The sequence below is a fragment of the Oceanobacillus sojae genome (assembly GCF_900162665.1).
In the GTDB taxonomy this organism is placed as follows: Bacteria; Bacillota; Bacilli; order Bacillales; family Amphibacillaceae; genus Oceanobacillus; species Oceanobacillus sojae_A.
On record NZ_LT727813.1, the window covers coordinates 641,345 to 699,015 of the forward strand.

The window sequence follows — 57,671 nt, forward strand, 5'->3', positions numbered from 1 at the left end:
TTAGGCGATAAGTAACAGGTATCCCGCAGGTTGCAGCTTCTTTTTATCCGGGATCGAAAAGGGGTGTACCTTTTGACAGAGAAAAATATCAATTACTTTCACCAGTTTATCCTTTGGTTCAAGAATCGATGGTCTACTAGTCCATTGTTTAGTATTTTTATTGCGTTCATCGTAATGGTTATCTTACAAACGATTGTATTAGGCTTTGATTATCCTTCATTTGGAGATTGGTTTACGTCTTGGACTAATAACTGGATCAATATTTTACGAAACAATGCCAGTGTAGCAATTGTCGCACTGGGAATGACGTTTGTTATTATGACAGGCGGAATCGATTTAGCTGTTGGTGCAACGCTTGTAGCAACTGGCGCATTGACAATGACATTGCTTGATATTGGAGCAAACGGTTTTTTAAATGCGATTGGAATCACAGGCTGGACAGCTATTTTCATTACAATCATTGTTGTGATTCTTTTTGGATATTTGCTTGGTTCCTTAATTGGCGTAACTGTTACACGGGGAATGGTTCCTCCTTTTATAGCCACCTTAGGAGCGATGATGGTCTTCCGCAGTGTCACACAGCATTTCATGCAAGGAGCTGCACCGCGTGTACCGCCAGAATTTTTACAAATTGCCAATTTCAAAATCGGGAACTATATGATTATGCCCATCATCTACTGGATTTTGATTGCTGCTGTTATGTATTATATTTCCAAGCGCACCATCTTTGGCCGGCAGATTATTGCGGTTGGCTCCAATGAAAGAGCTGCCAGACTATCCGGAATTAACGTGAAGCAGGTTAAGTACCGGGTTTATGCGCTTTCCGGAATACTTGTAGCCATTGCTGCAATCATTCAAGTTTCTCGAATCGGCTCGATGGATTTTGCCGGTTCAGGACGGGGAATGGAAATGGACGCTATCGCTGCCGCTGTTGTCGGAGGTACAAGTATGATGGGCGGAAGAGGATTTATCCTCGGAACGGTTTATGGAATGTTGATTATTGCTGTGCTGAACAACCTGCTCAATCTCTTCGGGGTTCCTCCATTACTGCGGGATGCATTTAAAGGGATGATTGTCATTGCAGCTGTTCTGTTGCAGCGGAAGGAAAAAACCGCATGAGTCGGTACCGCCCCCCGAAAGTTAGAGTAGAAAAATCTAACTTTCGGGGTGTTTTTATGGCGAAATATAATGAAGAATTTAAAATAAAACTCGTCACCGAGTATTTATATGGCAATATGGGCTATAAATCATTAGCCAAAAAATATAATATGGGCAGTGAAACATCTATAGTTGAGTGGGTGAAAGTCTATAAATCCCAAGGAATAGATGGCTTAAGAAGAAGAAAAACAAAGGAGAAGTATTCTGTTCAATTTAAATTAAATACGATACAATTTATGTTACAGACAGGTGCTTCTTTCTTAGAAACTGCTATTCAATTTCATTTGAACAACCCTTCCTTAATTAGACGCTGGATGAAGGCATTTGAGGAAGAAGATTTAGAAGGCCTAGAACCAAAACCAAAGGGGAGACCTTCTATGTCTAATAAAACCAATAAGCAAAAGGAAAAAGAGGCGAAGAAATTAACACGCGAAGAAGAATTAGAACGCGAGAATGAATTACTGCGACTAGAAAATGCATACCTAAAAAAGTTGAGAGCTTTTCGGGAGGATCCGAATGCCTTCCACGAAAAGCACAAGCAAAGGTGGCATTCGAACTCAAAGAAGAAGGATTCCGATTAAAAGATGTCCTCTGTGTGGTAGGTATTCCTGAAGCAACCTACCATTATCATGTGAAGCATTTTAGCAGAGAAGACACGGATGCAGCATTAAAAGAACTTATTATATCCCTGTTTAAAAAATTTCATGAACGCTATGGTTATAAACGTATCACGAAAGAATTAAAAAAATTAGGGCATGAAATCAATCATAAAAAAGTGTACCGTTTGATGAGAGAATTAGGATTAAAATGTGTAAAATTTATGCGGAAATCCCGCAAATATAATTCCTATAAGGGAAAGGTTGGAAAAGTAGCGAAAAACCGATTATCCCGCCGATTTAGCACATCTATCCCACTTCAAAAACTAGTAACGGACATTACAGAATTCAAATGTCTTGGTGAGGAGAAGTTATATTTAAATCCAATTCTTGACCTTTACAACGGAGAAATTATTGCGTATGAAATCAAGAAGCGACCAACGTTAGATCTTGTCATGGAACCTTTAAAAGAAACGATGGAGATAATAAAAAATCGTGCAACCTATCGTACCACGATTCATTCCGATCAAGGCTGGCATTATCAACACAACCAATGGGTGAAGACTTTAAAAGAAAATAAAGTATGTCAAAGTATGTCACGCAAAGCAACCTGTGCAGATAACGCTTCGATGGAGAATTTCTTCGGCATTTTAAAACAAGAAATGTACCATGGAGAAGAATTGGTAAGTTATGAAGAATTAAAAAAACAGATTGAAGAATATATCTATTGGTATAATCATAAAAGAGCAAAAGAAAAATTGGCTGGATTGAGTCCAGTCGAATATCGAACTCAATCTAGCCAATCAGTTGCATAATAAAACTCTAACTTTTAGGGGTAACCACCGTCTTTTCATGCGGTTTCTTTATCATTAAAATATTGAAATCCTCTTAAAACAAATTCAATAACCTATCCCAAAACCCTTCGTTTTCTTCCTTTTCTTCTATCTCTTCGGTATCCTCTTCCGGCTGAATACTGTCTGTTTGAATCACAAATTGAACAGAATTTGTGATCTCATCATTTTCTTCCGATACGAAGGATACAGGATCAAAATCAGATTTATCATATTGTGAAATCATCTCATCAATTTCTTCCTGCATCTCATCAGGGATACTTTCAGTGGCATCATATAATTCACTGGTTCCATCCTGTAATTCATCTGCTCCGTTCGCAAGTTCATTGGAACCGGATGCCGATTCACTAATTGCATTATGAATATCAGCATAGGAAGTACTGAGCTCATTTACGCCATTGGTATAAGAAACCAGACCTTCATGGAACTGATTATAATTTTCAGCCATGGTATCTACACTTGTAATAAATTCATCCAGTCCTTCATCGATATCAATTTGGCCGACAGATTGCTCTAATTCATCGGAAAACGTACGGATATTGCTGGCAATGTCACTGGCAGAAGTTTGAAATTCAGATAATGCCGGCTCCACCGCATCAAATGATTCTACGGATTCATAGTAGACAGCTAATGCACCTTGGGCAGCTTCATAGGTGCCAACTAATTCATCAACAACCGCCGGATCTACTGCTTCACTATCATATAATGCTTGAAAATCCTCTTCTGTTAAGGTGGCTTCTGGGATGCCCTCCATAGCTGTCTGCAATGCTTCTTTCGCATCTCCATAGCCTGTTGACAGCGAATCTAATTCGTCAGCCAATGCTTCCATTCCTGCAGCCATATCTGATGCAGCTTCTGTCATCCCGCTTAACTGCTCTATTCCATCTATCCCTGTAATTTGGCCAACTTCTTCCTGTACGGTTTGAAAAGCATTATTGATTTCTTCCGATGCACCTGTTAATTCACCGCTGGAATTATTTAACTCATTTAAACCGTTCTGAAATTCAGAAGACCCATTCTCTAATTCACTTAATCCGCCAGACAGCCCGCTGATTCCATCACCAAGCTCACCTACTCCCTGGTTGATTTCACCAATGGCATCGGTTAAGCTCTGAAACTCCTCTGTGAGCGCATCTGTATCCGGACCGTCTACAGAAACAGAAGACGGCAGGCCGGAGATTTCCATTCCTTCTAATTCAAATTGATCGGTATCTGCTTGAATCGTCAGCGTCTCTTCTTCTCCCGGCATCACCGTAAATGCCACCTGCCTATTTTTCCCGGCATTGGCTATCGTTGCATCCTCCGCTTCAATATTATAAAAGTAATCGGTATTCAGCGCCTGTGATATTTGCAGCATGTAGTTATCAAAGAATTCCGCCCCTGCTTCTCCATTCTCCTCTACCTTTATTTCTATCTCTACTTGCCCTGGTTCACCAATAACCGTTTTGGGGTCTACTTTTTCCCCATCTAAATAATATTCAATTGTAAATTTCCAGGGCAGTTCTTTTGAAAGATTTCCTTGATAATAAAAATTATCTGCTGCCGCGTCCATACGGACAGTATCTCCGTCCTGTTTGATTTCACTGGTATCTGTTAAGTTCTTGACAGATTCATAGTTTCCGAAATCTTCGATAATTCCTGTTTTATTCAGTTCAAATGCATTCACAATATATATATTTTCTAATGCTCCGCCCGCTTCTAAATTCGCATAAATCACTTCATTCTTTTCCTTAATTTCTCCTTCCTCATTCTTTTCCTCTGAAGACTCAGCCAAAACAGCTGTATTTAAGAAAGGAATAAAGAATAAAGCCAGCGCGAGCCAAAGCCATTTAATTGTCCTTTTCATGATGCTCTTCCTCCTTATAAAACTTCATGCGCAGTGACGTTTTTTGAAGTAATGTATCACCATAGATCAGCAATGCCGGCAGTAATGTAATAACAAGAATAAACGCCAGTAGCGCTCCTCTCCCCAGCAGAAGCCCGATAGATCCTACAATTGGATTGGATGATGTCATCCACAGAATAAAGCCGACGCTGGATAAAATGGATACAGATACAGCAATGGAGAAAATTTTATCATCCAATGTTGTTCTCATCGCTCTCCATTTTGGCATATAGCGGCGATAATTTTTATATGTTTCCGTTAATAAAATCGCATAATCTACAGTTGCCGCCAGTTGTACAGTGCTGACAATCAAATAACCGATAAACACAAGCGGATCCCCTGTAAAATAAGGGATTGCCAGGTTAATCCAAACTGCTGCCTGAATAACCAGCAACAGTATTACCGGGAAGGAAATTGACTTGAAATTAACTAATAATACAACCCCTACTCCAATAATTGTTAAAATATTTACAAGCTGATTATCTTTGGAAACAATATCTCTCATATCATACAATGATACACTTTCTCCCGATGTTAAAGCATCGTCTCCATAATACGAACCAGCAATGTCCCTGACATCTTCTACAATCGCAAAAGGAAGTTCTCCCTCTGTTCCGGCCTCTGTATTAATAATAATCCGGCTGTAATTTTCCGAAAGAAATTGCTCTGTGGCATCGTCTTCCAAAAAGTCCTGCGGAATTGCAGTTCCTACCATGGTGGCATAGCTTGTAACTGAAGACACATAGTTTACATTCTCCAGCACTTGTGTCATCTCTTCCTCTTTGCCAATATCATTATTTGGAACAAGCAGCACAATCGAAGTGGATTCACCAAAGACATTTTCAATTTGCTGAATATCTGCCCCCAGCCTGGAATCTTCCGGCTGTTCCCCCATACCATAAGTAAACGACGTACTGTTTTGTGCCAGAAAGCTCGGTACAATTAATAAGAGAACCAGAATTAATACTGGAAGCCGTAATTTTAATAATTTTTTCCCTGCTCCAGTAAATCTTGTCGGAACAAAGACCCGGTGCTGTGTTTTATCAATCCAGCGGTAAAATAACAGCGTAAATGCAGGCAGAAAAACGATAACGCTGATAAAGCTCAAAATAATTCCCTTAACGAGATTAAGTCCGAGATCAGAGCCTATTTCAAAATTCATAAACATAAGAGCCATGAATCCGAATATAGTCGTCATAGCACTTGAACTTATAACCGGCCACGATTCTTTAATGGCCTTTTTCATCGCCTCTCCAGGCTGATATTCTTTATTCCGGTAATCCTGAAAGCTGTGCAGCAGAAATATCGCATAATCCAGAGAAACAGCAAGCTGTAATATAGGGGCAACGGATTGCGTCACAAATGAAATTTCACCGATGAATACATTTGTCCCTAAGTTAATCAGAACCGAAACACCTATTGCAGTCAAGAAAAAGACCGGTTCCATCCATGAGCTTGTAGAAAGGATAAGAATAATTACAATAATTGGAATTAAAAGCGCAGCAGCGTACATGCTTTCTTTTCCCGTCATTTCCTGCTGTGTCGCTGTATTAACTGCCTCTCCAGAAATCGCATTCTCCTCACCTATTAAATCATAAATTTCGTTAGTTGCCTCAACTTCTTTACCACTAGCTATGGTAACTGAAAAAAGCGCCTTTTCTTCTTTATAATATGTGTCAACCGTGTCCGGATCAGCTGCTTCAATCGGCGTCCGGATATCTATCACATCATTCAGCCATAGAACCTCTGTCACACCGTCTACTGCTTCCAGAGCTTCTTTATACTCTATCGCCTCTCGAATGGAGACATCCTCCACCATTACTCTTGCATTCGGAATGCCACCGGTGAATTCCTCCTCCATCACTTCTATAGCCTGTGTAGATTCTGCTTCATCCGGCAGGTAATCCTGCATATTGTAATTCACATCCACAAACAGAATCCCGGCTAAAGAACAGATAGTAAGGAGCGTAAAAAGGATAACGATTGTCTTTTTAAAACGAATAATTATATTTGCCACTGTTATTCCCCATTATCTTGTTGATTTCATTCATATAATTTAATATTATAAAGACACACTGTCAGTTAGACAACAAACAGTTGCTTAAAAAATGTACGTTCCACAACAAAAATTCATTATTTGTTGGATAAAAATCAAAATTTCATATTTTGTTCATAAAGGAGTTAATTAAACTTGGTAAAAAAAATAGACCGAAGAAAACGTTATACAAGAATGGCCCTTAAAAATAGTCTGATGGAACTTTTAAAAGAAAAACCGGTTTCCTCCATTACTATTAAAGAAATTTGTGAGCATGCCGATATTAATCGTTCTACCTTTTATAGCCATTATGCAGATCAATATGATTTAATGACTCATATTGAAGATGAAATTATCGATGAGTTAAATCAGGCACTGCTTCAATATGACTATACACAGGAAAAGGAAGCCTTAGCGATGCTGAAATATTTACTTGAATATGTTCATAGCCGTCATGAGCATTTCCGGATTCTTTTCAGTGAACATGGCAATAAAAGATTTACGCATAAAGTCATGTTTGCCGCACAAACTCATATTATGAATGACTTTAATGAGCCAGAACACAAAATGAACGAAACAGCTGCAAAGTACATGACCATCTATTCCATCAGTGGGAGTATTACAGTAATTGAATACTGGCTTGAAAACGGAATGAAGGAATCAACGGATGAAATGGCGAAAATCATCACGGAAATAAGTAAGCCGTGTTAAATACAAATGACCAAGTCTATCGTTTTTCATCCTGTTCTAAAAATCATTAAAAATGAAATACGAAGGTACTTTTATAATCAAAAAACAAAAAATCACTGGTCATTACTCCATTTTTACAGCCATTTTTCACATTGGAAACCCAATTTTATCTGATAATCCATTCGCTTTAGCTGTTCTTGCAGGAATCTATGTCAGTAAAAACACCGGCAGATCAAACGAAGATAATGAAGGAAGGTTTTACTTTAAACAGCAGCTAATCAGCTTGGCATTAAAAAAATATTCGCATCGTGCAGCCTATCTTTCAGCCCTATTGTATTTTATCGATTATATTCTGCAGATACCATCGGAATTCCAGGAAAAATTGTACGAATCGCTGCCAATTGCCCAAAACGAAAAGGAGGAAGGAAAAATAATGGGAATGGAAAAATTAAGAGATACACCGACGTTTGGAAGACTGTTTAGAGAAATCGAGGAAGAAGCGACCAAAAGAGGCATGCAAGAAGCGGAACGGAATTTTGCCACAAAGCTTTTAAGAAAGGGGTATTCGGAGGAAGAGATATCTGAATTAACCGGTCTCGAGATGAAGGACGTAACGGAGCTTCGGAAATCACTTGAAAGTTAATAAAAGAGCAGAACAGGCAGATTCCCCCTGTTTCTATTTTATGCAGGAAGTGGATTTACGCTTCACTTCCTGCATCTGTGTATCAAAGGGTATTTAATTAAAGAATTGGCGGCAAGGATGCTTTCTAAATAACTTTCCATTAAGAAACTACATAAACTTACTTAAATCCGGATAACCTGTCACCGCCCAGCCGCCATCCACAAGTAAACTGGCTCCATTCACATAGGATGCCTGATCGCTGACAAGGAATAGTGCCGGTCCTGCTATTTCTTTCGGATCTCCTGCTCTCTCCATAGGAATACGCTCCAGATAAGCTTCATTAATTGCCTCAACGTTTGTTAAATCAGAAGTTAGCGGTGTTGATACAAGCCCCGGCAAGATAGCATTAACACGAATATTATGCTTGGACATTTCAAGTGCAGCATTTTTGGTAAGCATCTCCACCCCTGCTTTTGCAGAAGAATAAGCTGCTCCGTAATGCATTGGAACATGTGCATTTAAGGAAGCAACATTAACAATAGCTCCACCGTCATGCTCTTTCATGTATTTTGCCTCATGTTTTAAAGATAGAAAGACACCTTTTAAACATAAATCAACCGTGAAATCCCAATCTTCTTCCGGCTGATCAATGATTGCCCCTGATTTAGATGCACCAGCTACGTTAAAGGCTATATCCAGCCCTCCAAACTTCTCTGCCGTTTTGTTAACAAGGTTTTTAATATCCTCTTCTTTTGTTACATTTGTTACAACACCTAATAAATTCCCTTTATGGTGCTGTTCCATCTCTTTCAGTTTTTCTTCATTTAAATCTGCTACCCCGACTTTCGCACCGGCTTCCAGCAGGCTATGTACCACAGCATAACCTATCCCTGAAGCCCCACCAGTTACAATTGCAACTTTACCTTTTAATGTTGTCACTTATACTTCCTCCTTTTTATTATCCATGCTGTATAACTGAGGTAAAATTACCGCTCCAGCATACTTCAGATATATTTTATTGTTTTAAATCTACATCTAAAGCATACGCTTCCATTTTAATAGCTGTCAAAATGTTCATCTATACCATTAAGTCTTTCCAAAAACTTTTTTTATATTTATGTTTTGTTTCCCTTTAAAAGAGGAATAATAAAAATTGGATGCGAATTAATACATCTAATCAATGAAATAAATTTATTTGGAGGTCTTTTTTATGTCAAAAGTTGCGATTGTCACTGGTTCTGCAGGCGGTTTAGGAAAAGGAATCGCCAAACGTCTCGGTAAAGATGGCTTTAAAATTGTTCTGCATGACATTAATAAAGAAATGCTGGACAGTACATTAAAAGAATTTAAGGATGCCGGTGTTGAATCCATTTCCGTTGTAGGTGATGTATCGAAACGCGAAGACCAATTTAATCTTGTTAAAGAAGCAGTAGAAGCTTTTGGACAGCTGGATGTCTTTGTGAATAACGCTGGAATTGATGTTGTCTCTCCATTCCTTGATATTGATGAAAATCAATTAAATAAAACATTTGCAGTAAATGTAAATGGTACTGTATTCGGAACACAAGCTGCTGCTGAGCAGTTCATTAAACAAGATACAAAAGGGAAAGTCATTAACGCATGCAGTATTGCTGGACATGAATCCTTTGAAATGCTGGGGACTTACTCTGCTACCAAACACGCGGTTCGTTCTTTCACTCATTCTGCTTCCAAAGAACTGGCACCATATAAAATTCGTGTTAACGCCTATTGCCCGGGTGTGGCAGGAACAGCAATGTGGGATCGTATCGATGAAGAAATGGTGAAATATTATGATGATATGGAACGCGGGGATGCTTATAAACAATTTGTTGAAGGTATTTCGCTCGGACGCTCCCAAGAGCCGGAGGACGTTGCAAACCTGGTTTCCTTCCTGGCTTCTGATGATTCTGACTATATTACCGGACAAGCTATTATCACAGATGGCGGAATCGTGTACAGATAATGGTGAAAAAAACGATAGAGCATCTGGATCTCAAAGCAGATTCAGATGCTTATTTATTTTTGCCTATTTACATTCTGTCAATAATCCGTTATGATGTAAGCAATTACAAAAAAGAGAGAAGGTGATGTCTTATGAAAAAAGTATATGTAAACATGTCGGCAGCTATTTTTTATAGGTACTCACCTTCTCATACGTGATATATAATTATTTGGAATTCTAAAAGAACTCCTATATTTTTGACGTGTCCGGGTTGGTGTGTACCAATCCGTTTTTTATTCAAAAATATTAGGAGGAAATCCATTTGTACGAATTTCAAAAAAACTATGCTTATCGTCCGGAAATAAATTATCAAGGTTCTATTGAGCTGTTAGCCCGTGTTATCAATGAACAGAAGGAAAGATATACTGTCCAAACCATTTATGGAACCCGTCAGGCAGTTGTAAAAGGCAGACTCAGACATGATGCTTCATCGAGAGAAGATTTTCCATCTGTTGGGGACTGGGTCGTTCTAAAACAAAATAATCCTCATGATGTTCTCATCATTGACCAGCTTCTTCCCCGTTTCAGCAGCATTGTTCGAAAAGCAGATGAACTGGAAACAAACGCACAAATTCTTGCCAGTAATGTTACTAAAGTATTTATTGTTCTAAGTCTGGAGGAAAAAATTAATGAACGTAAATTAGAGCGGTTTTTAGTAACTGTCTGGGAAAGCGGCGCCAGTCCAATTATTATTCTTTCCAAAGCTGACTTAGTGAAAAATCTGGAAGCAGCCAAACAAAAAATGAGTCAGATTGCCCTTGGTATCCCTGTATTGACTTGGGATGCCGTTAATGAAATTGGCAAGAAAGAAATCAGGGATACTATCCATGCAGATGATACGATTGTATTAATAGGGAACTCCGGTGTTGGAAAATCAACTTTGATCAATCATTTATTAGGAAAAGAAGTGCTTAAAACCCAAGCTGTTCGTGACTCGGATAAACGCGGCAGACATACAACAACGCATCGGGAGCTTTTCAGGCTGCCGGACGGCGGTGTGATTATTGATACTCCCGGAATGCGAAGCTTTTTGCTGTGGGCTGGAGAAGAATCCGGATTATCGCATACCTTTTCTGATATTCAAAAGCTGATCGGGAAATGCCGCTTCAATGATTGCCTGCATGACACCGAACCGGATTGTGCAGTGAAGGAAGCTCTGGCATCCGGAGAATTAGATAAAGAACGCTGGAACAGCTATGTTAAACTGCAAAAAGAGCTCGCTTATCTGGAGCGCAGGCAAAATGCACGACTTGCCGCAGAAGAGAAAAAGAAATGGAAAAAAGCAACGATGCAGCATCGCACGAAATAATCTACTGTCTATATGCTGTACTTCTAAAAAGCAACCGTGTCAAACTGAACACGGCTGCTTTTATCTAATCAAGTATAGGAATAAAATAAATGACAGGATGATTGCTTGGGTGGATATCATGGATGATTTTTTTCACTTTCTCAATCTGGTGAATCATACATCGGAATTCTGCCTTGCAATCCGTTTGCAGAAATACATTTTCCGGCTGTAATGACATTTCCAATGGAGCAAATTCCAATGGACGGGAATAATGTCTGCACTTTGTATATGAAAGAACATTATCCTGATTGCCGTGGTGCAGGAATCCATGCTCATGGAGCTCCTCCCGCAAACTGCTGATATATTCCTCTCCAATTAGCACCTCTACCTTTACATAATTAAGCTTCATCCATGACACCCCCTTTTGCTCAAATCCTGTTTATCTTTAAAATGTTTCATATGAAGATTGCACATCATCTATATAATTACTCATTAACTTTGGCAAGATGATCAATATTATTATAATCAATGACACGCCATTCGCCGTTTTCACAGGAAAATTTTGTAACCGATGTGTTCTGCAGAAATGTAATCCCTGTGCCCAGCTTTCCTTTTGAAATCACTGATAACAGGCTATTGATTAATGCACCATGAGAAACGATTAAAACACGCTCGCCCGGGAAGCTTTCACAAACTTCCTCTAACCCCTTCATTCCTCTTTCCTGTAATTGTTCGAACGATTCGACATTTGGAATATGATCACGATTAGGGAAATATCGGTTTCTATCCTCTATCGTCATCCCCTCAGCATCTCCATAAGTGCGCTCAACAAATGCTTTCATTTCATACAGGGGAAGCTGCAGATCCTGATTAATAATTTCCGCTGTTACCCTTGCCCGCGCTAAAGGACTGGTAATTAATACTGTCGGCTCAAACTGTTCTGCAGCCGCACAGCAGACCCCAGCCTGTAATTTCCCAGTTTCATTTAAAGGGATATCTGTCTTCCCCTGAATTCTTTTTTCTTTATTCCAATTTGTTTCTCCGTGCCGTATCATACAAATCTCTGTCAAAGCCCTTTCCCCACTTTCGAACTATTTTTCTTCTTATACTTATTCTAGCACTATTTCTATCTGTATATCTATTAACATGTGTCCCTTCCACACAGGATTTTCATATTCGGCACAAAGAAAAAGGCCCAAGGGTTCCAATCTCCCTCTGCCTTTTTCCAATTTCATCTATTTTCCCATACAATGTGATGACGCCTGCTGTTCATTTTCTATAAGTTTGTTTATTCTCCCCAAATTTCTTTTGCCACATCCACGATATATTTCAGTTTGTTCCATTGTTCTTCCTCCGTTAAAAGATTCCCATGATGGGTTGAAGCAAATCCACATTGCGGACTGATACATAATTGATTAAACGGAACATATTTGGATGCTTCTTCTACCCTTGCTTTAATATTTTCTTTATTCTCCAGCTCGCCATGCTTGGAAGTAAACACCCCCAGAACAACACGAGGTCCGCCATTCGGAATGTAATCAAGCGGCTCAAATCCGCCTGAACGGTCATCGTCATATTCTAAGAAGAATCCATCTACTTTTTCTTTTGCAAATAAGGTTGGAGCTATTTTCGCATAGCTTCCTTCAAATGCCCATTTTGAACGATAATTTCCACGGCATAGATGTGTTGTAATTGTTAAGTCTTCCGGTTTATCTTCCAATACACTGTTTAATACATACAGAGCTAAATCAATAAAATACTGACGATCCTTTCCGTCTTCCGCTGCCGGGAAGTTCTCTACATTTAATCCCGCAATATAAACATCGTCCAGCTGCAGATAGCGGCAGCCTGCATCATAAAAAGCTTTTATGGCATCACGGTAAGTTTGAATCACATCTTCTGCATATTCTGCCAGGTCAGGATAAATTTCTGGGTTCAGAATTCCTTTACCAAATAACTGATTCGGGCTTGGAATCGTTTGTTTGGCAATAGCACGGTCCCCGACGATTTCTTTAAATTCCACAAATTCCTTCACATGTGGATGATCTGAATTGAAGGAAACCTTCCCTGTTACTCGCACATTATAGCGTTCTGTCTCCTCTCCAACAAATTTAAATCCTGTCTCCGGCACGTAACCTTCAACACCATTTAGATGCTCCTGGAAATCTGTATGCCAGAAGCGGCGTCTGAATTCCCCATCCGTAACAGCCTGCAAGCCTACTTCAATTTGTTTATCAACGATACGTTTAATTTCTTCCGTTTCAATTTGATGAAGCTCTTCTTTAGAAACAGTTCCTTCTTGAAAATTCTTTCTTGCCTGATGAATACGCTCCGGGCGTAATAAACTTCCTACATGGTCTGCGCGAAATGGTGCTTTTACTGCTGTTTTTGTCATTTTATCTATTCTCCTCTTTTTAGTTTTCTATGATTTGTTAAGGTAAAATTGCAAAGGAACGGACTGGAAAACCGCTTGCTTTTTCCGGTTTCGGACTGATGTTAAAAATCACTGCTCCCTTTGCCGGTAATTGGTCCAGATTTGTTAACAGCTCGACCTGAAAAGTGTCCTGCTCCAGCACATAATACTCCCCGATTAAAGAGCCGTTTTTCTGGGCATCAATTGCCGCATCGGTATCAAATGTTTCATGGCCAACCGCTTTAATATTTCTTTCTTCAAATAAGAATTTCAAGGCATCCAGCCCCCATCCAGGTAAATGGTTATTCCCTTCCTCATCCTTATTCTCAAAAGCTTCTTTGTCCGGCCAGCGTTTACTCCAATCTGTCCGCAGTGCTACAAAAGTACCTTCTTCAATTTTTCCATGTATCTCTTCAAATGCTAAAATATCTTCGACCGTCAAAATATAATCATGGTTTTCTGCAGCTGCTTCTGACTTATCAATCACAACAAGCGGAAGGACAACCTCCTTCAGCTCCAACTCCTCTAAAAAGCGCTGATCGCGGACAAAATGAATCGGTGCATCGATATGCGTGCCGTATTGTCCTGAGAAACTGAATTGCTGTGCCAGGAATCCATCATCATGTGTGTACAATGTCTCAAACTCAGCATCTTTAAATGCTGAAAAATGAGGGGAATCCGGGCCAAACGTATGTGTTAAATCAACCCATGTCTTTGACTTTAATACTTTTAACGCCTGTAATAATTCATTTTCCTTCGTCAACGTCATTATAACCGCCTCCCAAAAACAGTTTTTAAGCTTTTGTTTTGTACTCTGTAATATGCTCCTGCAGCGTTTCATCTTCTCCAAATAAGAAATGCTTATGCATATCCGGAGAATATTTCGAATTAATAGTTTCTATTCCTGCCGCCTCTGCAACGGCACGCAGCATAGCCGGGGAAGCTCCACAGCATAATCCAATATAATTAATGCCGATGCTATGCGCCTTTTTAGCCCATTCAGCCAGCTCATAACGATTATGATAGAGCGGGTCCAAAGAAGTCGGGAAAGTTGTTTCTGTCGGTAAATGACAGCTGCATCCTCCGTCCGGCAGGTTAAAGAAAGTAGGGTTTTCTTCTGTTGTCCGATAAGGGATTGGCAGTGCTCCTACATATCCATCAACCTTTTCACGGATTTTCTCTAAATATGGCTGCATGGTATCCGGTCCGCGGAAACAGTTCATCCCGACAACCAGCGCCCCGTTATCTTCTAAAATCTTACATGACTCTTCAACTGTGTAGCCATCACGTAAAATATTTTCACCCATCAGCCCTAGTGTAATAACTGCCGGTAAATCATATCTTTTAATTTCCTCTAAAGCAATCAGCGCCTCTTCATGGTAGTAGAAGGTTTCTCCATTAATATAGTCAACATCTTCATCCTTACACCATGAAACCATTTCATTAAACATCAATCTCACTTTATCCTTTGATTCCTGGTCTTCCGGATTAAAGATATTTGTATTTGAGATATTTCCTGCAACCAGCGCTTCTTCCACCGGGTGCTCTTTTGCCACTTCCTTCGCTAATTTAATCGCATTTCTGTTTAGAGGCTCCAGCAGATCTTCTTTGCCGATGATACGCATTTTTTCACGATGTGCGTTATATGTAAATGCCAGTACTACATCAGAACCGGCTTTCATGTAATCACGATATACTGCTTTTAATGTTTCCGGGTTATCTAATGCTACTTCCGGCACGAAGGATCCGGCCTGCAGGTATCCTCTGCGCTCCAGTTCAAACAAATATCCTTCCCCTGCAATTACTGTTCCCTGCTTTAAACGTTCTTCCAAACTCCTTTTCGTCACTTTTAAATTCCCCCTAAATTCATATATTTGTATTATTTAACTGCCGATAAGCTGTTATTGAATCGAAAAAAACCTCTTCTTATCAGAAAGAAGAGGTTTTTGAGTACGTTATCAATGTCTCCTCTTATCTGCTAGCTAAATGCTACTGGAATTGGCACAGTTCTTTTATAAGTCTGTTGCCGAGGCTTCAAAGGGCCAGTCCCTCCACCTCTCTGGATAAGAAAATGTATTGCTATTTATTTGTTGTAGATAACTATATATGTATTTGAATTCCTTGTCAATAAGAAATATTAAAAATATTTCAAGCTGGTTTTAGTTTAAATTGAATGATCCTGATGATCATTTCATATACTGGAAAGACATATTTCGTACACATATAAATCTCTATTTACATCCGGGCATATGTTTAGACTAATTTATAAAAGGGGTATATTGTTTTTATAGATAAAAAATTCATAAAGTGTTCAAAAAGTATAGACACGTTTGGAAAATAAGCATATAATACACATTAGTCCAAAAAAACATTCTATATCATATTGAATTCATTTATCAATATTGGTATAATTAAGTTTTTCACTTAAAAAATTAAAATCTATAAACATAATAATATACGGAAGGGGGCGTAGATGTTGAATAGATATTTGATTATCGCTTTAATGATTATCATTCTGCCAATGACACACTTATTTTTAGATACACCCCACAGCTACGTTCTCGCCGAACAGGATACCCTGGTTGATCATCAGGTATCACATGACTTAGGTTTAGGCGGCAATGACCAGCAGGATAAATCATTTATAGCACATCCGGCTTTAATCATTACTTTATTCTTATTGGGCGGCCAATGTTTATTTACAACTGTTGTAAGAGCTGCCCGGATAAAACAGCTGCTGAATCCTGTTTTCTATCAGTCCAATTTCGTGGTTTAATCCTCTTTTGATATAAGTAAAAGATCAAAAGAGGAGGCTATAAAAATGATGATTTTTAGATTTATCGTTATCGGATTCTTTTCACTGACTGCATTGTCTGTATTCAGTTACCAGGGTGTTGAGGTATTTCATGCAGTTGCCGATATGTTCAGAGCAAGATCGTAAATGGTAATGTACCCTGCGGACAATAAAGTTTATTGACCTATAATGTATAAAAAAGGCAGTTAATGAATTTAATTTCATTAACTGCCTTTTTTACAATTTAAGAGAGCTTATACTGTATTAAAAATTCCCGCCACGCACTTCTGTTACGTCGTAGACAGTTACAAATGCTGTTGGATCGACATCTTGGATTGTCTCCTTCATTTTGCTTTCCTCCAGCCGGGTTATCACACATTTTATTTGTTTAAATTCCTTTTTAGAATAGCCGCCTTCTACATGCTGTAAAGTACAGCTGCGTTCAAGCCGACCCCTGATTTCTTTCATCATTTCATCAGCATGCTCTGTAATAATATAAACTGCTTTTGTGCTGCTTAATCCTTCTTCAATAATGTGAATGACCTTCGAGGCAATGTAATAAGCGACACCTGACATTAATGCCCCTTTTAAACCAAACACGGTTGATACCACAATAAATACAAATAAATTCAAGAATAAAATTAGGTCACTGGTTCCAAAAGGCAGCTTACGAGATAATAATACAGCCAGCATATCAATCCCGTCCAGGGCGCCTCCATTACGAAGCGCCAGCCCCATACCGGTTCCAATAATAATCCCGCCGACAGCGGTGACCAGTAATGTATCTCCCTCAATTTCAATAATGGATGGAATATGATGCATCATGCTTGTACTTATAGCAAGTGAAGCGATACCTAAAGTAGAGAGGATTGCAAAATTCTTACCGATTTGTTTATACCCTAAGTAAACAAATGGAATATTTATGACAGCAATTAAAAGTCCCAGCGGTAAACCGGTCCACTCTGATCCTACGATACTTATCCCGGTTACGCCCCCATCTGAAACACTGTTCGGTATCAATACTGCTTCCAACCCATAGGCTGTTATAAATCCGCCAATAATAATTATTAATCCTCTTGCAAAAAGTATAGCTTTTCTTGATTTTTTCGTTTGTGCTTTGCTCATCCAACTTTCCTTTCTCTCTTTTTATTCTTAACGGCGTATAAAACAACATACCCTGCTGCCTTTAATTGGTGTCAGTTTAGTTCGTGTTCCACTTTTTGAATAAAACAGAAAATGACGTAACTTAATATTTCGATTAAATGTTCTGATTAATATTTTTCCTTAGCTTAGGATTCCTTATTTCACACAAAATAACCGTAGGCAGCAAGATACTTTTTACTATTTTATCACTGCCAAATAAATTGATTTTTCGACATTATTAATTATACGCTTCTCCACTTCAAACACAAATGATTTGAAGTTAAAAAATGGATAACTCTGCTAAACAGATCTCCACACAAATCTGCCAAAGCAACAATTTCTCCCTCTTCATATAAAGCGGCTAAATGATAACGCTCCACCTTCACCGCTTCTTTTGCCAAATCTATATAAGGAGCTTCGTCAAGATGTATTCGCGGCTGGCACATTACCTTATAAGCTTCCCGCCACTCTTTTTCTGTTGTTAATTCTTTTATTCTCATGGATTATCCTTCCTTTTTAAACAGACAGACTGGCCCTAATTTGTTCATAATTGGTATTTCTCAATATGCAGCCCTTTCTCATCTGTAAAAAGAATAATATCCGCCTTACTTTTATACGGGCTCATAAAATGTCTGTATTGAATTCTTCTTTCATGATGTGATTTCTGTATATCCTCCAGATTCCGATTTCGTTCAACGGTATCCCGGCTGGAACGCCGATTTAATTCTGTCTCACTATCTGTGTAAAGATAAATTTGTAAATCCAAGTAATCGCGATTCACAAATGCAATGCTCATTCCTTCCATAATAGTCAGTTTTTTATCAGGTTCTACCCTTTTACTTGGTAAATAATCGGTGTCAATTGTATCCCACTCCATACCTGCATGAGTCATTTGAATATCCCGTTCCAAAGCTTCCACATAATGAGCCAACGGATGGCAAGCAGTCATTTTAGCAGTACGGGGTTCGTTTTGATAAGTATAGGTGATTTTTGTGTCTTTTCTTAACGCAGAACTGACAATATACGGGTCTGTACAAATTAAATTTACATCCTGATCCAAAGCCCGTTTCAAATGCTCAGCAAATGTGCTTTTCCCTGCTCCGCCATGTCCGGTAATACCAATGATGACATGCTTTTTTTGTGCATTTATCCATTTAATTAAATCCTGTATGATACTATCCATGGGACTCACCTCCGCTTCTATTATATCTTAATCAAAAAACAAAGCAGAGGTCTTTTTCCTACAGAGAGGAAAAAGGCTGTCTTAAAACAATGAATACGTTTTCGTAATATGGAATTAGAAAGGAGATTGTTGAACAGTGGAATTACTAAATAAACGGGAAATTAAAATTCTTCACCTTCTTTTGAACAGTAAGGAAATGCATACAGGTCAAGAGATAGCATTGCTTCTAAATGTATCATCCAGAACTGTCCGCAATGATATTAAAAACTTAAATGTTTTATTGCCTAAATATCATGCAGAAATCATTTCTCATAAAGGAAAAGGCTATGAATTAGTTATCAGGGAAGAGGATAAATTCAGGGAGCTATTACCAAAGTCTGAATATGCAGGCAGCCGTGGACATACTGGTGATTCAGAAGGTAAGCAGCTTGTTGAAGAAATCGTTAGAAAAATATTGATGAACTGTCTGCACGGAGAAGTTATCTTTCAGGAAGAACTTGCTGAAAGCCTGTTTATCAGTGCCACTTCTCTAAAGAAGTATCTTCCACTCGTTCGCTCTGCTTTCAAAGAATACAATCTTACCTTAGTGTCTGACAAGAAGAAAGGATTTACCATTCAAGGAAAGGAGGAAAAAATTCGATTTTGCATATCTGACTTTCTATTTCAAGATGAAAAATTTGAATCAAGTTAAATGTTTTCGTCCAAACGATTAATCTTAAATTCTTTGGACGATTATTTTTATGAATTTGTTCTCCATTCTTTCCTTACAAAATTAATTGACTCTTTTTCGGACTTCTTTTAAAATCTGTTTTAAACAACTACTTATGGTTATCAGCGAAAACCGCATGAATGGAGAGATGTTTGATGAATATCAATGATAGTAATATACTTCTTCGCCCCTTAACAATGAAAGATTTTCAAGCGGTCTTAACCTGGAGCAGAGACAGCAGCTTTTGTGCCGCAAACGGTTGGCAATTGAATCGTTCCCAAGAAGAACTTTATTTATGGTGGAGCCGTAATGTCAATAACCAGCAGCCAAATTTTATCCGATTGGGCATTGAGCTCCAACATACACTAATTGGCTATGCTGATTTAGCGGATATACATAATAATTCTGCTGAACTAGGCATTGCTATTGGTGAAAGCAGTTTATGGGGCAGAGGCATTGGAGTAACTGCTGCAAATAAAATGATCACATACGGAGCAAAGCATCTTAGCATTCATCTATTCCGTGCAGAAACGCATATCACAAATCAGCGTGCCCAGAAAATGCTGAAGCGACTCGGTTTCCGGGAAGAAAGCCGGGTGGGAGATGAAAGTTCCAGCTCATATATTCCATTCATATTATACCTGGAGCGTCCTGCCTAGCTCTCTTTTAATCTCTTTTTGGCAGGTGTTATTCTTCACATAAACTACTGCCAAGAAGGATTTCTTTCAAATCTATGTCTGAACAACTTCAATTATATTCTTCCATTCATACACAAGCAGATCCAGCACATCACCGTCAATCTGAATATCCTTCTTTTCTACAACCTTCGCTCTTAACCGTTCATAAAATAAACGGCTATTGTTTTCTGCCAGAACTTCTACTTGGACAGTATGAATAGACAGGTCTAAAAATCGTTTAAAACCTTCCAACAACCATATCATCCGTATCCACAGCAACTAATATAATACTATCGCCAGCTTAAATAATATTTTTCCATTTCATTTCTGCTTTTTTCAAGATTTATTCTATTATAATGATTTCTTAAAACAAATGATTCTCCCCGCTTCCATAAAACCAAGACGAAGATGCATAGCGAGGCTCTCTTCATTATCTATGGTACAATCACTGGCAAATTCACTACAGCCCTGCTCTTCTGCCCAGCGCTCACAAGTCTTTACTAATTCTCTTGCATATCCGTTATTTCTATGTGATTCCCTGACAAAAATCCCTTCTAAATAACCGACTGGTGATGTTTTTGTTCCTTCAACATAATCAAATCTCAGCTGACATTGCGCGAACCCGACAGCATTCTGTTTATCAAAGGCTAACAAAATACATGCATGTTTATCTTCTAAATATCCCTGGAATTCCTCTTTTAATGCATGGAGGTCATTTTTTGGCCATAACATTTTTGCTAAACCGGCAACATGATCTAAATCTTCTCTATTCGCTTTTCTCAGCATTTTTTCACTCCTTATTTAAAATGTTTTCATTCCATACTATTTAAATATTCAAAGTTAATACATAATTATAACAAATATTTCTATTTTTTTGTAAATAATCATTGAATTGCATTAGTGAAACTTACACGCCCCTTTATTCGTAAATATTTATGAAGAGGTGATAATGTTGAAAAATCATGAAGGTTGTATTAAATGCGGAAGCCGAAATGCTGATACAAAGGATGTGTCCATGACAGGATCCGGTTTATCTAAAGTATTTGATGTGCAGCATAATCGTTTTACCGTTGTATATTGCATGGATTGCGGGTACTCGGAATTTTATAATAGAGACAGCTCCAAAACAAGTAATGTCATTGATTTATTTTTCGGATAATACCATTCCATAAAATCTTTAAATTAATTTAAAAAGGAAGCGTGGTTCTATTGTTCCATGCTTCTTTTGATGTATAAATTGCGCTCATTGTTTGCTATTGTTTTATCTTTGTATAAAATATAGTCAGAGATTTAAAGGATAATGAAGTCGCAATTCACTTAAACTCTTCAGCCGCATTACTTATATAGAACTTCATGATTTACCGTGATATTAAAAATAGCTTTACATTCCCATGCCTTCTTTGATAGAATGATTTCTTGTGTATTTAAAAAATACGTTGTAAAGGAATTGTTTTTATGTACTTCTCAAAGAAAGATTTTTTAAATAGATATTATACAGTTCTATTACTTTTAGCTATTTTACTTATTGCGGCAACTCTTCGCTCTCCAATTTCGTCTGTCGGGCCGCTTATTCCTTTTTTTCGGGGAGAATTAGAAGCCTCCAATGCTATGATTGGATTAGTCAATACCCTTCCATTGCTTGCTTTTGGCTTATTCTCACCTTTTGTACCAAGACTATCCAGCAAATTCGGGATGGAATTTACGCTGCTGATTGCTATGATTTTTCTGTCTATTGGTGTATTTATCCGTGCAAGCGGCGGAATAGAGCTGTTATTATTCGGCACACTCCTGACTGGAATGGCTATTGCTGTCGGTAATATCCTGATGCCGGGATTAATTAAATCAACCTTCCCTTATCGGATCGGACTGATGACAGGGCTTTACTCTGTCTCGATGAATTTATTCGGTGCGATTGCCTCCGGTATTTCCGTACCGATTGCTTCTATAGATACGTTCGATTGGCGGAATGCTATGCAAATTTGGAGCATAATCTCTTTAGCAGCTGTCATTGTTTTATTACTGCGGCTGCCAGTTACACGTTCCAGCGAAAAAAAAGTGTTTATGAACGTAAAAAGTCAGCCATCCAGAGCTATTTTTAAATCGAAAATTGCCTGGGCTGTTACATTTTTTATGGGGCTGCAATCACTTATACCGTACAGCTTATTTACTTGGCTGCCTGATATTTTACTCACAAAAGGATTTGATGAAAGTGAAGCCGGGTGGTTAATTGCCATTTATCAACTCGGGCTTATTCCAACGACATTTATTGCTCCAATCCTTGCCGGACGGATGAAAAGCCAGCGTCTGATTGGCTGCAGTGCCGGATTACTATTTTTCTTCGGTCTCTTGGGTGTTGCCTTCACTTCATCACATTTGATTATCGTCTTTCTTATCTTAACCGGTGTCGGGGCGGGAACTGCATTCAGTTTAGCGATGATGTTCTTTGTTCTCCGTACCAATACGGTTATAGAATCTGCGCAGCTATCCAGCATGGCCCAGTCTATTGGCTATATCGTTGCTTCTACCGGCCCCCTTTTTCTTGGATCCATCTCGGAAATGACAGAGGGCTGGACGGTGCCATTTATTATTTTAATGGCAGTAGCTTTATGTATTGCCTTCCTCGGAACAGTTGCAGGTAAAAATCAAAAGATTTCATTTGAATCAACAGAAGAAACAGCAACAAAATAAAATGAGGCCGGAGAGTTTTTCCGGCTTCATTTTATTTATCTGACGGCAAAGTAGAAATAACCTTCTTCACATCGTCTGCAGACTGATTTAACTGCTGTTTTTCTTCTTCTGTTAAAGGTAATTCAATAACACTTTCGATTCCTTTACCTCCCAAAACGGTCGGCACTCCTAAATAAATATCATGATAGCCGTACTCGCCTTCCAGGTACGCAATCGACGGCAAAATACGTTTTTTATCCTTGACAATCGCTTCTGCCATTTCAACAAGGGATGCTGCTGGAGCGTAATAGGCACTGCCATTGCCAAGAAGATTTACAATTTCTCCTCCCCCTTTTCTTGTCCGCTCTACAATCGCCTCCAGTTTATCTTTTGGAAGCAGATTACTGATTGGTATACCTCCTACATTGGAGTAGCGGATTAAGGGGACCATGCTGTCTCCATGCCCGCCAAGCACAAATCCGGTCACGTCCTCCACAGAAAGTTCCAACGCTTCTGCAACAAATGTATTGAAACGCGCGGTATCTAAAACTCCGGATTGACCAATTACCCGATTCTTTGGAAAACCGGTTGTTTTAAAGCAAGTGTAGGTCATGGCATCGACTGGATTACTTAAGACCAAGATGTAGCTTTCTGGTGCGTAGCGAACAATTTTCTTTGAGATATCCATCATAATATCTGCATTGATTGCGACTAGATCATCACGGCTCATCCCCGGTTTTCTCGCAATTCCTGCAGTAATAATCACCATGTCTGCATCTTTAATTTCTTCATAATCTGATGTACCGGTTACTTTCCCATTAAACTTTTCTACAGGTCCGGATTCGAGCATATCCAGAGCTTTTCCTTTTGTCGGGTTCTCCTGATCAGGAATATCTACTAAAACAACATCCCCCAGCTCCTTTTGAGCAAGTAAAAAAGCGGTTGTTGCTCCAGTAAACCCAGCTCCGATCACTGCAAATTTCCTTCGTTTAAATGTCAATGTAAGTCACTCCTTTGTTGTTTATATTCATTATTTCTAATAAAAAGAGAGAGGTGCCCCAAAATCAGGAGCACCTATTTCCTCTATTAATCTGGAAGGATATCAGATAACTCGTTATGTGGACGAGGGATAACATGGACAGATAATAATTCTCCAACACGGCTTGCTGCTTCACTCCCTGCATCTGTAGCTGCTTTTACGGCTCCTACATCTCCGCTTACAAGTACAGTTACTAAGCCAGCACCGATCTGTTCTTTCCCAATTAAATGCACATTTGCTGCCTTTACCATCGCATCTGCTGCTTCAATTGCCCCTACCAATCCTTTCGTTTCTACCATTCCTAAAGCTCCATTTACTTTACCCATTTTAAATTCCTCCTTAAAATATTATTGATTTTGATATTCCTTTAAAACCTGCCTCACAAGCTCCTCTATTTTCACTTTATCAATTTCTTCACTTGCTGCACCGGATTTTTCAACTGCTTCCTTCATTAAGTGCTCTACTTGTTTACTTGAAACTGCTTCTGATTTACTTTCCCCAGGCTGCGGAATATCTGCTTCCTTCAAGCCGTAAGCAATGCGTTTTACATTATAAAGATGACGTGCAGTAATATTATCGGAGCTGATATTCCCGCCATATGCACCACATCCCAAAGTTAGAGAAGGAGCTAGTGCGGTTGTTGCTCCTACTGCCCCTATGGATGACAATGTATTTACCAGCACTCTGGATACCGGCATTGCCTTTCCAAACTCACGGACTAAATGATCGTCTTTCGTATGGATGGAGAAGGAGTGCCCTCTCCCGCCTAAATTCAGCAGCTCTAAGCATCTTTCTTTTGCTTCATTGGAATTTTCCGCTGTATATAATGCAAACACCGGTGCCAATTTTTCCAGAGAAAAAGGAATATGCTTGTCCACCTGGTCCTCTTCAGCTATTAAAAGTCTGGTGTCATCAGGAACATTTATACCTGCTAATTCTGCAATTTTCAGAGCCGACTTCCCGACAATATCCGGGTTGACCTTGCCAGGCCCTATTGAAATAATCTGCTCCATTTTCTTTTTCTCTTCAGGATTGCAAAAATAAGAACCGTTTTTTTCAAGCTCTTTTTTCACCTGTTCTTGAATAGCCTTATCTACAACAATCGCCTGCTCTGTGGCACAAATTGTACCGTTATCAAAGGTTTTACTATCAACAACCATTTTGACACTTTTCTCAATATCGGCTGATTTTTCAATATACACCGGCACGTTTCCAGGGCCTACCCCATACGCAGGCTTTCCTGAACTATAAGCCGCTTTAACAAGGCCTCCACCGCCAGTGGAAAGAATTAAATTTACATCTGGATGAGTCATTAATTGATTAGTTGCTTCCATACTGGGCTCTGAAATCCAGCCAATTAATCCTTCTGGCGCACCTTCTTCCAGCGCAGCCTCCATGCATATTTTCAGTGTTTCTACGGTACATTTTTTAGCGCGCGGATGCGGGCTGACTACAATCGCGTTTCCTGACTTCAGAGCTGCTATTGTTTTAAACATCGCTGTAGAAGTAGGGTTGGTTGTCGGGATAATCGCAGCGATCACACCATATGGATAAGCAATTTCTGTTACTTTATTTTCTGTATCTTCGTGAATAATCCCAATAGTTTTCTCATCTTTAATAGATTCATAGACATCCCTTGAACCTACTTGGTTTTTTATAAGCTTATGCTCTACAACACCCATCCCTGTTTCTTCTACCGCCATTCGCGCTAATTCTTTTGATTGGTTGTAGGCAGATGCAGCGATTGCTTTTACAATGGAATCAATTTTCCACTGCGAGAATTGCATAAATTCCTGCTGTGCTTTTTTTGCCTTCTTTACTGCATCCCGCATTTCTTGAATAGAGGATAAATCCTTATCTAGTGTCAACAGTAACACTCCTTCCCTGCCTAATTTCCTTTTGTATATGGTTTGAGAGTAATTACCTCACCTCTCTTTTGCTCCACCACCTCAGCCTGCTGTTCAACAGGATCTGGAAGCGGACTTTCATGAGGCCATATTTTAATAGTTGTATTCTTGCTGACATCCTCTTCCTTCATTTCTTCTAAAACGGTGACAACCATTTTCGTTACTCTTTCTACAAGCTCTCTATCCATCTCATTCCTCCTTCCTGCTCTGCTGTCTCCGGACTTTAGCATTTTCATGGAAGATAAGATTCTCAGATTGATGGCTGGCAGCATATGCTTTCATTTCGTCCAATGACTGACATCTGACAAGAGCAGGAATGATATCTATACCTTCCCCTGTATAGGCAGATGTGATAACAATCGGCCCTTTGACAATTGCCTTTTTTAATAAGTGGATTGCTTGTTCTATATTTACTTCACTTGCATCTGCTTTTGTAACAACACCGATTGGCAGTTTATTAATTCCTAAACTGAACCCGGGTGCAAAAATTGTTTTTTCATTGGTTGCATCCTGCACAAATAACACATGTGTAATCTCAAGGGAGGTTGCCATAATACTCCGGTAATGCAAGGGGTTTTCTGTATATTCCCCGGGAGTATCGACAATCCAATCCTCATAAATCAAAGACTGTGTTTTTATTTTTTTCGGCCGTCTCTCTCTGCCAAAAAGCGATTCCTTTAACGTCGTCTTTCCAGCATCTATTCCGCCAAGAATCATGGCTCGATTTTTCAATGGCATTTACTCCCCTCCCTTTTTAAGACTTCGTAATTTCTGCAGGTGTATAGCTTAAAATATCTGCCAAAAATTGATTTACATCATGCAGTGCTGTCTCCACCTCGGAAACACTGCCTACAATCACCAGGCTCCCAGTAAACCGGTCAAGAAAGCCGATATCCACATTTGCAGCTTTCGTGGCACGATCGCCGGCTATAATAACTGTCTCGCTCGGTGTCAGCGTTAATATCCCTAATGCTCCGGCCTGCTGCACGCCTAATTTATCGAACATATCTTCAACAGGATTGGCTATTAAATGACTCAGAGTCACTTGTTTTCCAGGTACAAATTCTTGAATAAACCTCTTTTTCTCTTCCATATGCACTCCTTCTTTCCTTCCCATTTTTATATTTCCCGGAATAGGAAAGCCGCTCTCCATATTTCTTAGGTAGCTTTTGTAAGCTTGGTGTCTTTCTCTTCACTTTTTCCTAAAATAGCATTGGCAATCACAATCGCGATTACAATGGCAATAATCCCTCCGGCGAATTTTCCAATAATCATCGGGAAAATCATTTCACGGGCTACTCCAGCGGCAAATCCCAGATGGTCCCCAAGTACGAATGCTGCCGGTACAGAGAATGCTACGTTAATTACTTTTCCGCGATTATCCATATCCTTCATCAAATTAAACATGGCAATATTATTAGCCAGTGTTGCGACCATACCAGCTGCAGCAACATCATTCATACCAAGCATTTTCCCCATGTTCATCAGCGGTTTCTTAAATACACGGGTGATCACTTCTACCATAACAAAGGCTCCAGCAAGCACAATCGCAATACTTCCGACTACCTCTATTCCTTCTCCTAAAGGAGCAATTCCAGGAATAACGGTAATGCCTGTCAAGACATCGATAATGCCAATTGCCAAGCCTGCTGTCGCAACTACTACCACGCCATAGCCAAAAATTGTAAAGCCTTTAATCATTTGATTTGGTATTTTCCAAAGTCCCAAAATAACGAGGACTGCCAGAATAAAGATAGGAATTAGATTCATAATAACCATGGAAAAGGAATATCCAGCTACTAATCCACCGATAATTGCTCCAAAAGGAATTGCAATAAAGCCTGCCAGCATACCTGTAGCAAGATAGCGCTGATCTTCCTTTTTAATAATTCCCAAGGATACAGGGATAGAGAATACTATCGTTGCCCCCATCATTGCTCCAAGAATAATACCTGAGAACATAGCTGCATCCTGACTCTGCCCCAGCTCTTGAGCCAGCTGCAGGCCTCCCATATCAATAGCTAATAAACTTCCGGCAAACATTGCCGGGTCTGCACCAAGCGCTGTATAGATTGGAACAATAACAGGGCTGAGCACATTTGCCAGGACAGGAGCCATGACAATAATACCGACCATCGCGAGTGCCAGGGCGCCCATTGCCATGATACCTTCATCGAATTTATCTCCGAGTCCAAGTTTATTTTTAAATATCTTGTCAATGGCACCGACTACCATGAAAATGACCATAATATAAATTACAATCTCATTTATGCCCATACCTCTTCCTCCTCAACTCATGTGATTTTCTATTCTTTTTGAACCATATCAATCGAGTCAACCACGCCGACAATTACGGAATCGATGGGCAGTCTTTCTTTTCCAAAAGCAGACCTTGCACTGCTTCCTCTCGTTACTAATACGGTATCTCCAACACCGGCACCCGCTAAATCCGCAGCAACAAAGGTAGAGGATAAATCATCATTATACGTCGGTTTGACAATTAACAGCTTCAGACCGTTCAGTTTTTCATCTTTTCGTGTTGCCCATACAGAGCCCATCACATCGCCGATGATCATTCCTCATTCTCCTCACATCGTTGAATTTCTAATTTATGCTTTTTTGCGTAATCCATAGCCAGCGGCGTAGTAATACTATTTTGCGGAATCAGAAGCTTCTTCTTTTTCTGCATCAGCAGCTTTTGTAAATCTCTTTCTGTAATGACCCGCTTCTCTATAAATTCCGTGTCATTTCCAGGTACATGACAGCTTTTTAGAGGTTTATCGGCCTTTTCTATATTTGAAGATGCTTCCTTCCCATTCTTTTTAATGATCTTCCCAAGTGCTCCCCGCTGGAATCCGCAGGAATTCGCTTCGTCAAAATCAATGTGCATATAGGTCTGATAGCTGGGATGTACGCGTATAACAACATCATCAAATATAAGTGACCTTTCTCCAAATACCTTTACCTGTACGATTTCTTTATGCTCTACCTGGAGTTTCGCAGCATCATGCAAAGCTACATGAATATGCCGTTTAGCAACGATAAGTCCTTTATCCAGGTGCAATTCCTTATCTCCATAGACAAGTGTTACCCCTGGTGTTCCGTCAATATCTCCACTTTCTCTGACCGGGATATTCCCTCCTAAAACAACTGCATCTGTTTTAGATACTTCAACCTGAGATTCGCTTCTTTCAGGCCCTAAGATCACTGCATTTTCAAGTTTTCCTTTAGGTCCTTTGATTGTAATTCTTTCCTTACAAGCAAACTGACCCGGCTGTGATAATTCTTTAGTCTTTGTTAATTGATAACCTGAACCAAATAAATAATCGACAGCTTCTCTGTTTAAATGAACATGCCTTCCAGAGGCTTCAATTTCAACTAAAGACTGGTTCAGCATTTCCTTTTTTACTGCTTCTTCGATCGTTTTTACAAGCAGTTCGTCCAAATCACTCACCTCCATCCAAAAGCTCGGCTACTTCCAGAAAACACTAATATCTTTCCGATTTTTTAAGCTTCATCAAATTGCTTTGGAAGGATTGCGCTGACCTCTGTATGCGGGCGTGGAATGACGTGAACGGATAATAACTCTCCTACACGGTCAGCAGCTGCTGCTCCAGCATCTGTTGCTGCTTTTACTGCTCCAACATCTCCTCTGACAAGTACAGTTACCAGGCCTGCACCAATCTGTTCTTTACCAACTAACGTAACATTTGCTGCCTTTACCATTGCATCTGCTGCCTCAATAGCTCCCACTAATCCTTTTGTTTCAACCATTCCTAACGCATTTGCATTTTGCATTATAAATTCCTCCTTTAATTGTGTGTTCAAAAAGTAACTGAATTAGAAGCAAGAAGTTCAACGCAGATATTCTTCTCTAATCATTTGGGGACTTTTTGAACATCCTCTTTAAGTAATTAACCTATTTTTCTTTCTTTTCATTATTGTCTTTTGCAAGTATTGCCTGGATTAACTCACTTTTTCTTGCGTATTTTATATTTTTTGTTTTATCCAGCAGGGTGATATTATTTGCTCTGGCCAGCTGTCTTAATTGGAGCACCGTCATTTTTTCCAGATTTTCCTGGTCCCAGCTTGGAACGGGATAATCAGGGCTGGAATCTATACTTGGTTTATTTTCAACATCCGGGCTGGGCTGTATCTCCACTTCCAGCTTGGCAGGAACTGTTCCCTGTTGTGGAAGTTTTTTAAGCAAAGAGCCGGTTTCATGATGCATTCTTGGAATAACATGTACAGAAATCAATGTTTGGAATGAAGTAATTGCATTTTCACCAGCCTCCACTGCTGCCTGAACAGCTGCAACATCTCCAAGCAGCTGGACTGTAACAAGTCCGCCCTTGATAATTTCTGCATTCAGAAGCTTCACATTTGCCGCCTTCACTGCCGCGTCTGCCGCCACAATAGAGCTTAATAATCCTCTCGTTTCAATTAATCCTAACGCTTCCATTTATCTCACCTAATATCCTTTTGGATTATCTGCCACATCATTTACTGCGCGTGCAAATGCTTCACAGGCAGCGTGACAGGCCGATTGACTTCCAGTTAGTAAGGCGCCTCCAAAGTTTGTTTCAGAAGGCGGGCCAAAGAATGCAGCCAGCCTCACATCCGCTGACTTCAGCGCCATATCTAATGCATAAATAGCTTCCAATGGCGGAGCAATTAAATAAGCAATTGCTTCCCCCTCTGTTATATTTGCCTGCTTGGAAAGAAATGTTCCAGTCCGTGAAACTAAGTGTGCAAAATAAGGAATAGAATCATCTTCATTGGCACTGACAAAATACGCATCATTCTCAATGTACGAAATTGCTGCATCCAATCCGCTTCTTACTTCCTCCGGATTATAGCCTGCCAGAATACCAATAACCTCTCCGGTTAATTTTGTGGTTGCATTGTCTGCACCGGCATACATTGATTCTGCATAAACAACCTCTACATCTGCTTTCTTCGTTGCTTCGTCTAGCGCTGTGTAGACAACGTCATCTATATCTCCTGTCAAAATCCCGATGCTTCGCTGGTTGGGCAGTAGTTTTAATTCATCTGCTAAATGCGCATCCACATTTGAAATCAGCTTCACACCGAGGACCTGTGCATAAAGCGCATCATCCTTCATAGTAAACCCTCCATTTCTTAGCTTTATCGTCGAGCAGCATATTTACTTTTTTTGAAACTCCCTTAAACCTTATTTAAATCAAGACCTGAAGCTTTCTTATCAATCATTTTCTTAATTAATTCCGCGATATGTGCTCCTGCCTCAACCGGTGGCGTACCACCTTCATGGATATTCGATATAACGGTACGTCTTGCTTCCGGCATATCGACAGTCGGTTTATAAGCGATGTAAGCACTCATGGATTCTGCTGTAACCAGACCCGGTCGCTCCCCGACAAGCAGACAGACAACATCAGCTCCTGTTAGTTCACCAATGACATCCATCGCTGGCACACGGCAATGCTTTATAAACAAATCATTTGTGGCGTCAATACCATGCAGCTTTAGCCCCTGTTTAATAGCTGGCAAAGTATTTTCCAGATTTGCTTCGATGGAAGCCGAGCTCAAGCCGTCTCCTACAACAATTTGTACTTTAGGGCTACCGCAATGTGCTTTTATTTTTTCTTTTACTTCATCCGAGAATTGTCTTCCTAAATCAGGCCGGGTTACATATTCATCCTTATCCTGACAGACGGTCGCAACAGGAAATAAATTATTATCTTTGACAAAATCCTCACTGACATAAGAGAATACGGCATCCTGTGCAGCAGCGTGATCTGCTTTAAACCTTAGTGCACTGGATGTCATATAGCGTGCTCCGCTCCGCCATACTCCCAATCGTGCAGGTGTTTTATCCTTCATGTCTAAATATCCTTCTTCATCTGCAGGATCCGGTACAAGCAGTTCTTTCTTAATCAGTATTTCTGATATATCAGGCAGTACTTCCTCACTGACAGCCTGATTCGTGCTGCCGGCGTGCTCCGATTTTGATGCTTTCTCTTCAGGTGCTTTGCTTTCTCCTGCCATTTCCAGAACAATCTTTTCAATCAGTGTTTTTAATTCTGTATTTGTAACCATCCTTTCTCCTCCTTACACTAAGAATAATGATGCATCTCCTGCCTGCTTCGTTAACCTGCCGGAAAGATCAATAACATCCATTTTCCGCAGCCATTCTTCAAATTCCTTAATTGGTTTCAGCTGCAGCAATTCCCGCAATGTCTGGATTTCATGATAGCCAAGACTTTGATAGTTCAGCATGACATCATCGCCATGCGGAGCGGTAATTAAGAAATTAACTCCGGCCTGAGCAAGCAGTGTACTTAAAATTTCCATATCATCCTGATCTGCTTTCATATGATTCGTGTAACAAACATCCACACCCATCGGAAGACCGGAAAGCTTCCCCATAAAATGATCCTCTAATCCAGCCCGGATGACCTGCTTCGAATCATATAAGTATTCCGGTCCGATGAATCCTACAACGGTATTCACAAGGAAAGGCTCATAAGTTTTACCAAAGCCGTAGCATCTGGCTTCCAAGGTGAGCTGGTCCACTCCATGATGGGCGTTAGAGGATAGCTCGGCGCCCTGTCCTGTTTCAAAATACATGACGTTCGGTCCGGCTGCTGTACCTTCACGCAAAGCAAGCTCCCTTGCCTCTCCAATGAGTTCGCCGCTTATTCCAAAGGCCGTATTTCCTTTTTCCGATCCGGCAATAGATTGGAAGATTAAATCAGCAGGTGCGCCCTCCCGAATAGCCTGCATCTGTGTTGTTACATGGGCAAGCACACTATTCTGGGTAGGAATTGCATACTTATTTTTTACTTCTTCCAGACGATGGAACATCCGCTTAACACTTTCGAGTGTGTCATCAACCGGATTCAATCCAATAACAGCGTCACCAGATCCATATGCAAGGCCTTCTAAAATGGAAGCGACAATTCCATCTTCGTTATCAGATGGATGGTTTGGCTGCAATCTCGCTGATAAGGTTCCTTCTAACCCAATTGTCGTATTGCAATGTGCAGTAACATTTATTTTATTTCCTGCTGTAATCAAATCTAAATTGGACATCAGCTTAGTTACTGCTGCCACCATTTCTGAAGTCAGCCCTCTCGAAATTCTCCTGACATCATTCCCTGTTGTATTGTAATCAAGAATTTTCTCACGGAGCTCCTGCACAGTCCAACGCTTGATAGAATCATAGATTTTCTCATTCAGACTATCTTGAATAATCCGTGTAACCTCATCCTGCTCATAAGGGATAGCAGGGTTGTTCCGCAAATCCTCCAATGTTAAATTTGCTAAAACAACTTTGGCAGCGACACGCTCTTCTGCGGATTCTGCCGCAATCCCGGCCATTACATCTCCTGATTTTTCTTCGTTTGCTTTTGCCATTACTTCGTTGATTGATTTAAATTGATAGGTTCTTCCGAATAATACTGTACTTAAAATCATGCATATCCTCCTCTCGAAATTTGCAAAATAGCTTAATTAAATACGAGCGTTTTAATCACTACCGGCAATACACTCCCTTCTGCAAGCGGATGGCCAATGTCGATATAGTCACCATCTTCTACAAAAACACTATCAATACAGATGATTTCAATATCTAGTCCAAGCATTGTATAGAGCGTCTGGCCAAGCACTTTTCCAATATCCTTCTCTACAATAACAATGAGCGGAAGTCCTAAATTCAGATAACTTCGGGAGCCCTTTATAATTTCTTCTGCCACCCTTGTAATATCTTTGAAACTCGATATTTCTCTGCCTGAAAAAGATATCGCCACACGCAGTTTCTCTTCCTCCAATTGGAATCTGCTTAAGTTTTCATCTGTGTAAGCTGCGATGGAATGAAATTGCTCCATCTCTTCATCGGGAATTTTTACAACCGGAATATTTTTAATCGGGAATTTGTTTTGAGAATAATGAATGGTGCTTCCGCTGATTTCTGTCGTATGTGACCCAGCTCCGACAACTGTGGCCCGTATTAACTCTTTTGGCTCTATCAGCGTCAATTGTTGCGTTAAGGCAGATTGACTGATTGCTGCTCCCAGTAAAATACCAATATCGCCAAATCTGAACACATCTCCCTCAGCCGGCCGATAGATTGCCTCTGCAACACCTCCCGTAAATGAAATATGTGAAATATCCTCTCGATGCTGAATTCCTCTATGTGTCACTATTTGGGTAAAAGCTTCTGTCTGAGGCCGGATTCCGACACTCTCCTCCAACAGCTGTACCATCCGCTCAATTAACGGTTTAAATAAATTTTCTGTTGCTTTTTCTCCTACATAAATGGGCCAGTCATTTTCTTTAATTAAGGCTTGGATTTTTTCCGAAATATATTCAATTTTTTTCGTTTTCTTATTTACTTTGACAAGTCTGCCACCGATATCTAAGCAGCCTGTTTCTACTATCTCTCCCCGCTGCATCACAGCCATATTACTTGTTCCGCCGCCGACATCCAGGTTAACCAGCTTCCCGGCATGTTCCTTGGAATACCGGTGAAGCCCGGCTCCTTTCGCTGCAATAACACTTTCTAAGTCCGGTCCGGCAGTTGCAACAACAAAATCCCCTGCATACCCGCTTAAGCCCTGTAAAACCTCTTCTGCATTTTCTTTTCTGGCAGTTTCACCAGTAATAATGACAGCACCAGTCTGTATGCTTTCTTTGGCAATCCCTGCTTTTTGATACTCACTTGCTACAAACTGTTCAATTTTAGATTGATCAATCCGCTTTCCTTCTAAAAGCGGCGTATCGATAATGTCACTCTTATAAACAACCTTCTTATCAACAATCACGATGCGCGGGACATTAAAAGCAGATGCTGTGTTCTCTATCTTCAGGTGCGAGAATACCAGCTGTGTTGTCGAAGTCCCAATATCAATCCCGACACTTAAAACATTCTCAGCCATTTCCTCCCCCTCCTTTCTGTTTAGCTTTAAAGGATATTAAAAAAAGCAAAGAAGCTTAAAGCATAAAAAATTGCACATAGCAATCTTATTTATACCTTAAGCTTCTTTGCTTTCGGATTCACTTATACATCATTGTACAGTGACTGTTTAAATTGAAAGGTGATTTCCATCCCTCTTTTAAGGCGATTAAATTGAATCGTTCCTTTTAGCTTGTCTTTTACATAATTTTGAACGATAACTAACCCCAGGCTATTCTTTTTAATTTTATCAATTGAAAATCCTGTTCCATTGTCTGCAACCGTAATAACTACTGTATCATCCTGTTTCTTCAAAGAAACCTTCAACTTTCCATTGCTTCTTCCCGCGAATGCATGGTTATAACTGTTTTGTACGAGCTCATTTACAATAAGGGATACAGACGTAGCAATTTCACTTCTGACAATAATGGATTCCTCTGCATCAAGGTTTAATTCAAGGTTGTTTAAAAGCATATAGCTTCGATGCATATTATTCACAATAAATTTAATTACTTCACTTAATTCGACCTCATCTCCAAGCTGTCTCGCTAAAATATCATGTGTTGCAGCAATGGACATGACCCGGTTCATATTATCCGATAAAATATGTTTAATTTCTTCATTCTCGCTTCTTCTTTTCTCCATCCGTAAAAGAGAAGCCATTGTCTGCAGATTATTTTTTATGCGATGATGTGTTTCCCGAATTGCTTCCGTCTTGGAGATAATTTCAGCTTCTTTATTTTTTAATTGGGTAATATCCCTTAAAATAATCGCAAATTCCAGCTTATCGTCCTCCAGAATAATCCGCTTCATCATATAAAATTTATCGCCGAGCTCGATTTCCTTCATAAATGCTTTTTTATCATTTAAGACAAGCTCACTATAGGGAATTTGATTTCCAAATAATTGATTATAATAAACTTCCTCCTGCAAACTGTCTTTTAAAATACTGTCTGCTTTCTCATTTTGAAAAATCAGCCGGCTGGATGAGTCAAAGAAATAGATAGCATCGTCAATATAGTTATTTAAGCGGGCTGTCATGACCATATAATCATTTTGTTCTTCTGTTCCATCCTTCTGTACTTCATGAAAAGGCTGTTCCATAATGTATGTGCCGAGAATTTTATCCTGATATTCAATAGCATATATATTTTGGCGGATAAAGACATTTTCCTGCGTAAACGCTTTATATCCTTTTAATTTCCCTCCAGTTCTGGAGACCTTCCAAACCCCCGGTTCATTCATCTTCATCGCCGGCTGGCCCACGGGGGACTGCTCATAGAGAGATCCCTTCGATACAGGAAGCACATGATAGATGACGATGGAGGCAGTGCTGTTCTTCAATGGAACATCTATGAAAATATCACAATCAAAAATTGCTGCCAGTTCTTCCAGAGCGTGCGCTTTTTGATAAATAACTGCGATCTCTTCCTCTGTCATTTCTGTATACTTCTTGCATAATTCCATAATTTTATCTTTTTGCTTATTCATAAACAATCGCTATCGTCCTTGCAACTTCACTGATGGACTTCCTTCCATCCATACTCATTTTCCGCAGAAGCTTATAAGCCTCCTGCTCATCCAGGTTTCTCTCTTTCATTAATAAACCTTTAGCAATATCAATGATTTTCCGGTCCTCCAGCTTTTGAGATACTTCCTGCACCTGCTTTTCCAGAGACTGGATTTTTTCTGCCCGGGATAAGCACATTTCCACTGTTGGAATAAATGATTTCTCATCCAGCGGCTTCACTAAATATCCAAGTGCCCCAATTTCTCTTGCTTTTTTCACAAATGCTTCGTCGTAAAAAGCAGTCAGCAGTAATATACCGCCGGCAATCTTGTCATACATGATCTTTTTACTGGCCTTGAGTCCATCCAGTACAGGCATTTTTATATCCATGATAACGAGATCCGGACGTTGTTCCTGACAAACATCAATTGCTTCGAATCCATCAGAGGCCTGTCCTACTACATTGTATCCGGCTTCCTCCAAAAGCTCCTGCAAATCCATCTTTGTAATAGGTTCATCGTCGACTATCACAATTTTTTCACTCATATCCATACTCCTTAAACAGTATAATTCATTGCTTATTATTGAAGACTTTCATGATACTCCAGTCGTAAAAATGCAAAAAAAGGGCATGAAAAAGATACATTCTTTTCCAAAGCCCCTTTGCTTTTATCATCAACTAACTGCATTCATTTGATTACTTATTTACGCACGCCATTGTGCTTCTATAACCATTATATATATGAAAGCACTTTCTTGCAAGCCTCTTTTACACTGTAATCAAACCACATACTTATCTTATCTTTTTTAAAATAGCTGTAATATCCTGATATGTCGGTTCTACAGGATTCATATTTGTGCAGCTGTCGTTTAAAGAAGCCTCTGTAATTTCTCTTTCTATTTCATCATTGTATTCCAATTGATATTCTTTTAAATCGGCAGGGATATCGAGCTTTTTCCGGAGCTTCTCTACTTCTTTAATAAGACTTCTTACTCCGCTGGCAAGACTCGCTGCAGGCAGGTTCAATAAACCGGCAAGCGTTGCATATCTTTCTGCTGCCGGAGTTATATGCTGACGATGATTTTGATGGACACCTGCATTAAACGCAATGACGTGCGGGAGTAAAATAGCATTCAGACGGCCATGTGGAACATGAAACCGCGCCCCGCAGGCGTGAGCAATACTGTGGTTGATTCCTAAACCGGCCGTATTAAATGCAAAACCAGCCAATGTAGAAGCATGATGCACTTTTTCCTTTGCTTCTTCATCCTCTTCATTGTGATAGGATTTTGGCAAATAATCAAACAATAGGCGAATGGCTTTCTCCGCCATGGCATCTGAAAAATCATTGGCATTTTTCGCAACATAAGCCTCTATAGCATGTGTTAAAGCATCCATCCCTGTATCAGCTACAATCGGTTTAGGAACTGTTTTCACAAGCTCTATATCCAAAATAGTCGTTTCCGGAATAAGCGAATCAGCCGTTAATGGATATTTCACTCCTTTATTTTGATCCGTTATAACAGAATAGGAGGTTACTTCCGAACCAGTCCCGCTTGTTGTTGGAATAGCAAGAAGCGGCAGCTCGTTAATTGAATAAACCTTCCTGGCAATGTCCTTCATCGCTTTTGCTGCATCCATCGCAGAACCTCCGCCAATGGCAATGACAAAATCAGGATCAAAACCTCTCATTGCCTCTACACCAGCAGTGACATTTTCTATCGGCGGATCGGGCACAACATCCGTAAATAATTGCCATACATTTTCTCCTTTTGAAAGATGCCCTTCTATTTTCTCCAAAATCTCTGTTTCTTTCAGAAAGGGATCTAAAACAATAAAAATCCGTTTATCACTAACCGTTTGCAAATAATCCAAAGCGTTCTTGCCATAGTAAATATCTGTTTGAAAAGCTACCTTTTTCAAGAAAACTCCCCCTCATTTTTTGGCATAAAAAAAAGCAGAGGAACTCTACAGAATTGATTATTCTGTAAAGCTCCTCTGCTTTTAAACGACACGTCTTTGTGTTACTTGTAGTGTACTATTAATCTGTGAATCTTGTCAATTTTAATTTAGAAACAGGAGGATTCACCACTTCTTTGGAGCGAATCTTCCATCATTGAAGGCATTACTTCTTTGTAATTACCTTTCCGATCCGGTTACTTCTTTGTAACACTGCACCCTTACGATCCATGTAAGGCTTAATAGAGTCTGCCGCATTGCAAACCCGAATGCTCAACAAACTTTTGGTTTCGCACAAACCAAAGTAAGCAATGACCCTCAGTCATTTATCGCTCTATACACATTAAAAAACCCTCACCTGTCTTAAGTTGAGAGCAGCAAATAGAATTCAATTTATGTTCATTGAATTACCAGTATGCATCTCCTTTTCCCAGAAGGCAGCTGTGCATATTACTTTGGCAAGTCTCCTGACTCATGGCTGTTATCCACTCTGCCTTCCCGGAAATACCCAGTGGCAATATAGAGTGAACCTACCATTTACAGTGGCCGGACCGTTCAGGATTTTCACCTGATTCCTTTTTAATCATTCACAGCATTGTAAATGAACCAAAATAAATTCCATATAAGTTTGTTAGGTTTATTATATATCAGTTTCATCCTTTTTCAAAGGAAAAATTATCCTGACTCTTTTAAACACAAAGACCAGGCAATCTAAATGAATCCATTCAGACAGCCCGGTCTTAACCCAGTTCAGTTCATATAACGATATTCCATCAGCTGATTCAGCATTTCAATTTCTTCCTGCAGCTTAGCTCCGATATTGGTTTCCCTGACCTTTTTCCGTTCCAGCTCTTTATCTACCACTCGCCGCACAGATAAAACATCCGCTCCGTTTAATACAACATCTTCTTTTGAATTAAAATGCTGATGGGCAACGAGCTGCATTCCAAATGAATTATATAGTAAGGTGTAGCCGGCGATACCAGTTGTAGATTGATAGGCTTTTGAAAACCCGCCGTCAATAACAATCATTTTCCCATTTGCTTTGATTGGATTCTCACCATCTATTTCTTTTACCGGAGTATGTCCATTAATAATATGTCCCTGGCTTGGGTCCAGTTCAAATTCCTCCAGCATCTTCCGGCACATTTCCTCATTTTCACGTAAATAATAGTATGGATTCTTTTCTTCTTTATGAGATACCTTATCCGAAATAAAATAACGCTCAAAAGTGGTCATAGCCCGTTTCCCAAAGAGTGAGGAATATTCCCCTGTCCATAAATACCACACCATATCCGTTGCTAAATCATCAGTCAATTCTTTATGCGCAAAAGCATGACGTAAATAGGACTCAAATTTATCAAGCAATTCTCTCCCTTTGTATGCTTGTCCTTCAATCTTCATTTGCTCCATATTCCCATTTTCATCAACAGGAATGCAGCCATGAATTAATAGATTTCCATTATATTTCAGATACAGGCTGCCTTTTTTCATTAAGAAGTTCATATGCCTTTTCAGCTTCTCTGATTGCTGTACGGAGAGCAGAAGCTTGTCAATAACTTCCTCTTCCTCCGGTAACAGCTTTGCTGGATCAGCCGGGTCAACAGTAGAAAAACATGTGTTTTCCAGCGGATACGTTTTCCCGTATACCGTGATTTCCTGTTTCTCGTAATCTGTTTTCTCTAATACCAGTCTTTCTTCCATATTAAAGAAGGAACGCCGTTTAATAATTGGACTTTCCAGCTTAAATTGGATCATGGCTATTGCCTGATGTATCTTTGTAATCTGCAGTTTTTCCTGATCCGTAATATTCTGATCGGAATGTTTTTTAGGACGGAAGGCAGGATTATCTCCATAATATTTTTCTGCAAGGTTAAGTAATGGGCGTAAATTAATTCCATAAGCATCTTCTATAATATCTAAATTATCATAGCGGGCACAGATTCGAATTATATTGGCAAGGCAAACCTTGGAGCCTGCATACGCACCAATCCACAGCACATCATGGTTGCCCCATTGAATATCGATTGAATGATACCTGATCAGCGTTTCCATAATTTTATCCGGCTCCGGTCCACGGTCATAGATATCTCCAACAACATGCAGATGATCGACGACAAGTTGCTGTGTTGTATAGGATAAGCCAATAATCAGCTTCTCTGCCTGACCAAGCGAGATAATTTTTTGAACAATTTTTTCATAATATGGCTTTTTATTCGTATATTCATCCGTCTTATACAGAAGCTCTTCAATAATATAGACAAACTGCTCCGGCAGGGCTTTACGCAGCTTTGAACGTGTATACTTGGAGGAAGCATAGGAAATTAAATGAATCATATGATGAATTTTCTCTGCGTACCATTCATCTAACGCCTGCTTGGAATTAAATTGATGTTTAATAAGCTTCAGTTTATCTTCCGGATAATAAACAAGCGCTGCAAAGTCATTAATATCTTCTTCTGATAAGATGTCTTTAAAAATATCATTTATCTTTTCTCTCACCTTGCCGGAGCCATTTCGGAGTACATGCTGAAAAGCTTGGTACTCCCCGTGTAAATCACTTACAAAATGCTCCGTTCCCTTTGGCAAATCTAAAATTGACTCTAAATTGATAATCTCTGTAACTACCTTCTCTTCGCTATCATATTTCTCCGCTAATAAATCAAGGTATTTTGTATTCAATTTCCAAATCCCCCTTTTAATTATGCCATATTATTTCTAAATAGTATAACACTTTCAGACTGGAATTGCAGTAATTATCAGAAGAGTACTGTCCTTCATAATCATTTAAACGTCATTGTATATAGCTTTTGGAAAATACCGCCTGCTTCTAATTGATTAATGCCATACTTTTCTTTTAAATTTCCTGTTGTATCATGTGTATCAGCAACACCGTACCAAGGCTCGATACAAACAAATGGTGCCATACTATTGTTTTCTTCATTATATTTAGACCAGATTCCTACAAAAGGAAAGTCAGCAAACCCTATCTCTATACCATGCTTTGATTTTGCAGAAACAAGTTCGATTCGATCTATATGACTGTAAATCATCGCATCCTTTGCGAACAGCTCCGGTTGCACCTGGATATCCGGCAAATTAGTGCGGATTCCCTTCTCATGAACCAGTGCATTTTCCAATTCATATTCCATGACTTCTTTATGTGGCGCAGGTGTAAATTTCAAGTGGTAGTCCTCTAACTCTTCATCTTCTAAAAGCGGAATTCGAAAAGCAGGATGTGCGCCAATAGAGAAGTACATCTCTTCATTATTTTGATTTTCAATTTTCCAGTCAACGGAAAGAGAATTCTGATTCAGTGTATAGGTGATAAACGCTCTAAATTCATATGGATAGATATTCTTAAAGCGTCCATTAGAAGCTGTTTCAAATGAAGCGTGCTCCGCAGAATGTGTGCTCAGCTCAAAATCAGCATCTCTTAAGAAACCATGCTGTGACATCTCATAGGTGTTTCCGTCAAGCTGATATCGATCCCCTTTCAAGCGGCCGACAATCGGAAATAGTACTGGTGAAACGCGTCCCCAATATGCGCTGTCACCTGTCCACATATAATTCATTTTATTCTTCTTATGCTCTACCGCCCGTATTTCCGCACCTTGACTGTCTATTTCAACTTTTAACCAATCATTTTCAATTATTTGCTTCACTTTGCTTCATCCCTTCTAATATAAAGACTTGATCGAAAAGTATCTCTATCCTTCATCTTAATGTGCAGAATACAGGCTGTCTAGTCTGACTTTCCGTTATTATTTGATTGGTCATATTGCTTATTTCCTTCATTTAATTATCACCTGCCAGTTTTAACAAAATCCTCTTGCAGAAATAATCAATCAATTGTAAAATAAAACTTAATTAATTAAATTAATAAAATAACATAATTTATTTTTAGAATTTTGTAGTATTTTATATCTTTTGTTGTCACATCAATAAAATATGAATAGATATAAACCGCTTACTTTAAATAATAAGGAGGTCCCGATGACAAATTTAACAAAACTATTCCAAAAAACGTTTAATACATCGGATGTACCGAGAAAATTCTTTGCTCCAGGACGTATCAATCTTATTGGTGAGCATACTGATTACAATGGCGGGCATGTATTCCCGGCATCTATCTCACTTGGTACGTATGCTCTCGGAAGAAAACGCACAGATAATACATTTCGATTTTACTCATTAAATTTCTCAGAAAATGGTATCATTGAATGCACACGGAATGAGCTTTCTTTTCAACAGAAACATGCCTGGGCAAATTATCCCAAGGGAATGATTCAATATATTATGGATCAAGGATATGCAGTTGACACTGGTGCGGATATTTTATTTTATGGCAATATCCCTAATGGTGCAGGCCTCTCCTCTTCAGCATCTATTGAATTAGCAACCGGTGTTTTATTAGAAGGGCTTTTTCATTTAGAGATTGACCGCATAGAAATGATTCAAATCGGCCAGAGAGTCGAAAATAAATACATTGGTGTCAACAGCGGAATCATGGATCAATTTGCTATTGGCATGGGAAAAAAAGATAATGCAATGCTGTTAGACTGTCAGACCCTGAATTATCAGTATGCACCTATTACATTACAGGATTATACTATTATCATTATCAACACGAATAAACAGCGGACCCTGGCAGGCTCTAAGTATAATGAACGATTCGCTGAATGCAGAGAAGCATTAGCAGAGCTTCAAAAAAGGCTCCCTATCCAGAGTTTCGGCGAATTATCGCCAGAACAGTTTGAAGATAACAAATACGCTATTACGAATAAAATCCATCAAAAACGAGCCAAGCATGCTGTCTATGAAAACGCACGCACCCTGCAGGCTTTCGAAGAGCTGCATAAAGGTGATTTGCCCGCTTTTGGAGCATTGATGAATGAGTCACATCGTTCTCTGCAGAATGATTATGAAGTGACTGGTCTTGAACTGGATACAATTGTGCATGCTGCCTGGGAGCAGGAAGGTGTTATCGGCGCCCGTATGACAGGGGCCGGTTTTGGCGGCTGTGCTATTGCGATTATCCATCAGGATTTTGTTGATAATTTTAAGCAGGACGTTAATCAAATCTATCAAAACATCATTGGCTATGACGCTACATTCTATCTTGCTTCCATTGCGGATGGAGCGAAAGAAATTATGGAAGGAGAAATCCTATGAGTATTTTAGTTTTAGGCGGAGCTGGTTATATTGGTTCCCATGCAGTGTATCAGTTAATTGACCAAGGAAAACAGGTTATTGTTGTCGATAATTTGGAAACCGGTCATCCCGAAGCTGTTCACCCAAAGGCTATCTTTTATCAAGGAGATATACGCAATATCTCTTTTCTTCGTGAAGTATTTGCCAAGGAATCGATTGATGCTGTCCTTCATTTTGCTGCCAATTCCTTAGTTGGAGAATCAATGGAAAATCCGCTTAAGTATTTTGATAATAATGTATATGGCACACAAATCCTGTTAAAGGTGATGATAGAGCATAACGTGAAAAAGATTGTCTTCTCTTCCAGTGCTGCAACTTACGGAGAAGCAGCATCCATGCCAATTACAGAAGAAATGGACTGTCTTCCTGCAAATACCTATGGTGAGACCAAGCTCATCATGGAGAAGCTGATGAAATGGACAGCACAGGCGCATGATTTAAATTATATTTCTCTCCGCTATTTTAATGTTGCCGGTGCCAGAGAAACAGCTGAGATTGGTGAGGACCACACTCCGGAAACACATCTGATACCTATTATTTTACAAGCAGCTCTGGGACAGAGAGACCATATTTCTATTTTTGGTGATGATTATAATACAGCAGATGGTACATGTATCCGTGATTATATTCATGTGGAGGATCTTATCGAGGCCCATCTGCTAGCCTTGGATTACTTAGACAATCACGGAAAGAGCGATATCTTTAACTTAGGAAGCAGTCAAGGATTTTCAGTAAAAGAAGTGATTGCCGCAGCAAGGTCTGTCACAGGAATCGACATCACTGAAAAAATGAGCGGACGCCGGGCCGGTGATCCTGCCATGCTTATTGCCGGCTCTGAAAAAGCAAAAAGCATACTCGGATGGAATCCATCCCGCACATCTATTGAAAAAATGATACAGGATGCATGGAATTGGCATCGTGCACATCCACATGGATACAGCAGGGAGGAAATATAAAATGATTTACTCCATCATTGAAGGGCTTATCCAGCAAGCCATCAAAAATAGATTAATCGAATCTGCTGATCAAATTTATGTGCGTAATCAGGTTATTGCTTTATTAAATCTGGATTCCATACCCGAAGAAATGCCAGAAGCGCTGCAGGATATCATTCCAAATCTATTAGAAGAAGTCATAGCTTATGCTGTAGAACAGCAGCTGATTGAAGACATTTTTGATGAAAAAGAGATATTTGCTGCAAATATAATGAATTGCTTCGTGGCCCGTCCTTCTGACATACAAACAGCCTTTTACAAAAAGTATGAAGTATCTCCCAAAGCAGCAACCGATTATTTTTACAGTTTGAGTAAGAACAGTAATTATATACAGATGAACCGGATTAAGAAAAATATCCATTTTAAAGCAGAAACAGTTTACGGGAAGCTCGATATAACCATTAATTTATCCAAACCCGAAAAAGACCCCGAGCAATTAAAAAGGGAAAGACAAATGAAGCAATCCATTTCTTACCCAAAATGTTTATTATGTGTAGAAAATGAAGGCTACAAAGGCAAAGTGGGCTATCCAGCCCGGGCCAATCATCGTTTAGTAAAGGTTCCATTAGGCAATGAAAACTGGTATCTACAATACTCCCCATATGTTTATTACAATGAACATAGTATTTTATTGTCTGAATCGCATCGGGATATGAAAATTAATCAGGATACATTTGAAAGACTTGTTACTTTCACAGAAAAATTCCCCCATTATTTTATTGGCTCCAATGCTGATTTACCGATTGTAGGCGGTTCTATTTTAAGTCATGATCATTATCAGGCGGGGGATTATGAATTCGCCATGACAAATGCCAAGACCGCCTTTTCTATTGACCTGCAGCATTATTCTGATGTAGCTGCATCTGTTTTAAACTGGCCATTGTCCGTTATTCGCCTCCATAGCAAAAATAAAAAATCCCTGTTATTTCTGGCAAATCACATTCTGCAAACATGGAAATATTATGATGATGAGCAAGCTGACATACAGGCTTTTTCCGGAGACACACCACATAATACCATTACACCGATTGCAAGAATGAGGGATAACAGCTATGAGCTTGATCTTGTTCTGCGTAATAATCGGACTTCTGAGGAGCACCCGCTGGGCATTTTTCATCCTCATGAAGATGTTCATCATATCAAGAAGGAAAATATAGGTTTAATTGAAGTGATGGGCCTAGCTGTACTGCCGCCGCGTTTAAAAAATGAGCTTATCGAAATCCAGCATTTTTTATGCGGGGAGCCATCTAATATAGAGGCCTATCATCAAGAATGGGCAGAGCAGATTAGACAGAAATATGGTATCTGCTCAAATGCTGAACAGGCAGATATGATTTTGCAAAAGGAACTCGGACAGAAATTTACGAAAGTATTGGAAGACGCAGGAGTTTTTAAAGAGAAGAAAGCATTCGAAAGGTTTATTAAGGCATTAAATGCCTCCAGTTGAATACTGTCATTATTTCCCGGGAAATGTTGAAAGAGGAATTATATTGTAGAAAGTGGACGAAGCCTACACGCGCCGTCCACTTTTTTACCATGAAAGCTAATTATTCCAGCCTTTCAAATTATAATAATACAGTATGTCTTTTCTTATTTACGAAATAAACCATTTCCTTAAAGCCGATTTGTCTTAATGTATCTTGCACCTCTTTATAGTCATCGCCAATTCGGGAAGAGACATGTGAATCAGAGCCAAAAGAAATATCTACTCCATAATGATGTGCTCTTTCCAATATTTCATGAGATGGGTACCAGCCGCCGCAATCTTTATTTTTACCAGATGTATTTACTTCAATGGCAACCCCTTCATCAGCAATCACCTTCAATGTCTCATCTATAATTGGTGTCTTCTCATCATGAAAATCTAATAGAAATCCTTTCATTGCATCGATATGGCCCAGAACCTGAAACATACCGCTTTTTGCAGATTGCTGTATCAAACGGTAGTAAGATTCTTTCTCCTCCAGACGTTCTTGTTTCGATAAATTATCCCATCTGTCTCTTTGAAAGATACTTTTGCCATGAACAAAATGGACAGAGCCGATAATGTAGTCAAAAGGATATTGCTTATATTTTTCTTTATATAGCGCTTCATACTCCGGGAAATAATCACTTTCCATTCCTAATAGCACATGAATTTTATCTTGATATTTTTCCTTTAGTGACAATACTTCCTTTACATAGTTGTCCAGCTCACTCTTCGCCATTGCTATTCCGGGATGAAGCTGATCTTCATCTGCATAAAAATATGGCGAATGATCAGAAATGCCTATGTAATGAAGCCCCCGATCAATAGCTGCCAGAATATAATCTTCTATTTTTCCTTCTGCATGTCCGCAGCGGTCATGATGCGAGTGTAAATCAAAGATAATATTTGTCATAAAGTTTACTCTCCCTTTTCATACTTTTCATTTAATTATACCCTATGAATACTTTTCTTTGTTATATTCATTTCAATTAAGCTGCCAAGTACTTTATCATTTTCTCCTCGTCCTCTTAAAAAATCACAGCAAAAAACTACCATCTGCATAATAGATGATAGTTTTTCATAACTTACTTTTTTTCAAACTGTACTTTATATGATTTTCTGCCTGTCTCTTTATTGAATCGGAATATCTGATCTACAATCTGCCGTTTACCTGTCTGACTATCCTGCAATTGGCAAGATTATCTTACTGTATTCTAAAGAAACACTCTGAGCGCCTAGCATAATTGTCTTCGTATAAACATTATTTCCAGCCCCCAGACGAAGTCGGATATTTGCGTTGCCTTCTGATGCACCATTACCGACCCGCATCGTCACTGTAATCTCAGCTTTTCCCGACTCATCCGCCTCTAAAACGCCAATGCTTTGATAGCCATAGTTGTTGCCCGGCCAGCTTCCATCTGCATTTTGTATTTGTGAGACAGCTTTTCCCCCATCAAGATAAATTTGCATTTCAGCATTCTCGATAATTTGCCCAGGCTCCATATCCGTTAACGTTATCGTTGCCTCAAATGGTGTACCATCAACAGGAACTATCTCCGGTGTATCAATATTATATATGATATCTTTCGGCGGACTCACCTCAGAACCAAAAGCACCATCTGCAAATGTCGACGAATCATACCACAGGTAGCCCTCCGCAGGCTCTCTCCATGGTTCATTTTCAGGCTCCGAAGAATTTTCTGGTGTTTCTATATCTAAAATTGGAGACGGCTCATCTAAAGGAATATCCACCTCAGAAAAAGACCGATAATCCTCTTGATCCGTCAGCCAATTTACGATATTGACCAATAACAGACCATTATCTGCATCCGTAAAACCATCATAGGTGCTTTTTGTCTCCCCATGCTCCTCATTGCGGTACTTCGGTGTGCTGTCCTCTACAGGAGAAGAATCTCCAATAAACGCAGACTTCCCATCTCCCTTTTTCCCGATAGCTGCAAACGGTCCTTCCTCTATTCCACCGCCAAAATAAACACCCTGATCGACAGCATTGTTCCATTTATTTTCCGTTTCCGTTAAACCTTCAGGCAAATACACAATTCCCTTGGCAATTTCAGGATTTGTTACAGCCAGAGTAGATCCTGCATGAATAGTTACTTCTCCGACACCCTCTGTTATGCCAAAAGCTTCCGCTGAAGGAACGATGTCATCCCCTATCGTATTATCAATTGCATTAAACCGGAACCGGATTCCGAATTCTTCGCTCAGCCAGTCAGTGCTTTCCACCCCGTCCATTGCTTCCAGCTCCCCAGTACTCATTCCTTTTGTCGGATCTTCATATGCCCCGCGCCGCCAGCCATTCATGATTTCATTGGAGTCCCAGCGATTGAAGTTTCGGTCGGCATTATAGTGATCGGCTATAAAGAAGACGCCCCCTCCGTTCTCAGCAAATGCAGCAATTGCTTCTTGTTCTGTTTTCTTAAAAGGAATTTGTGCTTCTGGAATGACAAGTACATCAAAATCTTCCAAATCCTCCAGTGATAAAAGTTCTGCACTTCGGTGCTCCTGAACAACGTATCCCTCTTCAACTAATGCATCAGCAAAATCGGAAAAAGCTCCGTCAATTACCCAGTCAGATTGTCCTGCAGTCTGACCATGGCTGTTATCAAACAGAACTTTCATTCCATTTGGCTGTTCAGGGTTTAGAACAGGAGCAGGGTCATTAGGACCTTCTGCCGCAGCAATACTCCCAAATGCAAAAAACAGCACAATACCCAAAACTGACATCGTCCATCTCAAGGCATACTTCATTCTACACATACCTCCCAGTGAATTTTGAAAACAATTTCCAGATAACTCTATGATATCAAAACAGTTAATAAATAACATTAAAAATTCTAAAATTTAAATAATTTTACATTTAAACCAAATAAAGCGTCATAATTTACTTTTTTTTAACAAAATTATATATATTATTTGACATATTCCATGTTATAATTATGTAGAATTCCGAAATACTAGGTAATCGAATTTATTACCCATATTTTTAACTAGGAGGTTTTATCAATGACGTGGAAGAAAACAGGCATTTTTCTATTTGCTGTATCTTTATTATTTTTAGCTGCATGCGGCAGTTCAGATGATGCGGCAGATGGCGATAATTCATCAGACAGCGATACATACGTACCTGATTCACTGACAGTACAATTCGTTCCTTCTCAGAATGCAGAAACTTTAGAGGCAAAAGCAAAACCTTTAGAAGATCTACTGGAGAACGAACTGGATATTGATGTTACTGTAAGTGTTTCAACAAATTATAACTCTGTTGTCGAAGCATTGGCTTCCGAGCAGATTGATGTAGGATTCCTGCCGCCGAATGCATATGTACAGGCACATGACGAATACGGAGCAGCAGATGTGATACTGCAGTCTCAGCGTTACGGCGTAAATGACGACGGTACAAATACAGATGAACTCGTAGACTCTTATTACTCTATGTTTATTGCAAAATCTGATTCCGATATTGACAGCATAGCGGACTTAAAAGGTAAAACTATCGCGTTCCAGGACATCACTTCTTCAGCTGGTTATGTTTGGCCTGCTGCTGCTTTGATGGATGAAGGAATTGATCCTTTAACAGATGTGAAACCGCTAACTCTTCAGGGTCACGATGCCGCTGTTACGGCAGTACTTAATGGAGAAGCAGATGCTGCGGCCATTTTCCAGGATGCGCGTAATGTTGTTTTATCTGATTTCCCTGATGTATTTGAAGATACAAAAGTTATTGCTCATACAGAACTTATTCCAAACGATACAATTGCTGTCCAAACAAACATGGATGAGGAATGGAAAGAAAAAATCAAGCAGGCATTTATCAACGTCGGTGAGTCCGAAGAAGGCCGGGAAATTGTTCGTGACATTTACACACACGAAGGCTATGTTGAATCTCAGGATTCCAATTTTGATATCGTCCGTGAATATTCAGAGCGTATTCAAGAACAGTAGAAACAACTTACTGTTCCTATAGAAAACCTTTAGCTTTATAAAAAAAGCTTCATGTAAGATATGATTAACAGACGTAACTTCTACATGCAGTTATAACGTAATTGATTATCAAGCTGATTAAAGCTTTATAGTATCATTCCTGAAAGGATGTCTAAAAGGGTAAATCCTTTTTATTCATCCTTTTTAAAATTTGTCAGCATTTTTTAACATTTTCCCGCATCTTGTGTATATGGGAATCTGCACACAGTCAGCCTATGGCGGCTATCTCTGATAAGAAAGTTGGGTAAATATGATTGAATTAAATGACGTTTCAAAAGTCTACTCGAATGGTGTAAAAGGATTAGACGACGTTAATCTAAAAATTAATAAAGGTGAATTTGTATCGATTGTCGGTTTATCAGGCGCGGGTAAATCTACACTGCTCCGCTCGATAAACCGTCTCATTGATATTTCTTCCGGTGATATAAAAATAGATGAAAAATCTATCACATCTGCATCGGAAAAGCAGCTGCGGCTGATCCGCAGAGACATCGGAATGATTTTTCAAAGCTTCAATCTTGTAAAGCGTTCCAGTGTGCTGCGCAATGTTCTCTCCGGACGTGTTGCTTACAATAATACTTTGCGGACACTTTTAAATCTATTCCCGCAAAAGGATGTTGACCTGGCCCTGAAAGCGTTAGAAAGAGTAAATATATTGGATAAAGCCTATACAAGATCCAGTGAACTATCCGGTGGACAGCAGCAGCGTGTTTCCATTGCCCGTACGCTGGCTCAGGAAGCAAAAATAATTCTGGCTGACGAGCCGACAGCATCACTTGATCCAGTAACCACCAAACAGGTAATGGATGATCTGAAGAAAATCAATACAGAAGATGATGTTACAGTAATTATCAACCTGCATTTTGTCGACCTGGCAAAAGAATATTCCACAAGGATAGTTGGCCTTCAGGCAGGAAAGGTTGTCTTCGATGGCACGCCGGAAGAAGCTACTCCAGAGGTTTTTGAAGAAATTTACGGCCGCTCACTGAAAGAGGATGAATTGCTCGGGGAGGAAAACCTATGATGGACACAAAACTGAATGGACCCCTCCCAGCAAAGCCATCAAGGTGGCCATTTTACTTTTTTCTCATTGGTCTGTTTGCAATTGTGTTAATTAGTGCCATTTATATTGGAGCAAATCCGCTTACTTTTATCCAGAACAGCGACAATATGGTTGATTTATTTGTCAGAATGTTTCCGCCTGCCTGGTCGTATATAGCAACAACAACGCCAGCCATGCTGGAGACAATCCGTATGGCTCTCTTAGGAACAACTATCGGGATGATTTTTTCCATTCCTATTATGTTCCTGTGTGCACGTAATATTTTTGGGCTTCGTTGGCTGGTGGAATTATCACGAATTGGTTTAAACATTTTACGTACCATTCCTGATCTGCTTTTAGCTGCTATTTTTGCAGCAATTCTTGGATTTTCTCCTCTCGCAGGGATTGTTGCGTTATCTATTTTTTCGATTGGTATTATTGCAAAACTATCCTTTGAAGCCATTGAAAATATTGATAACGGACCATTGGAATCCATGACTGCGGTAGGGGCAAATAAACTGCAATGGATTGCTTTCGGCGTTGTCCCGCAAATTCTGCCGCATTTTGTTTCTTATGTGCTTTATACCTTTGAAATTAACATCCGTGCTGCAGCTATTCTTGGTTTGGTCGGGGCCGGCGGTATTGGGGTCTTCTATGACCGCGCACTTGGTTTTTTCGCCTACGATCAGGTGCTGGCGCTGATTCTGTACACCTTAGTCGTTGTTATTATCATTGATTTAATTAGTTTGAAGATAAGGGAGAAACTGCTATGAGTCAACGTGATCAACTAAAAAAAGCACGCGCCCGAAAAAGAGGAAAAATCGCACTTATTCTCATCGGTCTGATTGCTATATATGTCTGGGCAATCTCTGGAATTGAGTTTAGAGGTATTCAAGAAACAGCAGGACCAGTTACAAAAAATATATTAAAAGGCTTTATCTCGCCGGACTGGAGTTATGTGTACAGTCCTGATGGAGAAGATTTAATCAGAGGACTGCTGGAAACTTTGGCTATTGCTATTGCCGGAATTTTCCTGTCTATTATTCTTGCTGTTCCTGTTGGGCTTTGGGCAGCCAAAAATTTAAGTAAAAGCTTCATCACTTCCCAAAGCGGGAAAGGCGTATTGAGCTTTTTCCGTACACTTCCGGATATTATTCTGGCCCTTCTTTTTATCAAGGTAGTCGGACCTGGTGCATTTGCAGGGATGCTGGCACTTGGTATTGGAGCCATGGGGATGCTGGGTAAATTATATGCAGAGGAAGTAGAAGCAATGGATCCGGGACCGGTTGAATCGATTGCAGCTGTCGGTGGAAATAAATTGCAGCAGCTTGCTTTTGGAGTTATTCCTCAAGTATTGCCAGGTTTTATTTCCGCAACGCTCTATCGTTTTGAAATCAATATGCGTTCTGCAGCTACATTAGGGCTCATCGGTGCTGGTGGGGTCGGTACAGCTTTAATTTTTGCCATTCAAGGGCGAAGCTGGGATCGTGTCGGTATCATTCTCATCGGAATTGTTGTAGTTGTGTTAATCGTCGACCTGCTTTCCAGTGCATTGAGAAAGAAAATTACTTAAAAATGATATTGTTAAGCTCCTCCCATAAATCGACTTATTTACGATTTATGGGAGGAGACTTCTTATAAGTCCCATTCGTGAACGAAAGGAGCGTGTATATTTTTGGAAAAGAAAAAAATCGTTATTTTATTTACAAGTGATGTCCATGGCAAAATTTCACCATACAACAGCCAGGACAAAAGCTATGATGGCAAAGGGTATGCTAAAGTTTCCTCTGTCATAAATACAGTAAGAAAAGAAGAAGAAAACGTAATTGTCATTGAAAATGGAGACATGCTGCAGGGCACACCGCTTTCGCATTACATGCTTGCAGAAAAAGAAGATAGCAGCCAGATTCATCCGGTAATCTCTGCTTGCAATACCATTCGATATGATGCAGCTGTTATCGGCAATCATGAATTCAATTATGGCCGGGAGAAGCTGGAAAAAGCTGTGAACGATTCAAATTTCCCATGGTTATCCGCTAATATTGTTAAAAAAGGAACAACAGATCCTTATTTTGGTACACCGTATACGGTAAAAAAATTCGATGGCCTGACGGTTGGTATCCTTGGATTAACAACCAAGAATATTCCTGTTTGGGAACCAGACCGCCATATTGACCGTTTCGATTTCCTGGATCCAGTGGAAACTGCAAAAAATTGGATAAGCTACTTAAAAGATGAGGAGCAGTTAGATGTTGTCGTTATTGCCTATCACGGCGGTTTTGAGCATGACCCTGTAACCGGGCAGTATCTTGCCGCCAGCAATGGAGAAAATCAAGGGAATGAGCTGCTGGCAAGCCTGCCTGAACTGGATGTATTAATTACCGGTCACCAGCATCTGGTTTATCACGCAGTTACTGAATCTGGCACAGCGGTTATTCAGTCCGGAACAAAGGGAGAATTTGTCGGCCGTATTGATTTGGACTTCGAAAAGAAACAGAAAGAAGATCATTATACATTAGTAGACCGGAAAACGTCGCTTATTCCAGTAAAAGATGCCGCAGCAGATGAGAAGATTTTATCAGATATTAAAGAGATCGAAAATGAAGTAGACGATTGGCTTGATGAAACATTAACAGCTGTATCTGATCCGTCTGCCATGCAAATCGAAGATCCGCTTGAGGATGTATGGATTAAAGAACATCCTATGATTGAATGGGTGAATAAAACCTTTATGAAAATCACTGGAGCAGAAATGGCATCAACAGCCTTTTTTCTCACCCAGGGTATGACATTCAGCAATACACTTACCAGAAGAGATATGCATACATTCTATCCATTTGCCAATACATTAGTCGTGATGGAAGCAACCGGAGAAGAAATTCGAGCCTCCCTTGAGTTCAGCGCATCCTTTTTAACATTAGATGCAGATGACCTTCCTGCGATAAGCGAGTCTTGGAAATATCCGCGCTTACTCAGCTATAACTATGATATGTGGGAAGGAATCCAGTATACAGTTAATCTCCGCAAGCCAAAAGGAGAACGGATTACTTCTCTTACATTTAATGGCGAAGCTTTGGATCCAAATAAAAAATACCGTGTTGCAACGAGCAGCTACCGTGCAAGTGGTACAGGCGGCTATGATATGTTTGGAGAGGATAAAATTATTAAAGAATTTCCGTTTGGCGTAACCGAAATGCTGATTGAGGAATTGGAAAGTACTGAGGAGTTTATTCCGCAAACCAATCAGAATTGGAAGGTATTGAGGTAAGATTTTCTGTTGTATAAAAATACCGGATGTTTCTATGTACAGGAACAGCCGGTATTTTTTATGACGTATTTACTCCATTTCTTGAAGCAGGCGTCTTATAGTCAGTTACCAGATTATATCACACAAGGATTTAATTTTTTCTCTCTTATTACAAAATTCTATGTTTGACATGAAATGCATTTCATACATTATGATTTACGTTAAAAGGAGAGAAAAAAATGAACAATAAAAAAATCATCTTTTTTGATATTGATGGGACATTAGTGACAAATGATAAGACCATACCGGAAAGCACAAAAAAAGCCATCCAGTATCTCCAGAAGAAAGGACATTATACAGTAATAGCTACTGGAAGAGGGCCCAGTATGTTTCACCATATTCAAAAAGAATTAAATATTTCCTCTTATGTAGCTTTCAATGGCCAGTTGGTGGTATGTGACGGAATCGAAATTCATTCTGAAACATTAGATTCTGAATTTGTAGAGGATATTACTGCATTTGCTAACCAGCATAATCATGCTATTGGTTTTGGAAACCAAAAAGATTTTATGATTACGCATGCTAATCATCCATTAGTAAAAGATAATTTTTTACATTTAAAATTAGACTATCCTGCAGTTGATCCAAATTATCACAGGCAGCATACAGTAAATCAGTTGAATTTATTCTGCACAGAGCAAGAAGAGGGTATCTATAAAGAAAAATATACAGATTATACGTTTGTTCGCTGGGGAGATTTTGGAGCAGACGTATTGCCTTCAGGATCTTCAAAGGCTTTAGGTATCCAAAAATTTATTGAACATGCAGGGATAGACCTTGAACATGTCTACGCTTTTGGAGACGGCAAGAATGATATAGAGATGTTAACCCTCGTGGAAAATGGAATTGCTATGGGAAATGCAGTCAATGAATTAAAAGACGTAGCTTCTTATATCACAACGTATTGTGACCAAAATGGGATTTTATATGGTTTACAGTATTTAGAACTTATTGAGTCATCATTCAAGTGAAACCAACAAACTTCATGAGTGACAGGAAATTTGCTGGTTCATCGATAAAATAAAAAACACGAGAACCGGTACCGCCTCCGAAAGTTAGGGTGGAAAATCTAACTTTTGGAGAGAACCATCGTTCCCGTGTTTTTCTATTTCAAGTACTGTCTAACATCATCTATTGTTTCTAATTCATCTATATGATCTATTATGGTTTCCAGCGTGCTTACTTCCTGTTCGTGCACCTTTTTCTTTATTTCTTCTGAAGGTGGAGCTACAAACTTCGTGATTAATCGAATGGTGGTATTAGCCAATGCTTCTGCTTTGCCTTCTATTTTACCCTCTGCTCTGCCCTCTGCTTTTCCTTCCTCTTTCCCTTCATTCCGAAAAATCTCTGCTAAAGTCATTGCCAATTCGCTCCCTTCTTGATAACTGTTTTCTATATGTTTAATTATATCATAATATTGTTTTTTGGTAAGATGATGATGGACACGGAATATATAATAAAACAACGTCTCAAGATACTGTGTTGCTGTCTTCTGGTCCTGTAACTGCCGCAAATAATCAATGGATCGATAAATCGTATTCAATATAACTTGTATATCACTATTACGGATATCCCGAAACACCATCAGTATGATTCGCAGGAACACATTTAATTGCGTATCTTCATCTTCGTAATCCGATACATCGTATATAAAGAATTCATAATCAGGAACGAATTTCTGCAGTTCCTGCGGGAAATCCCGATACCCTTCCAAAAGATTTCTGAACGAAGCTCCGACATACCAATCCGTAATGCCATGATACAAAACAATCGGCATGATGATCGGCAGCCTCTTTTCTTTTTGATTATCCCGTTTGGTTTCCCATATCTCCACCATATATCGCAGTACCTGCAGAGCAGTATAGTAATCATGATAGCTTTTATGCTCGAACAGAAAATATACGTAAGCGGGTTTGTTGTGAATTTTTGTCTGGAATAGCAAATCGGAGAAATATTCTTGGAGATCACGGCTGATAAAGCTGTCTTTTTGGGGCTGAATAGATGCTACATCAATGGTGTTGCGAACGGAGGGCGGTAAGAAGTGGGTAATAAAATCTTTTGCAACATCCACATTTGAAAAAGTTTCTTTAAATATTTTGTCATGCGGGTTCTGAATCTGCAAAATTATCAAGTCCTTTCAATGGTGGAATTTGATATATAATTCGAATGTAAATTCTGCTTTATATTAACACAATCCCACAAAAGAAACAAATGTTCTATATTTCTTTTTTAAGTAGGAAAATCCGGTGATTTTATCGTTTTTGGTAATAAAAGCTATTGAAATATCCATAAAAAAATTAAAAACGCCTGCATATTTTTCAAATTTAACCTCAAACTAAGTATCGTTGTTGATTCACATTCTAAATGGATAGGGATGATAATTAATGATGAATAACAAAAAAGGAATGACCACGTCACTGATTGCTGCAGGTGTAGCAGGCGCTGCAGCCTATGGTATAAGTATGGGTATGCAAAATGGTTCATTTCAAAACATGTCACAAAAGCTTTCCAATTCCATGAATAGCTCCACCATGCAGGATATTGCAAAACCAATCCAGGATATGCTTTCTGGCGGTGACCAGGCAATGAACCAGAGCAATAGTGGTGGCCAGAATCAAACACAATCTTCTTAAAATGTGAATGCAGAAGCGTTTACTATTTAAGATAACAAAAAAGGATGGCTCCATTTCGGTGTCATCCCTTTTTTAACGGCTAGTGAATTTTTTATTATTTTCTTTTTCATTCAGTAATAAGCCGGCCCAACTTCAAGCGCCGAAAAAAAGCCCGACTTTATTTTCCTTTTATATCCATGATTGTAATGCATTCAGAGATTTTTCGATAATCATTCCCTGATCATTATCCAATGTCGCTACATGGTAGCTCTCCTTCATAGAAATGATTTCTTTCTGCTCAGAAGCTATTCCTTCCAATATCATTTGAGCATTATCCGGTGGAACCACATGATCTTCATCCGAGACAAAAATAAGTGCCGGACAGTTTACTTTTCCTAAATTTGCTTTTGTTTCCTTCATCAGTTTCTTTATTTCTCCAATTGATTTTACCGGTGTTTTGTCATAAGCCAGCTCCACTACACCTGCTTTTTTAATATCTGAACCAATTGCGTCAATAAATCGTACCTTTTGATCTGCTTCCATCGCAGGGATATCTACAGCTGCATTGATTAAAATAATTCCCGCCAGAGGGTGCTTTGCTGCTGCATCAAGCGTTAATGTCCCACCCATTGATAAACCGCACATGAAAATTGTGTCACATCTTTCTTCAAGCCAGGAATATGCCTCTTCAATAGAGCTTACCCAATCCTGGTACGTGCATTTTTCCATATCTTCAGGAGCTGTCCCATGTCCTTGCAACCTTGGACCGTAAACAGTGTAGCCTGCGTCCGCAAAGGCTTTTCCAACTGGATACATACTTTGTGTTGTGCCTGTAAAACCATGGGAAACAAGAACTCCTATACGATTTCCTTCAAAGTAAAATGGCTCTGCATCTTTTAAAACCGGATACTGCTCATTCATTTATTTTTCCTCCTCCTGA

58 protein-coding genes, 1 pseudogene and 2 riboswitches are annotated in these 57,671 nt (G+C 39.4%); of the genes and pseudogenes, 22 read left to right on the forward strand and 37 right to left on the reverse strand.

Annotated elements, in window-relative coordinates; all coding sequences use genetic code 11:
• The first annotated feature begins 72 nt into the window (after positions 1-72).
• Genes BN1068_RS20480 through BN1068_RS20490 form a run of 3 tightly spaced genes read left to right on the forward strand, consistent with a single transcriptional unit; the run spans position 73 to position 2,569 of the window.
• Positions 73-1,119, forward strand: coding sequence for an ABC transporter permease (locus BN1068_RS20480; RefSeq protein WP_077604672.1), 1,047 nt, complete (start codon positions 73-75; stop codon positions 1,117-1,119).
• Positions 1,120-1,175: 56 nt separating this feature from the next.
• Complete coding sequence (locus BN1068_RS20485) at positions 1,176-1,739, forward strand: helix-turn-helix domain-containing protein (protein WP_077600810.1); 564 nt, start codon at positions 1,176-1,178, stop codon at positions 1,737-1,739.
• Positions 1,703-2,569, forward strand: coding sequence for an IS3 family transposase (locus tag BN1068_RS20490; RefSeq protein WP_077604673.1), 867 nt, complete (start codon positions 1,703-1,705; stop codon positions 2,567-2,569). Before BN1068_RS20485 ends, BN1068_RS20490 begins: the two co-directional genes overlap by 37 nt.
• Positions 2,570-2,642: 73 nt before the next feature.
• On the opposite strand, the gene BN1068_RS20495 is transcribed toward BN1068_RS20490, so the two are convergent.
• Positions 2,643-4,451 carry a methyl-accepting chemotaxis protein gene (locus BN1068_RS20495; RefSeq protein ID WP_077604674.1) on the reverse strand — a complete coding sequence of 603 codons (1,809 nt, stop codon included), beginning with the start codon at positions 4,449-4,451 and terminating at the stop codon, positions 2,643-2,645.
• Positions 4,435-6,507, reverse strand: a complete 2,073-nt coding sequence (locus tag BN1068_RS20500) for an efflux RND transporter permease subunit (RefSeq protein ID WP_077604675.1) — start codon at positions 6,505-6,507, stop codon at positions 4,435-4,437. Before BN1068_RS20500 ends, BN1068_RS20495 begins: the two co-directional genes overlap by 17 nt.
• A 174-nt stretch (positions 6,508-6,681) precedes the next feature.
• On the opposite strand from BN1068_RS20500, the gene BN1068_RS20505 reads away from it, so the two are divergent.
• The gene (locus tag BN1068_RS20505; RefSeq protein ID WP_077604676.1) at positions 6,682-7,236 is read left to right on the forward strand and encodes a TetR/AcrR family transcriptional regulator; all 555 of its coding nucleotides are present in this window, start codon (positions 6,682-6,684) and stop codon (positions 7,234-7,236) included.
• Between the two features lie 52 nt (positions 7,237-7,288).
• Positions 7,289-7,858, forward strand: a complete 570-nt coding sequence (locus BN1068_RS20510; protein ID WP_077604677.1) for an RpnC/YadD family protein — start codon at positions 7,289-7,291, stop codon at positions 7,856-7,858.
• A 147-nt stretch (positions 7,859-8,005) separates the two neighbouring features.
• Here the strand turns inward: BN1068_RS20510 and BN1068_RS20515 are convergent, their stop codons facing one another.
• On the reverse strand, positions 8,006-8,776 hold the full coding sequence (locus tag BN1068_RS20515; RefSeq protein ID WP_077604678.1) for an SDR family NAD(P)-dependent oxidoreductase: 771 nt from the start codon (positions 8,774-8,776) through the stop codon (positions 8,006-8,008).
• A gap of 271 nt (positions 8,777-9,047) precedes the next feature.
• On the opposite strand from BN1068_RS20515, the gene BN1068_RS20520 reads away from it, so the two are divergent.
• A complete protein-coding gene (locus BN1068_RS20520) occupies positions 9,048-9,821 on the forward strand; it encodes an acetoin reductase (RefSeq protein WP_077604679.1) in 774 nt (257 codons plus the stop codon).
• A gap of 301 nt (positions 9,822-10,122) precedes the next feature.
• Positions 10,123-11,169: a ribosome small subunit-dependent GTPase A gene (rsgA, locus tag BN1068_RS20525; protein ID WP_254846843.1), complete on the forward strand. Its 1,047-nt coding sequence runs from the start codon at positions 10,123-10,125 to the stop codon at positions 11,167-11,169.
• Between the two features lie 64 nt (positions 11,170-11,233).
• Here the strand turns inward: rsgA and BN1068_RS20530 are convergent, their stop codons facing one another.
• The 5 genes from BN1068_RS20530 to BN1068_RS20550 form a co-directional block, all read right to left on the reverse strand.
• Positions 11,234-11,557 (reverse strand): hypothetical protein, encoded by a 324-nt coding sequence (locus BN1068_RS20530; RefSeq protein WP_077604681.1) that lies wholly within the window; start codon positions 11,555-11,557, stop codon positions 11,234-11,236.
• A gap of 76 nt (positions 11,558-11,633) precedes the next feature.
• Positions 11,634-12,218: a histidine phosphatase family protein gene (locus tag BN1068_RS20535; protein WP_077604682.1), complete on the reverse strand. Its 585-nt coding sequence runs from the start codon at positions 12,216-12,218 to the stop codon at positions 11,634-11,636.
• Positions 12,219-12,436: 218 nt separating this feature from the next.
• Positions 12,437-13,543: a 5-methyltetrahydropteroyltriglutamate--homocysteine S-methyltransferase gene (locus tag BN1068_RS20540; RefSeq protein WP_077604683.1), complete on the reverse strand. Its 1,107-nt coding sequence runs from the start codon at positions 13,541-13,543 to the stop codon at positions 12,437-12,439.
• A gap of 37 nt (positions 13,544-13,580) precedes the next feature.
• On the reverse strand, positions 13,581-14,330 hold the full coding sequence (locus BN1068_RS20545; RefSeq protein ID WP_077604684.1) for a cyclase family protein: 750 nt from the start codon (positions 14,328-14,330) through the stop codon (positions 13,581-13,583).
• 25 nt (positions 14,331-14,355) lie between these two features.
• The gene (locus BN1068_RS20550; protein WP_077604685.1) at positions 14,356-15,408 is read right to left on the reverse strand and encodes a homocysteine S-methyltransferase family protein; all 1,053 of its coding nucleotides are present in this window, start codon (positions 15,406-15,408) and stop codon (positions 14,356-14,358) included.
• Between the two features lie 121 nt (positions 15,409-15,529).
• A riboswitch (SAM riboswitch) is annotated at positions 15,530-15,631 on the reverse strand.
• A gap of 403 nt (positions 15,632-16,034) precedes the next feature.
• Here BN1068_RS20550 and BN1068_RS20555 point away from each other — a divergent pair.
• Positions 16,035-16,337 carry a hypothetical protein gene (locus BN1068_RS20555; protein WP_077604686.1) on the forward strand — a complete coding sequence of 101 codons (303 nt, stop codon included), beginning with the start codon at positions 16,035-16,037 and terminating at the stop codon, positions 16,335-16,337.
• 282 nt (positions 16,338-16,619) lie between these two features.
• On the opposite strand, the gene BN1068_RS20560 is transcribed toward BN1068_RS20555, so the two are convergent.
• From BN1068_RS20560 to BN1068_RS20570, 3 genes are all read right to left on the reverse strand, one after another.
• Entirely contained in the window at positions 16,620-17,480 is an 861-nt protein-coding gene (locus BN1068_RS20560) for a YitT family protein (protein ID WP_077604687.1), read from the reverse strand.
• A gap of 260 nt (positions 17,481-17,740) precedes the next feature.
• Entirely contained in the window at positions 17,741-17,998 is a 258-nt protein-coding gene (locus BN1068_RS20565) for a hypothetical protein (RefSeq protein ID WP_077604688.1), read from the reverse strand.
• Between the two features lie 44 nt (positions 17,999-18,042).
• The gene (locus BN1068_RS20570; RefSeq protein WP_077604689.1) at positions 18,043-18,681 is read right to left on the reverse strand and encodes a uridine kinase family protein; all 639 of its coding nucleotides are present in this window, start codon (positions 18,679-18,681) and stop codon (positions 18,043-18,045) included.
• Between the two features lie 136 nt (positions 18,682-18,817).
• Here BN1068_RS20570 and BN1068_RS20575 point away from each other — a divergent pair, with 136 nt between their 5' ends.
• Both BN1068_RS20575 and BN1068_RS20580 read left to right on the forward strand, forming a co-directional pair.
• Complete coding sequence (locus tag BN1068_RS20575) at positions 18,818-19,372, forward strand: HTH domain-containing protein (protein WP_077604690.1); 555 nt, start codon at positions 18,818-18,820, stop codon at positions 19,370-19,372.
• A gap of 173 nt (positions 19,373-19,545) precedes the next feature.
• Complete coding sequence (locus tag BN1068_RS20580) at positions 19,546-20,049, forward strand: GNAT family N-acetyltransferase (protein WP_077604691.1); 504 nt, start codon at positions 19,546-19,548, stop codon at positions 20,047-20,049.
• 72 nt (positions 20,050-20,121) lie between these two features.
• Here BN1068_RS20580 and BN1068_RS20585 read toward each other — a convergent pair whose 3' ends face one another.
• Both BN1068_RS20585 and aac(6') read right to left on the reverse strand, forming a co-directional pair.
• On the reverse strand, positions 20,122-20,319 hold the full coding sequence (locus tag BN1068_RS20585; RefSeq protein WP_077604692.1) for a hypothetical protein: 198 nt from the start codon (positions 20,317-20,319) through the stop codon (positions 20,122-20,124).
• A 99-nt stretch (positions 20,320-20,418) separates the two neighbouring features.
• Positions 20,419-20,853, reverse strand: coding sequence for an aminoglycoside 6'-N-acetyltransferase (gene aac(6') / locus BN1068_RS20590; protein ID WP_077604693.1), 435 nt, complete (start codon positions 20,851-20,853; stop codon positions 20,419-20,421).
• 163 nt (positions 20,854-21,016) lie between these two features.
• Between aac(6') and BN1068_RS20595 the strand changes: the two genes are divergently transcribed.
• Together BN1068_RS20595 and BN1068_RS20600 are read left to right on the forward strand one after the other, a co-directional pair.
• Positions 21,017-21,226, forward strand: a complete 210-nt coding sequence (locus BN1068_RS20595) for a zinc ribbon domain-containing protein (RefSeq protein WP_175637215.1) — start codon at positions 21,017-21,019, stop codon at positions 21,224-21,226.
• Between the two features lie 296 nt (positions 21,227-21,522).
• On the forward strand, positions 21,523-22,755 hold the full coding sequence (locus tag BN1068_RS20600; RefSeq protein ID WP_077604694.1) for a CynX/NimT family MFS transporter: 1,233 nt from the start codon (positions 21,523-21,525) through the stop codon (positions 22,753-22,755).
• Positions 22,756-22,786: 31 nt separating this feature from the next.
• On the opposite strand, the gene mdh is transcribed toward BN1068_RS20600, so the two are convergent.
• The 20 genes and pseudogenes from mdh to BN1068_RS20700 form a co-directional block, all read right to left on the reverse strand.
• Positions 22,787-23,734, reverse strand: a complete 948-nt coding sequence (gene mdh / locus BN1068_RS20605) for a malate dehydrogenase (RefSeq protein WP_077604695.1) — start codon at positions 23,732-23,734, stop codon at positions 22,787-22,789.
• A gap of 86 nt (positions 23,735-23,820) precedes the next feature.
• Positions 23,821-24,099 carry a BMC domain-containing protein gene (locus BN1068_RS20610; RefSeq protein WP_077604696.1) on the reverse strand — a complete coding sequence of 93 codons (279 nt, stop codon included), beginning with the start codon at positions 24,097-24,099 and terminating at the stop codon, positions 23,821-23,823.
• A gap of 21 nt (positions 24,100-24,120) precedes the next feature.
• Positions 24,121-25,641, reverse strand: a complete 1,521-nt coding sequence (locus BN1068_RS20615; RefSeq protein ID WP_139344900.1) for an acetaldehyde dehydrogenase (acetylating) — start codon at positions 25,639-25,641, stop codon at positions 24,121-24,123.
• Positions 25,642-25,661: 20 nt separating this feature from the next.
• Positions 25,662-25,868, reverse strand: coding sequence for a hypothetical protein (locus BN1068_RS20620; protein ID WP_077604697.1), 207 nt, complete (start codon positions 25,866-25,868; stop codon positions 25,662-25,664).
• Between the two features lies 1 nt (position 25,869).
• Positions 25,870-26,418, reverse strand: a complete 549-nt coding sequence (locus BN1068_RS20625) for a EutP/PduV family microcompartment system protein (protein ID WP_077604698.1) — start codon at positions 26,416-26,418, stop codon at positions 25,870-25,872.
• 16 nt (positions 26,419-26,434) lie between these two features.
• A complete protein-coding gene (gene eutS, locus BN1068_RS20630) occupies positions 26,435-26,773 on the reverse strand; it encodes an ethanolamine utilization microcompartment protein EutS (protein ID WP_077605184.1) in 339 nt (112 codons plus the stop codon).
• A gap of 65 nt (positions 26,774-26,838) precedes the next feature.
• Positions 26,839-27,957 carry an ethanolamine utilization protein EutH gene (eutH, locus tag BN1068_RS20635; protein ID WP_077604699.1) on the reverse strand — a complete coding sequence of 373 codons (1,119 nt, stop codon included), beginning with the start codon at positions 27,955-27,957 and terminating at the stop codon, positions 26,839-26,841.
• A gap of 29 nt (positions 27,958-27,986) precedes the next feature.
• On the reverse strand, positions 27,987-28,256 hold the full coding sequence (locus BN1068_RS20640) for a EutN/CcmL family microcompartment protein (protein ID WP_077604700.1): 270 nt from the start codon (positions 28,254-28,256) through the stop codon (positions 27,987-27,989).
• 242 nt (positions 28,257-28,498) lie between these two features.
• A pseudogene (eutD, locus tag BN1068_RS20645) lies at positions 28,499-29,140 on the reverse strand (ethanolamine utilization phosphate acetyltransferase EutD); the annotation flags it as partial.
• A 47-nt stretch (positions 29,141-29,187) separates the two neighbouring features.
• Positions 29,188-29,478, reverse strand: coding sequence for a propanediol utilization microcompartment protein PduA (pduA, locus tag BN1068_RS20650; RefSeq protein WP_077604702.1), 291 nt, complete (start codon positions 29,476-29,478; stop codon positions 29,188-29,190).
• A 121-nt stretch (positions 29,479-29,599) separates the two neighbouring features.
• Positions 29,600-30,142: a BMC domain-containing protein gene (locus BN1068_RS24230; RefSeq protein ID WP_077604703.1), complete on the reverse strand. Its 543-nt coding sequence runs from the start codon at positions 30,140-30,142 to the stop codon at positions 29,600-29,602.
• Between the two features lie 9 nt (positions 30,143-30,151).
• A complete protein-coding gene (eutL, locus tag BN1068_RS20660; protein ID WP_077604704.1) occupies positions 30,152-30,805 on the reverse strand; it encodes an ethanolamine utilization microcompartment protein EutL in 654 nt (217 codons plus the stop codon).
• Positions 30,806-30,867: 62 nt separating this feature from the next.
• Positions 30,868-31,761 carry an ethanolamine ammonia-lyase subunit EutC gene (gene eutC, locus BN1068_RS20665; RefSeq protein ID WP_077604705.1) on the reverse strand — a complete coding sequence of 298 codons (894 nt, stop codon included), beginning with the start codon at positions 31,759-31,761 and terminating at the stop codon, positions 30,868-30,870.
• Between the two features lie 12 nt (positions 31,762-31,773).
• Entirely contained in the window at positions 31,774-33,141 is a 1,368-nt protein-coding gene (locus BN1068_RS20670) for an ethanolamine ammonia-lyase subunit EutB (protein WP_077604706.1), read from the reverse strand.
• 32 nt (positions 33,142-33,173) lie between these two features.
• Positions 33,174-34,601, reverse strand: coding sequence for an ethanolamine ammonia-lyase reactivating factor EutA (gene eutA, locus BN1068_RS20675; protein ID WP_077604707.1), 1,428 nt, complete (start codon positions 34,599-34,601; stop codon positions 33,174-33,176).
• Between the two features lie 122 nt (positions 34,602-34,723).
• A complete protein-coding gene (locus BN1068_RS20680; protein ID WP_139344901.1) occupies positions 34,724-36,109 on the reverse strand; it encodes a histidine kinase N-terminal domain-containing protein in 1,386 nt (461 codons plus the stop codon).
• Positions 36,102-36,674 carry an ANTAR domain-containing response regulator gene (locus BN1068_RS20685; RefSeq protein WP_077604709.1) on the reverse strand — a complete coding sequence of 191 codons (573 nt, stop codon included), beginning with the start codon at positions 36,672-36,674 and terminating at the stop codon, positions 36,102-36,104. Before BN1068_RS20685 ends, BN1068_RS20680 begins: the two co-directional genes overlap by 8 nt.
• A gap of 247 nt (positions 36,675-36,921) precedes the next feature.
• Positions 36,922-38,052, reverse strand: coding sequence for a 1-propanol dehydrogenase PduQ (locus BN1068_RS20690; protein WP_077604710.1), 1,131 nt, complete (start codon positions 38,050-38,052; stop codon positions 36,922-36,924).
• Between the two features lie 476 nt (positions 38,053-38,528).
• Positions 38,529-38,714, reverse strand: a riboswitch (cobalamin riboswitch).
• 124 nt (positions 38,715-38,838) lie between these two features.
• Positions 38,839-40,770, reverse strand: coding sequence for a fructose-1,6-bisphosphatase (locus tag BN1068_RS20695; RefSeq protein ID WP_077604711.1), 1,932 nt, complete (start codon positions 40,768-40,770; stop codon positions 38,839-38,841).
• A gap of 101 nt (positions 40,771-40,871) precedes the next feature.
• Positions 40,872-41,753 (reverse strand): aldose 1-epimerase family protein, encoded by an 882-nt coding sequence (locus tag BN1068_RS20700; protein WP_077604712.1) that lies wholly within the window; start codon positions 41,751-41,753, stop codon positions 40,872-40,874.
• Positions 41,754-42,084: 331 nt separating this feature from the next.
• On the opposite strand from BN1068_RS20700, the gene BN1068_RS20705 reads away from it, so the two are divergent.
• Genes BN1068_RS20705 through galT form a run of 3 tightly spaced genes read left to right on the forward strand, consistent with a single transcriptional unit; the run spans position 42,085 to position 45,744 of the window.
• Entirely contained in the window at positions 42,085-43,263 is a 1,179-nt protein-coding gene (locus tag BN1068_RS20705) for a galactokinase (protein WP_077604713.1), read from the forward strand.
• Positions 43,260-44,258 (forward strand): UDP-glucose 4-epimerase GalE, encoded by a 999-nt coding sequence (gene galE / locus BN1068_RS20710; protein WP_077604714.1) that lies wholly within the window; start codon positions 43,260-43,262, stop codon positions 44,256-44,258. The genes BN1068_RS20705 and galE overlap by 4 nt, the downstream gene beginning before the upstream one ends.
• A 1-nt stretch (position 44,259) precedes the next feature.
• Complete coding sequence (gene galT / locus BN1068_RS20715; RefSeq protein WP_077604715.1) at positions 44,260-45,744, forward strand: UDP-glucose--hexose-1-phosphate uridylyltransferase; 1,485 nt, start codon at positions 44,260-44,262, stop codon at positions 45,742-45,744.
• 118 nt (positions 45,745-45,862) lie between these two features.
• Here galT and BN1068_RS20720 read toward each other — a convergent pair whose 3' ends face one another.
• Complete coding sequence (locus tag BN1068_RS20720) at positions 45,863-46,669, reverse strand: histidinol-phosphatase (RefSeq protein ID WP_077605185.1); 807 nt, start codon at positions 46,667-46,669, stop codon at positions 45,863-45,865.
• A 275-nt stretch (positions 46,670-46,944) separates the two neighbouring features.
• Positions 46,945-48,537, reverse strand: coding sequence for a motility-associated ABC transporter substrate-binding family protein (locus BN1068_RS20725; RefSeq protein ID WP_077604716.1), 1,593 nt, complete (start codon positions 48,535-48,537; stop codon positions 46,945-46,947).
• Positions 48,538-48,792: 255 nt separating this feature from the next.
• Here BN1068_RS20725 and BN1068_RS20730 point away from each other — a divergent pair, with 255 nt between their 5' ends.
• The 6 genes from BN1068_RS20730 (at position 48,793) to BN1068_RS20755 (ending at position 55,090) form a co-directional block, all read left to right on the forward strand.
• Complete coding sequence (locus BN1068_RS20730) at positions 48,793-49,731, forward strand: phosphate/phosphite/phosphonate ABC transporter substrate-binding protein (protein WP_077604717.1); 939 nt, start codon at positions 48,793-48,795, stop codon at positions 49,729-49,731.
• Positions 49,732-50,020: 289 nt separating this feature from the next.
• Complete coding sequence (gene phnC, locus BN1068_RS20735) at positions 50,021-50,794, forward strand: phosphonate ABC transporter ATP-binding protein (protein WP_077604718.1); 774 nt, start codon at positions 50,021-50,023, stop codon at positions 50,792-50,794.
• Positions 50,794-51,585: a phosphonate ABC transporter, permease protein PhnE gene (gene phnE / locus BN1068_RS20740; protein WP_139344923.1), complete on the forward strand. Its 792-nt coding sequence runs from the start codon at positions 50,794-50,796 to the stop codon at positions 51,583-51,585. Before phnC ends, phnE (BN1068_RS20740) begins: the two co-directional genes overlap by 1 nt.
• Positions 51,582-52,385, forward strand: a complete 804-nt coding sequence (phnE, locus tag BN1068_RS20745; protein WP_077604720.1) for a phosphonate ABC transporter, permease protein PhnE — start codon at positions 51,582-51,584, stop codon at positions 52,383-52,385. Before phnE (BN1068_RS20740) ends, phnE (BN1068_RS20745) begins: the two co-directional genes overlap by 4 nt.
• Positions 52,386-52,487: 102 nt before the next feature.
• Complete coding sequence (locus BN1068_RS20750) at positions 52,488-54,080, forward strand: bifunctional metallophosphatase/5'-nucleotidase (RefSeq protein ID WP_077604721.1); 1,593 nt, start codon at positions 52,488-52,490, stop codon at positions 54,078-54,080.
• A gap of 218 nt (positions 54,081-54,298) precedes the next feature.
• Entirely contained in the window at positions 54,299-55,090 is a 792-nt protein-coding gene (locus tag BN1068_RS20755; RefSeq protein WP_077604722.1) for a Cof-type HAD-IIB family hydrolase, read from the forward strand.
• 134 nt (positions 55,091-55,224) lie between these two features.
• Here the strand turns inward: BN1068_RS20755 and BN1068_RS20760 are convergent, their stop codons facing one another.
• On the reverse strand, positions 55,225-56,241 hold the full coding sequence (locus tag BN1068_RS20760; RefSeq protein ID WP_254846844.1) for an Rpn family recombination-promoting nuclease/putative transposase: 1,017 nt from the start codon (positions 56,239-56,241) through the stop codon (positions 55,225-55,227).
• 262 nt (positions 56,242-56,503) lie between these two features.
• On the opposite strand from BN1068_RS20760, the gene BN1068_RS20765 reads away from it, so the two are divergent.
• The gene (locus BN1068_RS20765) at positions 56,504-56,752 is read left to right on the forward strand and encodes a hypothetical protein (protein WP_077604723.1); all 249 of its coding nucleotides are present in this window, start codon (positions 56,504-56,506) and stop codon (positions 56,750-56,752) included.
• A 168-nt stretch (positions 56,753-56,920) separates the two neighbouring features.
• On the opposite strand, the gene BN1068_RS20770 is transcribed toward BN1068_RS20765, so the two are convergent.
• Positions 56,921-57,652 carry an alpha/beta hydrolase gene (locus tag BN1068_RS20770; RefSeq protein WP_077604724.1) on the reverse strand — a complete coding sequence of 244 codons (732 nt, stop codon included), beginning with the start codon at positions 57,650-57,652 and terminating at the stop codon, positions 56,921-56,923.
• Positions 57,653-57,671: the final 19 nt, after the last annotated feature.

Bases quoted from the DNA above. Each gene is read 5' to 3' on its own strand.
- BN1068_RS20485 (WP_077600810.1), top strand. From the start codon at position 1,176: ATGGCGAAATATAATGAAGAATTTAAAATAAAACTCGTCACCGAGTAT.
- BN1068_RS20495 (WP_077604674.1), bottom strand. From the start codon at position 4,451: ATGAAAAGGACAATTAAATGGCTTTGGCTCGCGCTGGCTTTATTCTTT.
- BN1068_RS20510 (WP_077604677.1), top strand. From the start codon at position 7,289: ATGAAATACGAAGGTACTTTTATAATCAAAAAACAAAAAATCACTGGT.
- BN1068_RS20520 (WP_077604679.1), top strand. From the start codon at position 9,048: ATGTCAAAAGTTGCGATTGTCACTGGTTCTGCAGGCGGTTTAGGAAAA.
- BN1068_RS20530 (WP_077604681.1), bottom strand. From the start codon at position 11,557: ATGAAGCTTAATTATGTAAAGGTAGAGGTGCTAATTGGAGAGGAATAT.
- BN1068_RS20540 (WP_077604683.1), bottom strand. From the start codon at position 13,543: ATGACAAAAACAGCAGTAAAAGCACCATTTCGCGCAGACCATGTAGGA.
- BN1068_RS20545 (WP_077604684.1), bottom strand. From the start codon at position 14,330: ATGACGTTGACGAAGGAAAATGAATTATTACAGGCGTTAAAAGTATTA.
- BN1068_RS20555 (WP_077604686.1), top strand. From the start codon at position 16,035: ATGTTGAATAGATATTTGATTATCGCTTTAATGATTATCATTCTGCCA.
- BN1068_RS20560 (WP_077604687.1), bottom strand. From the start codon at position 17,480: ATGAGCAAAGCACAAACGAAAAAATCAAGAAAAGCTATACTTTTTGCA.
- BN1068_RS20565 (WP_077604688.1), bottom strand. From the start codon at position 17,998: ATGAGAATAAAAGAATTAACAACAGAAAAAGAGTGGCGGGAAGCTTAT.
- BN1068_RS20570 (WP_077604689.1), bottom strand. From the start codon at position 18,681: ATGGATAGTATCATACAGGATTTAATTAAATGGATAAATGCACAAAAA.
- BN1068_RS20580 (WP_077604691.1), top strand. From the start codon at position 19,546: ATGAATATCAATGATAGTAATATACTTCTTCGCCCCTTAACAATGAAA.
- BN1068_RS20595 (WP_175637215.1), top strand. From the start codon at position 21,017: ATGTTGAAAAATCATGAAGGTTGTATTAAATGCGGAAGCCGAAATGCT.
- BN1068_RS20600 (WP_077604694.1), top strand. From the start codon at position 21,523: ATGTACTTCTCAAAGAAAGATTTTTTAAATAGATATTATACAGTTCTA.
- BN1068_RS20610 (WP_077604696.1), bottom strand. From the start codon at position 24,099: ATGGGTAAAGTAAATGGAGCTTTAGGAATGGTAGAAACGAAAGGATTG.
- BN1068_RS20620 (WP_077604697.1), bottom strand. From the start codon at position 25,868: ATGGATAGAGAGCTTGTAGAAAGAGTAACGAAAATGGTTGTCACCGTT.
- BN1068_RS20625 (WP_077604698.1), bottom strand. From the start codon at position 26,418: ATGCCATTGAAAAATCGAGCCATGATTCTTGGCGGAATAGATGCTGGA.
- eutS (WP_077605184.1), bottom strand. From the start codon at position 26,773: ATGGAAGAGAAAAAGAGGTTTATTCAAGAATTTGTACCTGGAAAACAA.
- eutH (WP_077604699.1), bottom strand. From the start codon at position 27,957: ATGGGCATAAATGAGATTGTAATTTATATTATGGTCATTTTCATGGTA.
- BN1068_RS20640 (WP_077604700.1), bottom strand. From the start codon at position 28,256: ATGATCATCGGCGATGTGATGGGCTCTGTATGGGCAACACGAAAAGAT.
- pduA (WP_077604702.1), bottom strand. From the start codon at position 29,478: ATGCAAAATGCAAATGCGTTAGGAATGGTTGAAACAAAAGGATTAGTG.
- BN1068_RS24230 (WP_077604703.1), bottom strand. From the start codon at position 30,142: ATGGAAGCGTTAGGATTAATTGAAACGAGAGGATTATTAAGCTCTATT.
- eutL (WP_077604704.1), bottom strand. From the start codon at position 30,805: ATGAAGGATGATGCGCTTTATGCACAGGTCCTCGGTGTGAAGCTGATT.
- eutC (WP_077604705.1), bottom strand. From the start codon at position 31,761: ATGGTTACAAATACAGAATTAAAAACACTGATTGAAAAGATTGTTCTG.
- BN1068_RS20670 (WP_077604706.1), bottom strand. From the start codon at position 33,141: ATGATTTTAAGTACAGTATTATTCGGAAGAACCTATCAATTTAAATCA.
- eutA (WP_077604707.1), bottom strand. From the start codon at position 34,601: ATGGCTGAGAATGTTTTAAGTGTCGGGATTGATATTGGGACTTCGACA.
- BN1068_RS20680 (WP_139344901.1), bottom strand. From the start codon at position 36,109: ATGAATAAGCAAAAAGATAAAATTATGGAATTATGCAAGAAGTATACA.
- BN1068_RS20685 (WP_077604709.1), bottom strand. From the start codon at position 36,674: ATGAGTGAAAAAATTGTGATAGTCGACGATGAACCTATTACAAAGATG.
- BN1068_RS20705 (WP_077604713.1), top strand. From the start codon at position 42,085: ATGACAAATTTAACAAAACTATTCCAAAAAACGTTTAATACATCGGAT.
- galE (WP_077604714.1), top strand. From the start codon at position 43,260: ATGAGTATTTTAGTTTTAGGCGGAGCTGGTTATATTGGTTCCCATGCA.
- galT (WP_077604715.1), top strand. From the start codon at position 44,260: ATGATTTACTCCATCATTGAAGGGCTTATCCAGCAAGCCATCAAAAAT.
- BN1068_RS20725 (WP_077604716.1), bottom strand. From the start codon at position 48,537: ATGAAGTATGCCTTGAGATGGACGATGTCAGTTTTGGGTATTGTGCTG.
- BN1068_RS20730 (WP_077604717.1), top strand. From the start codon at position 48,793: ATGACGTGGAAGAAAACAGGCATTTTTCTATTTGCTGTATCTTTATTA.
- phnC (WP_077604718.1), top strand. From the start codon at position 50,021: ATGATTGAATTAAATGACGTTTCAAAAGTCTACTCGAATGGTGTAAAA.
- phnE (WP_139344923.1), top strand. From the start codon at position 50,794: ATGGACACAAAACTGAATGGACCCCTCCCAGCAAAGCCATCAAGGTGG.
- phnE (WP_077604720.1), top strand. From the start codon at position 51,582: ATGAGTCAACGTGATCAACTAAAAAAAGCACGCGCCCGAAAAAGAGGA.
- BN1068_RS20755 (WP_077604722.1), top strand. From the start codon at position 54,299: ATGAACAATAAAAAAATCATCTTTTTTGATATTGATGGGACATTAGTG.
- BN1068_RS20765 (WP_077604723.1), top strand. From the start codon at position 56,504: ATGATGAATAACAAAAAAGGAATGACCACGTCACTGATTGCTGCAGGT.
- BN1068_RS20770 (WP_077604724.1), bottom strand. From the start codon at position 57,652: ATGAATGAGCAGTATCCGGTTTTAAAAGATGCAGAGCCATTTTACTTT.